55 protein-coding genes, 1 tRNA gene and 2 pseudogenes (1 of these 58 running past the window's edge) are annotated in these 55,922 nt (G+C 62.8%); 25 read left to right on the top strand and 33 right to left on the bottom strand.

Annotation, left to right across the window (positions count from 1 at the left end; genetic code table 11):
- The first annotated feature begins 249 nt into the window (after positions 1–249).
- The 3 genes from V1277_RS09830 (at position 250) to V1277_RS09820 (ending at position 4,360) form a co-directional block, all read left to right on the top strand.
- Positions 250–1,776 carry an ABC-F family ATP-binding cassette domain-containing protein gene (locus tag V1277_RS09830; protein ID WP_334416002.1) on the top strand — a complete coding sequence of 509 codons (1,527 nt, stop codon included), beginning with the start codon at positions 250–252 and terminating at the stop codon, positions 1,774–1,776.
- 92 nt (positions 1,777–1,868) lie between these two features.
- Positions 1,869–3,329, top strand: coding sequence for a glycerol-3-phosphate dehydrogenase (locus V1277_RS09825; RefSeq protein ID WP_334420328.1), 1,461 nt, complete (start codon positions 1,869–1,871; stop codon positions 3,327–3,329).
- Positions 3,330–3,343: 14 nt separating this feature from the next.
- Entirely contained in the window at positions 3,344–4,360 is a 1,017-nt protein-coding gene (locus V1277_RS09820; RefSeq protein WP_334416001.1) for an adenylate/guanylate cyclase domain-containing protein, read from the top strand.
- 22 nt (positions 4,361–4,382) lie between these two features.
- On the opposite strand, the gene V1277_RS09815 is transcribed toward V1277_RS09820, so the two are convergent.
- Positions 4,383–5,693: a tetratricopeptide repeat protein gene (locus V1277_RS09815; RefSeq protein WP_334416000.1), complete on the bottom strand. Its 1,311-nt coding sequence runs from the start codon at positions 5,691–5,693 to the stop codon at positions 4,383–4,385.
- 36 nt (positions 5,694–5,729) lie between these two features.
- The gene (locus V1277_RS09810) at positions 5,730–6,230 is read right to left on the bottom strand and encodes a GlcG/HbpS family heme-binding protein (protein WP_334415999.1); all 501 of its coding nucleotides are present in this window, start codon (positions 6,228–6,230) and stop codon (positions 5,730–5,732) included.
- Between the two features lie 169 nt (positions 6,231–6,399).
- On the opposite strand from V1277_RS09810, the gene V1277_RS09805 reads away from it, so the two are divergent.
- The 3 genes from V1277_RS09805 to V1277_RS09795 are packed head-to-tail and all read left to right on the top strand — an operon-like array spanning position 6,400 to position 9,301.
- On the top strand, positions 6,400–7,575 hold the full coding sequence (locus V1277_RS09805; protein ID WP_334415998.1) for an ABC transporter ATP-binding protein: 1,176 nt from the start codon (positions 6,400–6,402) through the stop codon (positions 7,573–7,575).
- A complete protein-coding gene (locus tag V1277_RS09800; protein WP_334415997.1) occupies positions 7,572–8,486 on the top strand; it encodes an ABC transporter permease in 915 nt (304 codons plus the stop codon). The genes V1277_RS09805 and V1277_RS09800 overlap by 4 nt, the downstream gene beginning before the upstream one ends.
- Positions 8,486–9,301 carry an ABC transporter permease gene (locus V1277_RS09795; RefSeq protein WP_334415996.1) on the top strand — a complete coding sequence of 272 codons (816 nt, stop codon included), beginning with the start codon at positions 8,486–8,488 and terminating at the stop codon, positions 9,299–9,301. The genes V1277_RS09800 and V1277_RS09795 overlap by 1 nt, the downstream gene beginning before the upstream one ends.
- A 5-nt stretch (positions 9,302–9,306) precedes the next feature.
- On the opposite strand, the gene V1277_RS09790 is transcribed toward V1277_RS09795, so the two are convergent.
- From V1277_RS09790 to V1277_RS09750, 9 genes are all read right to left on the bottom strand, one after another.
- On the bottom strand, positions 9,307–10,158 hold the full coding sequence (locus V1277_RS09790) for a carbohydrate ABC transporter permease (RefSeq protein ID WP_334372880.1): 852 nt from the start codon (positions 10,156–10,158) through the stop codon (positions 9,307–9,309).
- Positions 10,155–11,027, bottom strand: a complete 873-nt coding sequence (locus tag V1277_RS09785) for a carbohydrate ABC transporter permease (protein WP_334372882.1) — start codon at positions 11,025–11,027, stop codon at positions 10,155–10,157. Before V1277_RS09785 ends, V1277_RS09790 begins: the two co-directional genes overlap by 4 nt.
- A 200-nt stretch (positions 11,028–11,227) precedes the next feature.
- Positions 11,228–12,607: an ABC transporter substrate-binding protein gene (locus V1277_RS09780; RefSeq protein ID WP_442894464.1), complete on the bottom strand. Its 1,380-nt coding sequence runs from the start codon at positions 12,605–12,607 to the stop codon at positions 11,228–11,230.
- A gap of 308 nt (positions 12,608–12,915) precedes the next feature.
- The gene (locus V1277_RS09775; protein WP_028350166.1) at positions 12,916–13,197 is read right to left on the bottom strand and encodes a helix-turn-helix domain-containing protein; all 282 of its coding nucleotides are present in this window, start codon (positions 13,195–13,197) and stop codon (positions 12,916–12,918) included.
- Positions 13,194–13,379 carry a type II toxin-antitoxin system RelE/ParE family toxin gene (locus V1277_RS09770; protein WP_334415995.1) on the bottom strand — a complete coding sequence of 62 codons (186 nt, stop codon included), beginning with the start codon at positions 13,377–13,379 and terminating at the stop codon, positions 13,194–13,196. The genes V1277_RS09775 and V1277_RS09770 overlap by 4 nt, the downstream gene beginning before the upstream one ends.
- A 301-nt stretch (positions 13,380–13,680) precedes the next feature.
- Entirely contained in the window at positions 13,681–14,157 is a 477-nt protein-coding gene (locus V1277_RS09765; RefSeq protein WP_334415994.1) for a DUF2269 family protein, read from the bottom strand.
- Positions 14,157–15,431, bottom strand: a complete 1,275-nt coding sequence (locus tag V1277_RS09760) for an SDR family oxidoreductase (RefSeq protein ID WP_334415993.1) — start codon at positions 15,429–15,431, stop codon at positions 14,157–14,159. The genes V1277_RS09765 and V1277_RS09760 overlap by 1 nt, the downstream gene beginning before the upstream one ends.
- Before the next feature lie 122 nt (positions 15,432–15,553).
- Positions 15,554–15,715 carry a DUF2934 domain-containing protein gene (locus V1277_RS09755; protein WP_334372891.1) on the bottom strand — a complete coding sequence of 54 codons (162 nt, stop codon included), beginning with the start codon at positions 15,713–15,715 and terminating at the stop codon, positions 15,554–15,556.
- Positions 15,716–15,955: 240 nt separating this feature from the next.
- The gene (locus V1277_RS09750) at positions 15,956–16,135 is read right to left on the bottom strand and encodes a DUF3072 domain-containing protein (protein ID WP_235984094.1); all 180 of its coding nucleotides are present in this window, start codon (positions 16,133–16,135) and stop codon (positions 15,956–15,958) included.
- Positions 16,136–16,232: 97 nt separating this feature from the next.
- Here V1277_RS09750 and V1277_RS09745 point away from each other — a divergent pair, with 97 nt between their 5' ends.
- From V1277_RS09745 to V1277_RS09735, 3 genes are all read left to right on the top strand, one after another.
- Positions 16,233–16,514, top strand: a complete 282-nt coding sequence (locus tag V1277_RS09745) for a hypothetical protein (protein ID WP_334415992.1) — start codon at positions 16,233–16,235, stop codon at positions 16,512–16,514.
- Between the two features lie 220 nt (positions 16,515–16,734).
- Positions 16,735–16,980: a type II toxin-antitoxin system RelE/ParE family toxin gene (locus V1277_RS09740; protein ID WP_334415991.1), complete on the top strand. Its 246-nt coding sequence runs from the start codon at positions 16,735–16,737 to the stop codon at positions 16,978–16,980.
- The gene (locus tag V1277_RS09735) at positions 16,967–17,290 is read left to right on the top strand and encodes a helix-turn-helix domain-containing protein (protein WP_334415989.1); all 324 of its coding nucleotides are present in this window, start codon (positions 16,967–16,969) and stop codon (positions 17,288–17,290) included. The genes V1277_RS09740 and V1277_RS09735 overlap by 14 nt, the downstream gene beginning before the upstream one ends.
- Positions 17,291–17,502: 212 nt before the next feature.
- Here V1277_RS09735 and V1277_RS09730 read toward each other — a convergent pair whose 3' ends face one another.
- The gene (locus V1277_RS09730; RefSeq protein WP_334372897.1) at positions 17,503–19,449 is read right to left on the bottom strand and encodes an AsmA family protein; all 1,947 of its coding nucleotides are present in this window, start codon (positions 19,447–19,449) and stop codon (positions 17,503–17,505) included.
- 263 nt (positions 19,450–19,712) lie between these two features.
- Here V1277_RS09730 and V1277_RS09725 point away from each other — a divergent pair, with 263 nt between their 5' ends.
- From V1277_RS09725 to V1277_RS09715, 3 genes are read left to right on the top strand one after another with little or no spacing between them, the layout of a single operon-like run.
- Complete coding sequence (locus tag V1277_RS09725; protein WP_334372898.1) at positions 19,713–20,450, top strand: CoA transferase subunit A; 738 nt, start codon at positions 19,713–19,715, stop codon at positions 20,448–20,450.
- Positions 20,450–21,100 carry a 3-oxoacid CoA-transferase subunit B gene (locus V1277_RS09720; protein ID WP_334415988.1) on the top strand — a complete coding sequence of 217 codons (651 nt, stop codon included), beginning with the start codon at positions 20,450–20,452 and terminating at the stop codon, positions 21,098–21,100. The genes V1277_RS09725 and V1277_RS09720 overlap by 1 nt, the downstream gene beginning before the upstream one ends.
- 25 nt (positions 21,101–21,125) lie before the next feature.
- The gene (locus V1277_RS09715) at positions 21,126–21,758 is read left to right on the top strand and encodes a GNAT family N-acetyltransferase (protein ID WP_334415987.1); all 633 of its coding nucleotides are present in this window, start codon (positions 21,126–21,128) and stop codon (positions 21,756–21,758) included.
- Between the two features lie 107 nt (positions 21,759–21,865).
- Here the strand turns inward: V1277_RS09715 and V1277_RS09710 are convergent, their stop codons facing one another.
- From V1277_RS09710 to V1277_RS09700, 3 genes are all read right to left on the bottom strand, one after another.
- Positions 21,866–23,512: an ABC transporter permease gene (locus V1277_RS09710; RefSeq protein ID WP_334415986.1), complete on the bottom strand. Its 1,647-nt coding sequence runs from the start codon at positions 23,510–23,512 to the stop codon at positions 21,866–21,868.
- A 210-nt stretch (positions 23,513–23,722) separates the two neighbouring features.
- Positions 23,723–24,748: a Fe(3+) ABC transporter substrate-binding protein gene (locus V1277_RS09705; RefSeq protein ID WP_334415985.1), complete on the bottom strand. Its 1,026-nt coding sequence runs from the start codon at positions 24,746–24,748 to the stop codon at positions 23,723–23,725.
- Between the two features lie 196 nt (positions 24,749–24,944).
- Positions 24,945–25,910: a threonine/serine dehydratase gene (locus tag V1277_RS09700; protein WP_334415984.1), complete on the bottom strand. Its 966-nt coding sequence runs from the start codon at positions 25,908–25,910 to the stop codon at positions 24,945–24,947.
- 51 nt (positions 25,911–25,961) lie between these two features.
- Here V1277_RS09700 and V1277_RS09695 point away from each other — a divergent pair, with 51 nt between their 5' ends.
- Both V1277_RS09695 and V1277_RS09690 read left to right on the top strand, forming a co-directional pair.
- Positions 25,962–26,279, top strand: coding sequence for an ArsR/SmtB family transcription factor (locus V1277_RS09695; protein ID WP_334415983.1), 318 nt, complete (start codon positions 25,962–25,964; stop codon positions 26,277–26,279).
- A 5-nt stretch (positions 26,280–26,284) separates the two neighbouring features.
- Positions 26,285–26,437, top strand: a pseudogene (locus V1277_RS09690) (cyclic nucleotide-binding domain-containing protein); the annotation flags it as partial.
- 21 nt (positions 26,438–26,458) lie between these two features.
- Here V1277_RS09690 and V1277_RS09685 read toward each other — a convergent pair.
- The 7 genes and pseudogenes from V1277_RS09685 to V1277_RS09655 form a co-directional block, all read right to left on the bottom strand.
- Positions 26,459–27,400 carry a hypothetical protein gene (locus V1277_RS09685; RefSeq protein WP_334415982.1) on the bottom strand — a complete coding sequence of 314 codons (942 nt, stop codon included), beginning with the start codon at positions 27,398–27,400 and terminating at the stop codon, positions 26,459–26,461.
- Between the two features lie 103 nt (positions 27,401–27,503).
- Complete coding sequence (locus V1277_RS09680) at positions 27,504–29,627, bottom strand: adenylate/guanylate cyclase domain-containing protein (RefSeq protein ID WP_334420326.1); 2,124 nt, start codon at positions 29,625–29,627, stop codon at positions 27,504–27,506.
- Between the two features lie 33 nt (positions 29,628–29,660).
- Positions 29,661–29,777, bottom strand: a pseudogene (locus tag V1277_RS09675) (SAM domain-containing protein); the annotation flags it as partial.
- A gap of 202 nt (positions 29,778–29,979) precedes the next feature.
- The gene (locus V1277_RS09670; RefSeq protein WP_334415981.1) at positions 29,980–31,479 is read right to left on the bottom strand and encodes a tripartite tricarboxylate transporter permease; all 1,500 of its coding nucleotides are present in this window, start codon (positions 31,477–31,479) and stop codon (positions 29,980–29,982) included.
- The gene (locus tag V1277_RS09665; RefSeq protein ID WP_334415980.1) at positions 31,479–31,979 is read right to left on the bottom strand and encodes a tripartite tricarboxylate transporter TctB family protein; all 501 of its coding nucleotides are present in this window, start codon (positions 31,977–31,979) and stop codon (positions 31,479–31,481) included. The genes V1277_RS09670 and V1277_RS09665 overlap by 1 nt, the downstream gene beginning before the upstream one ends.
- Positions 31,976–32,944 carry a Bug family tripartite tricarboxylate transporter substrate binding protein gene (locus tag V1277_RS09660; protein WP_334415979.1) on the bottom strand — a complete coding sequence of 323 codons (969 nt, stop codon included), beginning with the start codon at positions 32,942–32,944 and terminating at the stop codon, positions 31,976–31,978. The genes V1277_RS09665 and V1277_RS09660 overlap by 4 nt, the downstream gene beginning before the upstream one ends.
- A 119-nt stretch (positions 32,945–33,063) precedes the next feature.
- Positions 33,064–33,708 (bottom strand): TetR/AcrR family transcriptional regulator, encoded by a 645-nt coding sequence (locus V1277_RS09655; protein WP_334415978.1) that lies wholly within the window; start codon positions 33,706–33,708, stop codon positions 33,064–33,066.
- Between the two features lie 135 nt (positions 33,709–33,843).
- Between V1277_RS09655 and V1277_RS09650 the strand changes: the two genes are divergently transcribed.
- Complete coding sequence (locus V1277_RS09650) at positions 33,844–34,533, top strand: glutathione S-transferase family protein (RefSeq protein WP_334415977.1); 690 nt, start codon at positions 33,844–33,846, stop codon at positions 34,531–34,533.
- Between the two features lie 36 nt (positions 34,534–34,569).
- Here the strand turns inward: V1277_RS09650 and V1277_RS09645 are convergent, their stop codons facing one another.
- Positions 34,570–37,587 (bottom strand): PAS domain-containing protein, encoded by a 3,018-nt coding sequence (locus tag V1277_RS09645; RefSeq protein ID WP_334420325.1) that lies wholly within the window; start codon positions 37,585–37,587, stop codon positions 34,570–34,572.
- 296 nt (positions 37,588–37,883) lie between these two features.
- Between V1277_RS09645 and V1277_RS09640 the strand changes: the two genes are divergently transcribed.
- From V1277_RS09640 to V1277_RS09615, 6 genes are all read left to right on the top strand, one after another.
- Positions 37,884–38,267: a phasin family protein gene (locus V1277_RS09640; RefSeq protein WP_334415976.1), complete on the top strand. Its 384-nt coding sequence runs from the start codon at positions 37,884–37,886 to the stop codon at positions 38,265–38,267.
- Between the two features lie 260 nt (positions 38,268–38,527).
- On the top strand, positions 38,528–38,962 hold the full coding sequence (locus tag V1277_RS09635; RefSeq protein ID WP_057847481.1) for a phasin: 435 nt from the start codon (positions 38,528–38,530) through the stop codon (positions 38,960–38,962).
- 229 nt (positions 38,963–39,191) lie between these two features.
- Positions 39,192–39,268: transfer RNA gene (locus tag V1277_RS09630), tRNA-His, on the top strand.
- A gap of 128 nt (positions 39,269–39,396) precedes the next feature.
- Entirely contained in the window at positions 39,397–39,753 is a 357-nt protein-coding gene (locus V1277_RS09625; RefSeq protein WP_334415975.1) for a hypothetical protein, read from the top strand.
- 101 nt (positions 39,754–39,854) lie between these two features.
- The gene (locus tag V1277_RS09620) at positions 39,855–40,184 is read left to right on the top strand and encodes a hypothetical protein (RefSeq protein ID WP_334372917.1); all 330 of its coding nucleotides are present in this window, start codon (positions 39,855–39,857) and stop codon (positions 40,182–40,184) included.
- 174 nt (positions 40,185–40,358) lie between these two features.
- Complete coding sequence (locus V1277_RS09615; RefSeq protein ID WP_057847356.1) at positions 40,359–41,039, top strand: ParA family protein; 681 nt, start codon at positions 40,359–40,361, stop codon at positions 41,037–41,039.
- A gap of 69 nt (positions 41,040–41,108) precedes the next feature.
- Here V1277_RS09615 and V1277_RS09610 read toward each other — a convergent pair whose 3' ends face one another.
- Positions 41,109–41,240 (bottom strand): hypothetical protein, encoded by a 132-nt coding sequence (locus tag V1277_RS09610; protein WP_334372919.1) that lies wholly within the window; start codon positions 41,238–41,240, stop codon positions 41,109–41,111.
- 232 nt (positions 41,241–41,472) lie between these two features.
- Here V1277_RS09610 and V1277_RS09605 point away from each other — a divergent pair, with 232 nt between their 5' ends.
- Complete coding sequence (locus tag V1277_RS09605; RefSeq protein ID WP_334415974.1) at positions 41,473–41,613, top strand: hypothetical protein; 141 nt, start codon at positions 41,473–41,475, stop codon at positions 41,611–41,613.
- Positions 41,614–41,660: 47 nt separating this feature from the next.
- Here the strand turns inward: V1277_RS09605 and dapA are convergent, their stop codons facing one another.
- The 3 genes from dapA to trxB form a co-directional block, all read right to left on the bottom strand.
- Positions 41,661–42,593 (bottom strand): 4-hydroxy-tetrahydrodipicolinate synthase, encoded by a 933-nt coding sequence (dapA, locus tag V1277_RS09600; RefSeq protein ID WP_334415973.1) that lies wholly within the window; start codon positions 42,591–42,593, stop codon positions 41,661–41,663.
- A gap of 492 nt (positions 42,594–43,085) precedes the next feature.
- Positions 43,086–44,006, bottom strand: a complete 921-nt coding sequence (locus V1277_RS09595) for a LysR family transcriptional regulator (RefSeq protein ID WP_028350191.1) — start codon at positions 44,004–44,006, stop codon at positions 43,086–43,088.
- A gap of 2 nt (positions 44,007–44,008) precedes the next feature.
- Positions 44,009–44,974 (bottom strand): thioredoxin-disulfide reductase, encoded by a 966-nt coding sequence (gene trxB, locus V1277_RS09590; protein ID WP_334415972.1) that lies wholly within the window; start codon positions 44,972–44,974, stop codon positions 44,009–44,011.
- Positions 44,975–45,254: 280 nt separating this feature from the next.
- Between trxB and V1277_RS09585 the strand changes: the two genes are divergently transcribed.
- A complete protein-coding gene (locus V1277_RS09585) occupies positions 45,255–45,734 on the top strand; it encodes an Lrp/AsnC family transcriptional regulator (RefSeq protein WP_334415971.1) in 480 nt (159 codons plus the stop codon).
- 139 nt (positions 45,735–45,873) lie between these two features.
- Here V1277_RS09585 and V1277_RS09580 read toward each other — a convergent pair whose 3' ends face one another.
- From V1277_RS09580 to V1277_RS09565, 4 genes are all read right to left on the bottom strand, one after another.
- Positions 45,874–46,284, bottom strand: coding sequence for a DoxX family protein (locus V1277_RS09580; protein ID WP_334415970.1), 411 nt, complete (start codon positions 46,282–46,284; stop codon positions 45,874–45,876).
- Positions 46,285–46,678: 394 nt separating this feature from the next.
- Positions 46,679–47,152, bottom strand: a complete 474-nt coding sequence (gene greA, locus V1277_RS09575; RefSeq protein WP_141686413.1) for a transcription elongation factor GreA — start codon at positions 47,150–47,152, stop codon at positions 46,679–46,681.
- Positions 47,153–47,368: 216 nt separating this feature from the next.
- Positions 47,369–50,833, bottom strand: a complete 3,465-nt coding sequence (gene carB / locus V1277_RS09570) for a carbamoyl-phosphate synthase large subunit (protein ID WP_334372927.1) — start codon at positions 50,831–50,833, stop codon at positions 47,369–47,371.
- A gap of 418 nt (positions 50,834–51,251) precedes the next feature.
- The gene (locus tag V1277_RS09565) at positions 51,252–51,956 is read right to left on the bottom strand and encodes a class I SAM-dependent methyltransferase (protein ID WP_334415969.1); all 705 of its coding nucleotides are present in this window, start codon (positions 51,954–51,956) and stop codon (positions 51,252–51,254) included.
- Positions 51,957–52,078: 122 nt separating this feature from the next.
- On the opposite strand from V1277_RS09565, the gene V1277_RS09560 reads away from it, so the two are divergent.
- Positions 52,079–52,612 carry a Dps family protein gene (locus tag V1277_RS09560; protein ID WP_334415968.1) on the top strand — a complete coding sequence of 178 codons (534 nt, stop codon included), beginning with the start codon at positions 52,079–52,081 and terminating at the stop codon, positions 52,610–52,612.
- Positions 52,613–52,831: 219 nt separating this feature from the next.
- On the top strand, positions 52,832–53,101 hold the full coding sequence (locus V1277_RS09555; protein ID WP_334415967.1) for a hypothetical protein: 270 nt from the start codon (positions 52,832–52,834) through the stop codon (positions 53,099–53,101).
- Between the two features lie 157 nt (positions 53,102–53,258).
- On the opposite strand, the gene V1277_RS09550 is transcribed toward V1277_RS09555, so the two are convergent.
- Positions 53,259–54,329 carry a SphA family protein gene (locus V1277_RS09550; protein WP_442894463.1) on the bottom strand — a complete coding sequence of 357 codons (1,071 nt, stop codon included), beginning with the start codon at positions 54,327–54,329 and terminating at the stop codon, positions 53,259–53,261.
- Positions 54,330–54,681: 352 nt separating this feature from the next.
- Positions 54,682–55,922, bottom strand: the 3' portion of a protein-coding gene (locus tag V1277_RS09545; protein WP_334415966.1) for a DUF1254 domain-containing protein. 193 nt of this gene lie beyond the right edge of the window; only the last 1,241 of its 1,434 coding nucleotides appear in the window; its start codon lies beyond the right edge, outside the window; the stop codon is at positions 54,682–54,684.

Genomic DNA, 55,922 nt, shown 5'->3' with positions numbered 1-55,922 from the left:
CTGTGCGGTGACGATATTTTTCCGGCACTATCGCCAGCATGGCCCCGTCAACGCCCTGCAAATGCGTTTGCAGGGCTGACCAGAGACCTTTCGCAAATCTCTTCCTGGTCTGCCCCAGTCGCAATGCGGCGTCGAACGTCTGCTCGCTCGCGCCTGCATTTCGGTAAGTCGCCGCGCTTCGACGCGGACATCCGCTGATGGGCTGCATGCCCCGGATGCCGTGGTCGCCGGCAAGACCAGGGAACGACCATGACCCTTATCACCATCCGCAATCTCGGCGTGACGCTGAACGCTCCGCTGTTTTCCCGACTGAATCTCGTCGTCAATGCCGGTGACCGTATCGGGCTCGTCGCGGCGAATGGACGCGGCAAGTCCACGTTGCTGCGCTGCATTGCAGGCCTGATGGAGCCAGGCGATGGCGAGATTACCAGATCGCGAGGACTGACCATCGGCTACGTCGAGCAGGACGTGCCGTCGGTGCTGATGGATACGCCGTTTGATGCGGCGGTGCTCGAGGCGCTACCCGTCGAACGACGGGCAAGCGAAAGCTGGCGAGTCGAAATGGCCCTGGAGTCGCTGGAGGTGCCTGAGGCGCTGCGGCGGAGGCCGCTGAAGCAACTGAGTGGCGGCTGGCAGCGGCTTGCCATGCTTGCCCGCGTCGTGGTGACCGAGGCCGACGTTTTGCTGCTCGACGAGCCAACCAACCATCTGGACCTCGCCCGGATCGGTTGGCTTGAAAATTGGCTGAACGCGCTGCCGTGCGATATGCCGGTCGTGATATCGAGCCATGACCGGGCCTTCCTCGACGCAACCACGAACCGCACGGTATTTTTGCGACCCGAGCAGTCGCAAATATTTTCGTTGCCCTATACGCGAGCCCGCGCCGCGATCGGCGAGGTGGATGCATCGGATAAGCGGCGCTACCAACGTGACGTAAAGGCGGCCCAGCAGCTTCGCCAGCGCGCTGCAAAGCTCAACAATATCGGCGTCAATTCCGGTAGTGACCTTCTGTTGCAAAAGACGAAGCAACTGAAGCAGCGAGCCGAGAAGTTGGAAGATTCAGTGAAGCCCGCGCACTTGGAGCGATCCGCAGGGACGATCAAGCTGGCCAATCGCGGAGCGCATGCCAAGGTTCTGATCGCGCTGGACGATGCCGCCGTCGCCGCCCCGGACGGCAGGTTGCTTTTCAAGACCGGCAAGCAGTTCATCTGCAAAGGAGACCGGATCGTGCTCCTGGGACCGAACGGGACCGGCAAGACCCGGTTCGTGGCGATGCTGCGCCAAGCGATCGAAAACCCGGAAGCCATGCGGGTCAGTATCAAGGTTACGCAATCGCTTGCTCTCGGCTATTGCGGCCAGGATCTTGCCGATCTTGCCGATGCCGACACGCCGATGCGCACGATCGTCAGCCGATTCGACGTTGGTGATCAGCGGGCACGCGCATTACTCGCCGGCGCAGGCCTGTCGGTTCCGATGCAGAGCCGTCCGATCGGCCGGCTTTCCGGCGGACAGAAGGCGCGCCTCGGCATGCTTTTGCTGCGGCTTGCCCAGCCGAACTTCTATCTGCTCGATGAGCCTACCAATCACCTGGACATCGAGGGGCAGGAGGCGCTGGAAGACGAACTACTGGAGCATCAGGCAAGCTGCCTGCTGGTTTCACATGATCGCAACTTCATGCGAACGGTAGGAAACCGGTTCTGGCTGATCGAAAAAAAGAAGCTGGTGGAACTGGAAGGGCCGGAGCGCTTCTTCGCATCGATCGGCGCAACCGGCTGAGCGGCGCTTGATTCATTTCCAGGAGCGGCATCCACTTTTGGCCATCATGACCTAGTGTAGTGAAGTCAGCTTCTCTCCAGTCACCCTTGCGTATGGCGGACTACGATCTCGCGATCATTGGCGGCGGGTTGAACGGCGTCAGCATCGCGCGGGACGCCGCCGGCCGCGGCTTGCGCGTCATCCTGCTGGAGCAGGGCGATCTCGCCGCGGGCGCTTCGTCGGCCTCGCCGCGGCTGATTCACGGCGATCTGGCGAGCCTTGAGCGCCGGCATTTCTTGCGGGTTCGCACAGCGCTCGCCGAGCGCGATATCTGGCTCAGGATCGCGCCGCATCTGGTGCGCCCGATGCGCTTTGCGATTCCCGCCCATTCGGATGAACGCCCGGACTGGCAGTTGCGCTCATGGCTGCTGTTGTACGACCGGCTAGCCTCGCGCAGCGGTCTGCCGGCCTCGGCGACTGTCGACGTCACGCATCATCCCGTCGGCAACGCGCTGAAGCGGCCGTTCGGCACCGCCTTCGAGTATTCCGACTGTATCGTGGACGATTCCCGGCTGGTGGTGCTCACGGCCGTCGATGCCGCGGCGCGCGGCGCGGTGATTCGCACCGGCGCGCGCTGCACCCGGGCCGAACGGGGCAAGGAATGGCGGCTGGCGACGATCGATCGCGGCTTTCGCCAGGTGATCACGGCAAGGGCGATCATTAACGCCAGCGGCGCCTGGACGTCGTCCGTCGCCGAGACGGTGTTGCGCGTGCCGCCGCCGAAGGTTGCTGCCGAGCAGATGGACCAGATCGTGGTCCGTCGTCTGTTCGACAGCGACAATATCTATGTATTCCAGAACAGCGATGGACGGCTGATTTTCGCCAGCCCCTATGAGCGCGATTTTACCCTGATCGGCACCGCCAACCATGCTTTCAAGGGCGATCCCGCCATCGTTGCGATGGCGGCCGGTGACGTCGCCTATCTCTGCGATGCGGCGAACCGCTATTTCCGCGAGCGGATCGAGACGGTCGACGTGGTGCGTACGCTTTCCGGGGCCAACATGGTGCGGAACGCCGCGAGCGGGCGCGACGGGGCGATGACGCTCGACAACGGCCGCGGAAGGGCGCCGCTGCTCACGGTGTTCGGCGGCGACGTCACGACGTCGCGGCTGCGCGCAGAGCAGGCGGTCTCGAAGCTGACGCCGTTCTATCCGATGTCGCCGCGCTGGACCGCAACGGCGCCGCTGCCCGGCGGTGATTTTACCTGGGACCGCTTCGACAACGAGGTCGAGGAAGTGCGCGAGCGCTGGCGGTTTCTCGGCGAGGAAGAGGCGAAGCGCCTGGTCGCGGCCTACGGCTCGAACGTCAAGGCGATCCTGGGCGACGCCAAAGAGCGCAGCGAACTCGGCCCTGCTTTCGGGCCGGAATTGACGGGCGCAGAGGTCCGCTATCTCATGCTACGGGAGTGGGCGCGTTTTCCGGACGACATTTTGTGGCGGCGCACCAAGCTTGGCCTCACCATGCCCCCGGCAGACCGCGACGCGCTGGCGGGGTTCATGGCGGCGGCTGTGTGAGGAATGGATGGGACATGCGGCACGCGATCAGGCCAACTGTTTCCCTGGCGATTATCGGCTTGCTCGGGGGAATAGCTTATCGCTATTTCATTGACGATCCGATCGAAGCAACGTTGCCGTACTATCTCCGGAGCATGTTGCATGGGATGGGCATCACGCTGGCCGCCTGGGGCGTTCATCTCTACTTCACGTCGCGGCGAAGTGCGTGGATCAGCAAATGGCCGCTGCTGATGGATCTGGCGGTGCGCTCCGCGACCATGGCCATCGTGGTCGCGAGCGCGGCGCTGGTCTTGCAGGTGGCGCTGTACTGGGAATGGATCGAGACGAAGTGGCTGATTGACCAGTTTCCCATTGTCGTTGCGTTTAGCTTCTTCGCGTCCCTGCTCGTCATGTCAGCCTTCGAACTGACGCGGCTGGTCGGCAGCCGCGTGCTGTTCAACGTGGCGCTCGGGCGCTACCGAAGTCCGGTGCGGGAAGCGCGTGTGCTGATGTTTCTCGATCTCGCAGGCTCGACCTCGCTCGCGGAGACGATGGGCGAATTACGCGTGCAGGGCCTGCTCACCCGATTCTTCTTCGACATCGATGGTGCGATCGTTGCGCATGGTGGCGAGGTTCACGCCTATGTCGGCGATGAGGTCATCGTGACGTGGCCGCTCGATGACAGGATGTCGGGGGCACGCTGCATCGACTGCTTCTTCGCGATTGCCGACAGTATCGCGGAAAGAGCAAGCTCTTACAGGCAAGAGTTCGGCATGGTGCCGAACTTCCGCGCCGGCCTGCACGCCGGTTACGTAGTGATCAGCGAGTGCGGCAGTTCACGCCGCCAGCTTGCCTATTTCGGCGATACCGTGAACGTGACGGCGCGACTGCAGGAGCACTGCAAGGAGGTTGGCCGGAACTTGCTGGTGTCTTCCGACCTGCTGCAACACATGAAGCTGAAACCGGCCTTCGTTACCGAAGCGCTTGGAGAGGTTCGCTTGCGCGGCCGCGCGGCGGCAATCGAGGTGTTTGCCGTCGAGCGGCGTGGCTGATGGTCGGGCGAGCTTGCCTCGCTTAGTTTTGCAGCGCTTGCCGCGACCAGGCCTCGTCACGCGCCGAAGGCCTCCGGTCAAGCCGGGCCGAGATGCGGCTAGCGGCCGCTTCGCCGCGACCGGCGCGAAGATACGCCACGATCAGCGTGTCCTCCCACAATTCGCGCTGGGCGTGGCTGCCGCCGATCCGCGTCAACTCGGCAACAGCCGGCTCAAGCAGGCGGATCGCCTCCGCATTGTCGCCCTCCGCAAACGCCCGGATGCCGCGGCAGAGGTCGATGGCGGTCTGCCCCGGCAACAGCTTGCCGTCGGCTGCGCGTGCTTCGAGCTGCGCCAGTCGCGTTTCCAGCGCATCGCTGCCGGTCATTGCGGTGGCCAGCGCAAAATGAACGTCGGCAAAATGCGCGCCGGCTTGCGGAAAGTACTTTTCGCCGTAGGCGGCGATATCCTGCCAACGCGCCTCCAGCCCGGTCTGGCCGGCCAGCGCAAGCCGCCACAGCAACGAGGCGCCGTCGGTGAAGATGTTCAGCGGCGGATACGGCCGGTCCGCCGGCTTGATATGCTGCTCGTAGATCGCAAGCGCGCCGTCGAGATTGCCGGCGTCGAGCAACGTCAGCGCGACGTGCCAGGCCAGGTGCCCATGCAGAAAGCTCTGGCGGTCATGCGCGGGCATCCATTGCGAAAGGAAGTTGCGCCCGGCCTCCATGTCGCCCTGCTCGAACATCGCATGCGAGAGGCCATGCGCCGCGTTGGCGTTGGCCGACCGCAGCCCCATCGCGCGCTCGGACAGGCTCCGGCCGGTGGAGAGATTTCCCGCCTCGGTGTGCGACCAGCCGAGGTAGCTGGCAAACCACCAGTCCTCGCCATAATGGCGTGCGTGGCGTTCGCAGATCGCGAGCTTGGCCGCATCGTGATCGGGACGTCCCGAGAACGCGTAGAGACCGAACGCGCCGAGCAGGATCGACAGCACTTGCGCGTCGCGCGGATATTCTTCGAGATGCGCCTCGGCGCCGGTCACCGCGACCCTCGGCTTGCTCTCGATCACGGCGGCCATGATCTCGACATGGCTTTTTTCGCGTGGGGTGGCGCCGGTGGCCAGTTCGCGGGCTTGCCCCGCCACGGCACGCGCCTTGCTGCCCTCCATGTTGAGCTGATGCAGCCGGGCACGGCCGATATGCGCCAGCGCAAAGCAGGGATCCTCCGCAATCGCCTTGTCAAAGGCGTCCTCGGCGCCATGCCACGCCGACAGCATGCAGTCGACGCCTTCGCGATAATGCGCCGCGGCTCGGTCCGAGGCGGTTGTCAGCGGGAGGTCATATCTGTCGCGGTTCATCGTTCTTGTCCTAATGGCGCGATGACATCGTCAGATCTAGAAATCGAGCTTGTCGCGTATGGCATCGATGCCTGTCTTGGCGCAGGCTTCGTCCGCGTCGCCGCCGGGAGCCCCGGAGACGCCGACAGCGCCCACCAGCGAACCTGCCGCTTCGACCGTCAGCCCACCGCCGATGATGACAGCGCCCGGCAGATCACGGATTCCGGCCTGCATCGTTCCGGGCTGGCTGTTGGCAACGAGTTCGGTCGTGCTGGTGCGGAAGCTGACGGCCGTCCACGCCTTGCCCGAGGCGGTCGAAACCGTATGTGCGCCTGCAAAGCGGTCGCGCAGCAGCACTTGCGTCACACCGAAGCGATCGACGACGGCGACCGACACCTGAAAGCCGCGCTTGCGACAATCCGCCAGCGTCGCGCGCGCCAGATCGAGCGCCACCTCGGGGCTCAGCGATCTGTAGCTGACGAGGGCTTCCTGGGCAGCGGCCGAGCTGGCGAGCAGGCAAGAGATCGCCGTCGCTGCCAGAAAATTCCAAACGGTCATCAATCTCTCCCGATCATTCCCATCGTGCGCGGCGGCCGAGTTTCTGCGATTTTCGAACCTTACCAGAGACGGGAGCTGCATCCAGAATATTGTGGCTGCTTGTTCCGGGCCGGTTGAGCGGATGGCGATCCGCCGCTAGCGTGCGGCCATGACGGCGCAGGCAAATGGCATGAGCGGGCAATCGCCTGAGATCGACACAGTGAAAATCAACACGGCCGTGGCGCAGGCGGCGCCGGCCGACGACACGCCGCTGCTCCGCATCGAAGGCGTATCCAAGAAATTCGGCGATTTCCGCGCAGTGGACCGGCTCTCGCTCGACATCAACGCAGGCGAGTTCTTCGCGCTATTGGGCCCGAGCGGCTGCGGCAAGACCACGCTGCTCAGGATGCTTGCCGGGTTCGAGACCCCGGACGAGGGACGCATCCTGCTCGGTGGCCGCGATATCGCACCGGTGCTGCCGCATGAGCGGCCCGTCAACATGATGTTCCAGAACTACGCGCTGTTTCCGCATCTCTCGGTCCGGGACAACATTGCGTTCGGCCTGAAGCGCGCCGGGATGGCGCGCGCCGCCATTGATACCCGCGTCGGCGAGATGGTCGCGTTGGTCAAGCTCGATGGGCTAGAGAAGCGCAGGCCGGATCAGCTTTCCGGCGGCCAGAAGCAGCGCGTGGCGCTGGCGCGCTCGCTGGCGCGGCGGCCCAAGGTCCTGCTACTTGACGAGCCGTTGGCCGCGCTGGACAAGAAGCTGCGTGAGAGCACGCAACTCGAATTGATGGAACTGCAGCGCCGCCTCGGCATGACTTTCATTGTCGTCACCCACGACCAGGAAGAAGCGATGACGATGGCGAACCGTATCGGCGTCATGGATGCCGGCCGGCTCGAACAGGTCGCCACCCCGCGCGATCTCTACGAGGCGCCCGCTTCGCGCTGGGTCGCCCAGTTCGTCGGCGACGTCAATTTGTTCGATGGCGAAGTCACCTCGCAGGAAGACCATCACCTGACGATTGCGACCCGCGACGGCGGAAGCATCGTGGTCGCCGAGCCGCGCGATCTCGTCGGCAAGACGGTGGTCTCGGTCGCGATACGCCCCGAGAAGGTCAAGCTGTCGCGCCGCGCCCCTGCATCAGACGGAGGCAACACCCAGGCGATCAACCGGCTGGAAGGCGTGGTCACCGATGTCAGCTATCTCGGCGGTTCGACGGTCTACAAGATCAAGCTCGATTCCGGCGCGGTGGTGCGCTCGTCGATCGCCAATACTGCGCGGCTCGATATCGACACGTTGAGCGCCGGTCAGCGTGTGGTGGCGTGGTTCGCGCCCGACGATTGCGTGGTGCTGGAACGATGAGCGCGCGCCGCATCTTCACGCGGCCGGCGCGGTATGCCGCCATCGCGCCCTATCTGTGGATGGTGCTGTTCTTCCTGGTGCCGTTCGGGTTCGTGCTGAAGATCAGCCTGTCGCAGACCGCGATCGCGCAGCCGCCCTATGTACCCGTGTTCGATTTCTCCGAAGGATGGAGTGCGATCAACGCGGCCTTCGCGCAGTTGTCCTTCGATAATTTCAGGCTGCTGATCTCGGACAGTCTCTACATCAGCTCCTATTTGCGCAGCGTCGTTGTTGCCGCAACCTCGACATTGATCCTGCTATTGATTGGCTATCCGATCGCCTATGGCATGGCGCGGCTGCCGCAGCGCTGGCGGCCGATCGCAATGATGCTGGTGATCGTGCCGTTCTGGACCTCGTTCCTGATCCGCATCTATGCCTGGATCAATATTTTGCAGCATGACGGGCTGCTCAATAAAATTCTGCTCGCGCTGCATCTGGTCTCGTCGCCGGTGGTGTGGCTCTCGACCGATACTGCGATGTATCTCGGCATCGTCTATTCCTATCTGCCGTTCATGATCCTGCCGCTGTACGCGACGCATTCGAAGATGGACCCCTCGCTTTTGGAAGCCGCAAGCGATCTCGGTTCGTCGCCGCTTCAGGCGTTCTGGCTGGTGACGTTCCCGTTGTCCTTGCCTGGTGTCGGCGCCGGCGCGCTCTTGTGCTTCATCCCGATCATCGGCGAATTCGTGATCCCCGATCTTTTGGCCGGCTCCGGGTCGATGATGATCGGCCAGACGCTGTGGCTGGAATTCTTCACCAACAAGGACTGGCCGGTCGCCGCCGCCGCCGCGGTCGCCTTGCTGGTGCTGCTGGTGCCGCCGCTGTTGCTCTACGACCGGCTGCAGCGCCGCACGTTGGAGGGCGCGAAGTGATGGCGCGGCGTATCGGCAGGATATCGCCATTCAACATCACCGCGCTCGCGCTGGGGATGGCGTTCCTGTACCTGCCGATCGTGATCCTCGTCATCTATTCGTTTAACGCCTCGCGGCTGGTCACGGTGTGGGGCGGCTGGTCGCTGCGCTGGTACCATGAATTCTTCAACGACCGCGCGATGCTGGATGCGGCATGGATGAGCCTGCGGGTTGCGGCGGTATCGGCCACGATCGCAACGCTGCTCGGCACGCTCGCGGCAGTGGGGCTGGTTCGCGGCGAACGCTTCAGGGGGCGGACGCTGTTTTCCGGCATGCTCTATGCGCCGCTGGTGATGCCCGAGGTGATCTCAGGGTTGTCGCTGCTGCTGCTGTTCGTGGCGCTCAACGCCGAGCGCGGCTTCTGGACCGTGACGATCGCGCACACCACGCTGACCATGTGCTTCGTCACCGTGGTGGTGCAGTCGCGCCTTGCCTCGCTCGACCGCAGCCTGGAAGAGGCCGCGATGGATCTCGGCTGCGATCCGGTGCAGGCGTTTATTCGGGTGACGCTACCGCTGATCCTGCCGGCAATCGCCGCCGGTTGGATGCTCGCCTTCACGCTTTCGCTCGACGATGTCGTGATTGCAAGCTTCACGACCGGCCCCGGCTCGGCAACGCTGCCGATCCGGATCTATTCCGAGGTGCGGCTGGGGGTGAAGCCGGAGATCAACGCGATCTGCACCATGGTGATCGCGCTGATCGCGGTGCTGATCGTGGTCGCTTCGCTCGCTTCGAAACTGTCCGGCGCGCGCGGCGAGAGCGCGGCGCCCCTATAGCCGCGTCACGACTTCACGGCGCCCGCGGTCAGTCCTCCCACCATATACCGCCTGAACGCGTAATAGATCGCGGCCGGCGGCAGCGCGTAGATGAAACCGGTGGTCATCAGCAATTCCCACGGCGAGTCGTCCGCGGCCAGGAAGTTGCCAAGCGCCACGGGGAGCGTGATCTCGGTATCCTTCGACAGCAGCAGGAACGCGTAGAGATATTCGTTCCAGGCGAGCAGGATCGCGTAGGTGCCGATCGCGACCAGCGAGGGCATCATCAAGGGCACGTAGACCAGGCGGAACAATTGCAGCGTGGTGGCGCCGTCCATGGTGGCGGCTTCATCCAGTTCGACCGGCAGCTTGTCGGACGCCTGCTTCAAAACCCAGATCGCGTAAGGGGACGCGATCGTCACCATCGCGAGAATCAGCGACCAGTGATTGTTGAGGAGGCCGTAATTGCCCATGGTGCGATACATCGGCACGGCGAGGAACGCCGCCGGGATGAAATAGGTGAACAGCGCCAGATTCATCACCCAGCGCCCGCCGGGCACGCGCAGCCGCGAGATCGCGAAGGCGGCGGCGGTCGCGATCAGCAGCGTCAGCGCGCCGGCGGAAAGCGCGATCACCACCGAATTCCAGAACTGGATCCAGAAGTCGCGCAGGAAGTAGTGCTGCTGGTGGAACACGATGCTGAAATTGTTCAGCGTCGGATGATCGGGCCACAGCTTTCCGGAGAACGCGTCTTCCTTCGGCGAGATTGCGAACAGGAACATGTGATAGATCGGCACCATGGTCCAGATGAACACGGGAATGCCGATCAGCAGCAATTTTGCTTCGGTGCCGACTTCGCGGAGTGTTGGCAGCTTCATCGCGACAACCGTTTCATCATGAAATAGACCAGCGGCAGCACCAGCGGCAGCGCGCAAACGATGGAGGCCATCGCGAGCGAGAGCTGGTCAAGCCGGAGGTAGCGGATACCGAGCGTGGCGAGCACATGGGTGAGGTCGGCGGGGCCGCCGCCGGTGAGCAGATACACGCTGTTGAAGTCGCCCAGCGTCCAGATCATCGAGAGCAGCGTGCAGGTGATGTAGAGAGTCTGCATCGACGGCCAGGTGATGTAGCGGAATTTCTGCGACCAGCTCGCGCCGTCGACCTCGGCGGCCTCGTAGAGATCGTGCGAGATCGCGAGTCGCCCGGTCATCAGGATCAGCGTCCAGAACGGCAGCGATTTCCAGATGTGCACGCCGATCGCCATGGCGAGCGCGACGCTTGGGTCGTTCAGCCAGTTCGGGCCGTCCTCGGCGGTGAACTTGAAGATCAGTTGGTTGATCACGCCCCATTCCGGATTGAGCATGAAGCGCACGGAAAGAATTGTCGGGATCGACGGCACCGCCCAGGGCAGGATGAACAGCACCGACAGCCATTTGATCCAGGTGCGCTGCTGGGCGAAGAAGCCGGACAGGAACAGCGCGATCGCCATTTTCAGATTGATGCCGACCAGGAGGAAGATCAGCGTATTGACGGCGGCGCGCGCGAAGATCGGGTCGTGATAGAGCGCGACATAGCTCGCCGGATGCCGCGCCAGCCACAGCCCGTAGCCAACGGGGTAGACCACGAAGGCCAGGAACACCAGCAGATAGGGGGCGAGCATCACGATGCCCCAGACCTGCGGGGTGGTCAGCCGGGCCGATAGCGGCGGGCTTGGAATTGCCTGATCGCCCGAAAGCGTGATTGCCATACATCTACTCTTGCAGTCTTAGAATGAGATGCCGGCCACGGCTACGCCGTCGTCCCTGCGAACGCAGGGACCCATAACCACCGGCTAATATTGCTCGCGAAAGCCGACGACCAGCATTTTTCAAAACGACCGCCGCGGGGTATGGGTCCCTGCGTTCGCAGGGACGACGGACATACTCGCGGCGGCCGGCATCGTTTACATCAACCCGCGACCTGCTTGATGCGGGCGATCAGTTCGTCGACGGCCTTGTCGACCGGCACCTTTTCGCTCACAACGCGGTTCATCGCCTTGGCCCAGACGTTCTCGTTGTTCAAAATCGTGAACTTCCAGTTCTTGGTGAAGTCGAAGGGCGTGGTGCCACCGGTGAACTGATTGTACACCGCCTTGCGATGCCGGTCAGCCTGCCAGAACGGGCTCTGCTGGCTGGCCGTCGTCACGGGGAACCAGCGGCCGAGCGCGCCTTCGATGTAGGGCCGGACGTTCTCTTCCTGCAGCAGGAACTTGATGAACTCCTTGCCCTCCGCCTTGTTCTTGGCGACCGTAAACATCAGGCCGGTCTTGACGTCGGAACGATATTTGATCGGCGTGCCGTCCGGCTTGTTGGGGAAGGAAGCGGTGATGATGGTCTCATCGTAGTTCTTCTTGCCTAGCGCGCGCTGCTCCGGCGTCAGCGCCGGGTTGTTGGCGTCGTCGAGCCATTTCGCCGCGATCGAGATCGTGAAGTTGTGCGTCATCACGATCGTCTTGTTGTGGAAGGCAACGTTGTTGTCCGGATCCTTCCAGGTGGTGGAGGAGGGAGGCGTGCAGCCCTTGATGTAGGTGTCGGTGTAGTCCTTCATCGCCTTGATCAGGTTTTCCCGCACCTTGGGATCGTCGACGAGGAGCTTGCCGTCGTCATCGACCAGCTTGACGTTGTAGGCGTCCATGAAGGTGTAGAACGACTGGAACGAATCGGTGGATTCCACGCCCATCGGCTGGCCGACGGCATAGACGCGCTGACCAGTGGCCTTGCGGCTGGCGGCCTGCACCTTATTGCACCAGAACGACCAATAGTCTTCCCATTTGGTCGGGATGTCGCTTTCCTTGAAGCCGGCCTGTTCCAGCATGTCCTTCCAGATCTGGACGTGCATGCTCTGCTGCTTCAGCGGAAAGCCGTAATAGCCCTTCTTCTTGGCGACGTCGTTATAGAGCAGCGCGGTTTCCAGCGTGTTCGGCGCGAACGCCGACTTCATCGGCAGCAGGATATCGGAGAGATCCTCGAGCTTGCCCTCATAGGCCCACTTGCCCTGCGCCTGCACGTCATAGCTGTCGGAATAGGCGACATCAGGCACGGTGCCCGAATCCAGCGCCGCCACCGTCTTCGGAATCATGTCCTGGATGGCGTATTGCGACAGTTCGACCTTGATGCCGGTCTTGGCCTCGAATTTCTTGATCGCCTCTAAGAGCGCATCGTCCTCGGACTTGTAAAAGCCCTTGCCGAACCAGACCGTAATGGTCTTCTGCTGGGCCAGCGCGGGCGCCGTGGCGTAAAACAGGCCGACGGCTGCGACCGCGAGCGAAACTGATCTCCTGGATATCACATTGTTCTCCCTGAAAACGCCGGCTTGTTAACCGGTTGGATAAAAGACTAGCCCATGCGCGCGGCGCGATCCAGATGGGGCGATGCAAACTTCTGTAGGGGGATATTCAGGGCGCAAATGCGGCAAAGACGTCTGCGCACGCGTGGGCATTTTGGTTCAACCATTTTGGTTCAATCATTTTTGCGTCCTTGCCGGGGAGCATGCCGACCGTAGGCGCGAAGGCGCGATCTGGCGACGTTGAGTGCGGTCCCCGGACACGACTCTGTCATTGGCGGATTGGCGGTTCGGTAATCGCCGCGACCGAGTGGTCAGGCCGCCGATAGCCGCACATGAAATTTGCTGCCGGTTGCCTCGGCGTAACGCAGGAGTGTCTTGGTGCTCGGAAGCGTGTGACCGTTTTCAAGCCGGGCAATGGTGGACTGGCTGGTACCCATCCGGGCCGCTAGTTCGGCCTGCGACAAGCCTGCGCGTAGGCGAGCACGGAGCAACTCGGCAGCGATCTCGAATTCCGGCGCGAGCGCGTCATATTCGGCCTTGACCTTGGGATTGGCGAGCAGGCGGGCTTTCAGCTTTTCGAACTGGATGGTCATGTGATGTCCTTTGCTCGTCGCAACGCGAGTTCGATTTCAGCGCGTGGCGTTTTCTGCGTCTTCTTCACGAACGCTCGCACGACGACGACCCGGCGGCCGATCGCCGTGACGTATAGCGCGCGGGCAATTCCATCTCGACCTGTCAACCGCAACTCCCAGAGCTTTCCCTCAAGGTGTTTCACGTGCGGCTCGCTCAAGCTTTCAAGCCCGGCTGACGCAATGCGCTGCGGCTAGCCGCAGAAATCGCGCCTGCATATCGGCCGGAAGGGCGGCGATCTCCGCGGCGACGGTTTCGTCAAGGATTTCGACTTGCCAGGGCACTCTCCCTTATATCTCAATTTTGAGATATTGAAAACAGGCCAAATCGTCTGCCGGCGGCGTGATGGGCGAGAGCAGGCTCCGCGATATGCGGGAAATATCCCCGACATCGCTTCGCTAACCGGGACTACAGTGCTGGGCTAATTTTCTCACCTATTGTCGTTTTCAGAAAACCCCGATCTGCGGTTTGGCGATCATCAGCCACAATATTACGGCGACCGCCGTAAACGCCGGGATGCCAAACGCAAACCATAGCCAGAAGATCCGGTGATATTCCTTCGGCAGCGGCTTGCCCTCTGCCGTTGCGATCACGGCGAGGTCGCGCAGGCGCATTTGCATCCACACCACCGGCAGCCACAGCGCGCCGGTGATGACGTACAGCATGATCGACCAGACGATCCATCCGTCCCAGAACGAATAGCCGACGTTCAGCACGAGCAGCGTGCCGGTGATGGGCTGCACGACGACGGCGGTCGCCGTGAAGATGAAGTCGGCAATCACGACGATGCGGGCGACGCCTGCGATCACGGCCGGCTTGCCGCCGAGGTGAGCTGCGAGCATGAAAAAGGCGATGCCCGCGCCCGTGCCGAGCAGCACGGCGGCGCCGACGACATGGAGATATTTGAGGACGAAATACAGCATCACCGATCCTCGAGCACGGCCAGCGCCGCGAAATGCAACACGATGATCGGCCAGATCTTCAGCATCGGCCCCAGCGGATCGGCCCAGAGCCGCGGCATCAGGATGGTGCCGATGATCGCGTAGGCGAAGGAAATGGCGATGGCCGCATAGAGGCCGTAGCGGCTGGTCGGCCTGTAAGCGATCGCAATTCCGATGACCAGATCGGCCAAGGCTCCCGCGATGACCGTGAGCGTGGCGGCCGTTCCTTCCACGCCGCCTTCGCCCATCAGGCCCATGCCATAACCCCAGCCGGGCCCCAGCGAGACAAACGCGGTTAAGATCCAGAACAGGGACAGAACGACAAAGATCGCGGGCTTGACCAGGTACATGCCGGCAAACCAGCGTTCCTGCACGGAAGCCGGTTCAGCGGCGAAAAATTCCGGAAGGCTTTTGGGATGCAGCCCGAGCCGCTGCATGTCTTCGAGATTGCCGACGGCGCCGCGCCCGATCTCCCGTTCGGCGGTGCTGCGTACGGGAGGCCGCCAGCCGAGATACGAAGCCATGTCGCCGAACTTGTACATGAGGCTTGACGCGAACTGCGGCAGGTGAATCTCCCGTGCCGGCGGCCAGCGGCACCAGCGGCGGATCAGCGCGACGACCGCGCCGAAGGAATAGCGATGCGGGCCGACCAGCTCGACAACCTGCCGCCCGGGCGCGACGGGATCAAGAAAATGCTCTACGGTCCGTACCACGTCCTCAAGCAGGACGATCTGGAGCTGTCCCGTGTTCGGCATCACGGGAATGGCGGGCAGCGCAGCCAGCCCTCGCATCAGCGCGCTGGCGCCATAGGCCGCGCGGCCGATCACGACGGAAGGCCGCAAAATGACCCAGTCGAGATCGCGCTCCATCAGCGCTTTGTCGCCGGCCAGTTTCGATCGGGAAAAATCGCTCGGGGTTTCGCGGTCGACGCCGATGGCGGAAAAATGGATGACGCGACGGATCTGGAGCTGCTCGCAAGCGGCAAAGAGGTTTGCGATGCCGTGATGATGCACCATTGAGGTGGAATCGCCGGGGCTGTCCTGGAGCACCCCTGCGCAATTCACGACCGCCTCGATGCCATCGAGATGCGGCAGCCAGTATGCGGGCGACTTCGCCTCGGAGATATCGACCCTGTGAGCTCCAGGGCCGGAATGGTCGCCTCTGCTCATTGAAACGACGGAATGACCACGCGAGGACAGGTGAGCCACGATGGCCGATCCGATCAGTCCGGTCCCTCCCACAACGGCAATCTTCATGACCGACTCCTCGTCGAGAAGTCACGCCTGCTTCCGAGAACGTGCGCCCCGAATGAATTCCTCCAGAAGGGGAAGCGCTTCAAACAACGTGGCCCACAAGCCCCGGCGACGTTCGCTTCCGTCTACAGGGTGTCGGGCGTGCGGACGGGCGACGACTTGTCCTCATTTCGCAGCTCTTGCTCCGCAAGCCGCCAGAATTCCTCCTCTTTGCCTTCGGGCCTGCCGTTGCGCTCCCAGATCTCATAGGCGCGGTTCTTGATTTCCTTTTCGGTCGGCTCGCTCATCCGGGTCTCCTCCATCTATCTCTGTACGGTAGCCGTCGTGCGGCCGATCTCAGCGCGTGGGGGCGAGACATCGCGCCTGCACGCAGCACAGCGTGACGGCTTTCCTTCATTCAGGGATAAGCACCCAGCGAAGAGCAATGTTCCTGGATCAAACCGGGCTTAGGTCGGTTTTGGATTGAAGGCGGCACGTCGGTTTGGGCTGTGGCGCCGCTCCATGTCCCTTCGTTCCGGTCAGGCGGCTCAGAACGAATTCGCCAATTCGATCTCCGCCTTCAGCGCGGCAATCCGCCGCTCGGCTTCCCTGGCCGTCAGGTTTTTCTCGAACAGTTTTGGCTGATAGGCCTCGGCGCTGAGCGTGCGCAGCGTCGCCAATTGGCGCGGCGTCATCGGCGCATCCACCTGGTCCGGTAGACGGGACATCTGAAACCTCAAAGAATCTTTGATTCGATCAGAACTCTTAACTTGAAATTTGTTCTTTATTTGTTCTTATGGAGTTCTACCGCAGCGAGGTGGCCCCATGGACAACAATTTGAATGAAATTCGCAGAAAAATCAGATTCTTACGGTCGGAGATGCTGAGCGCGGAGGATAACATCCGCAGACAGCTCAACCGCGATGAGGACTGTTCGGAAGCAGCGACGCGTCTGATGGCCATGCGGGTCACCATGGTCGGCCTCATCGGCGAGCGGAACCGGCTTGGCGGCGAAGAGCGGCTGCTCAATGTCGATGAGCGGCTGAAGCTGGATGTCCGTGCGGTCAGCAGAAAGCCTGCAATCGGGGCGCCCGGCCGCCGTGAGTGATGATCCCATTCAAGCCCTGCGCCGGCGGATTGCCGAACTGGATCAGCTTGCTCGTCAGCTCAATCAATCCGGCCTGGATAATGCGCGGGCCCAGCTCCTGCTCGCACGCAAGCGGGCGGAGTTGGAAGATTTCATCAACAGAGGCCGGCGATGTCAGGACCGCTCAGATAGTACGACCCCAACGCAGATAACCCGCCGTGGCTAAAAGCCCTGGCGGAGGTTGAAGGGTTTCGGCGGCCGAAGTGTGCTGGAAGTGGTCGATGATGAAGATGGCGATACTTACCGAGCCGTCTACACCGTTCGCTTTGCTGCAGTCGTCTATATCCTTCACGCCTTCCAAAAGAAGTCGAAGAAGGGGAGTGAGACGCCGAAGCGCGACATCGAGGTGATCAAGGCGCGGCTCAAGGTGGCCGAGGCCCACTACCAGGAACATTATGGGAGGCAGCAAAGAAATGAGCAGCGATAAAAAGGTGACGGTAGGCAGCGGCAACGTTTTTGCTGACCTTGGCTTTGCCAATCCTGAAGAAGAACTTCTTAAGGCGAAACTCATCCGCGAAATTCGGGCGATCATCAGACGTCGAAAACTTACTCAGGCCAAGGCTGCCGTTGTGCTTGGACTTAAGCAACCGGACGTTTCTGCTCTTGTAACCGGCCGCGTCGGTAAATTCTCGATCGACCGTTTGGTTCGTTGCTTGGGGCGGTTGGATTACAAAGTAGACGTCGTTGTACGCCACAGGCCGCCGCGTCGAGTCTCTTCGCGCGCGGTTGCCGCCTGAGACGGCTTTCGCGGCACGGCCAAGTAGCCCGCATGAGCCAATGGGTCGCACGACATGCGCGCCCGATGACAGGCTCCGCGATATGCGGGATTCAGCCAGGGCGGATTAGCCCAACGGGTCCGCGCACGGCGCGGCCCGATGACAGGCTCCGGCGTAATCCGCCAACTCGGGGTCGTTAAGGCAGACTACGCTGACGCTAGTCCCGCCCTACGTTAATTCGCCTTCGCCCCGGTCGGTGCGTTGGCCGGCGCGTCCGCAGCCGCTTCCGGCACCGCCTGCCGCGATCCTCCGCCGGTAAACCGCTCGATCACCGAGCGCACTGCATCGCGCGTCTTGCGATCCTTCACCGCATCGAGCAGGGGCGCCGCGCCCGGCGAGCGGCGGATCAGGCTTTCCGGATCGGGAAACACCAGCGGATCATCCCACGGGCCCTGCACGACGAAGGGCAGCTCGAAGCCCTTATCGCCGGCGGCGGCCGACGTCAGGCTGGCGATGCCCTTGAGGTCGTATTCGCGTGATGGCACCGAAGCGGTGCCGGTCAGCGTCAGGCGCGTGGTCGGTCCGTTGACGCGGATGTCCTCGACGGTGGCGATGCCGTCGTTAAAGTGCACCGAAACGGTGAGGTTGTCGTAGGGTGTCGTGCCGGAGCGGAAATTGCCGCCGCCCGATAGCGGCCGGCGCTCCAGCCGCTTCAGGAGCTGCTCGACATTGAAGCCGGCGATCGCGCCGTCATGACCGGTGAGCGTGGCGGTGCCGTCGAGCGAGGAGGCTAGCCCGAACGGGCTCGAGCCGGATGCCATCAACGAGACGCCGAGATTGCCGCGGCCGGAAAGCTTGGTGATGCCGAACAATTCGCTGGCGCAGGTCTGCAGATCGACATCGGTGAACTGGAACTGCGCCTTGACGTCGGCGATCGCATCCGAACGCGCGATGCCGAACGAGCCCTTGGCGATGCCGCCATACATCTGCGCTTCGCCGACCGAAAGCGCCAGCGCGCCGCCGCGCAGATTGGCGCCGAACGCTGTGCGACCGAGTCTTGTCGGGCCGACCGTCACCCTCGCCGCCGACAGGCGCATGTCGAGGTCGGTAGCGGAAAGCGAGGTGAGGTCGAACAATTGCCGGTTCCAGTCGCGCGCGCCGCTCGCAAGCAGGCGGACGGTCGAGATATAGGGCGTGAAATCCAGGTTGCCCGCGGCGAGCGTCGCCTGCAGCGTCTGGCGGCCGTTATTGGCAACCGTCATCACGCCCTCGGCGACGTTGCCGTCGAGTTCGACATTCACATTCGTCAGCGCAACCGAGGCGCCAACGACGTTGGCGCGGGCCCTCAGCGCGAAGCGGCCGAACCCGCCGCTGCCGGGCACCGGCTGTCCCATCCAGCGTAACGCGTTGCGCAGCGACACGCTGTCGACGGTAACCGTGCCTTCCATCATCAGGCTGGTGCGGTTGGCCAACGAGCCGTCGAAGGCGAGCTTCAGCGGCGCGCTGACCAGCCGCGCCTTCAGACCCGAGCGGTCGCCCGAGAGCATCGCGACGAAGTCGCTGGCCGAGATCGAGCCGTCGACGCGTTCGCCGCGCCAGTCGAATTGTCCGGTCGCCGCGAACGAGCGCGAGATCGACGGCCAGGCCAGCGAGAGATCGATGTCACTGAGCTGTTCGGTGGCACGGTTGGCGGCATCCTCGTATTTGAGCACGCCGTCTTGAATCCTGATTTCCGAGAACGACACCTGGTTTTCGGCGCCGGGCTTCATCGTGCGCGCGATGCGTTCGACGAACGGCGTCCAGTTGCTCTCGCCGCCGGCCTCTCTGACGACGCGGATATGCGGCCGCAACATCATGACGTCTGCGATTTCGAAGCGGCGCAGCAGCAATGGCAGCAGGCGCAGGTTTGCGGTCAACACGTCGACCTGCAGCGCGGGGTCGGTGGTGTCGCCGCCCTTCAGCCCGACATTGTGGAACGAGACATAGCTGCCCGGAAACACCGATACGTCGATCGCGCCGGTGACGACCAGATCGAGCCCGGTGACCGCGCGGATCTGCGCCTCGACCGCCTGCCGTAGCGCGTCGCGGTTGATGAACCAGGAGGTTCCGATCAGGGCGAGCACGGCCAGGCCGAACAGCGCCGCAACCGGCATCCCGAGGCGCTTCATTCCTTGGGCCATCGTCAGTGACATATCCGGATCTGGCTTAACCGAACTCGGTTGATCTACAAGGATCTCAGTTGATAGGGCAGGCGGCGCAAACGTTAAGCCCGTGCCAACCCACACAACTTGAAGGCTTTTCTTGACGCTTTCAAGGCCGACATGGCGCTCGGTGGGCGGTTCGGCGGCATAATCCACCCGTCATTGACGCACCGCGAAGAATTCGCCTAATAATCCGAAGATAATGCCGGCTTCGGCCGTTCCCCTCCATCAGGTCATATTTCATGAACAAGGTTTACCCCGACGCCAAATCGGCACTCGACGGCGTTCTCAAGGACGGCATGATGATCATGTCCGGCGGTTTCGGTTTGTGCGGTATCGCCGAAACCCTGTCGGACGCGATCCGCGACTCCGGCGTCAAGAATCTGACGGTAGTGTCCAACAATGCCGGCGTGGACGGCATCGGGCTGAGCCGGCTCCTGGAGACGCGCCAGATCAAAAAGATGATCTCGTCCTATGTCGGCGAGAACAAGCTGTTCGCGCAGCAATACCTCGCCGGTGAACTGGAACTCGAGTTCAATCCGCAGGGCACGCTGGCCGAACGCATCCGCGCCGGCGGCGCCGGTATCCCGGCGTTCTTCACCAAGACCGGCGTCGGCACGTTGATCGCCGAGGGCAAGGAAGTGAAGGAGTTCGACGGCGAGAAATACATCATGGAGCGCGGCCTGTTCGCCGATCTCGCCATTGTCCACGCCTGGAAGGGCGACACCGCCGGCAACCTGATCTACCGCAAGACCGCGCGGAATTTTAACCCGATGATGGCGACCGCCGCGAAGATCACCGTGGCGGAGGTCGAGCACCTGGTTCCGGCCGGCGAACTCAATCCCGACCACATCCACACGCCCGGCATTTTCGTCAAACGCATCATCGAGGTCGGCACGGCCAAGAAGCGCATCGAGTTCCGCAACACCCGCCCGCGCCCATCGAGCGCGTCTGCGGCGGCAACGGGAGTAGAAATCTGATGGCCTGGACCCGTGAACAGATGGCGGCGCGCGCCGCGAAGGAACTGCGCGACGGCTATTACGTCAATCTCGGCATCGGCATTCCGACGCTGGTTTCGAACTACATCCCTGCAGGCATCGACGTCAGCCTGCAGAGCGAGAACGGCATGCTCGGCATGGGCCCGTTCCCCTATGAGGACGAGGTGGACGCCGACCTGATCAACGCCGGCAAGCAGACGGTCAGCGAATTGCCGTCGACCAGCTATTTCTCCTCGGCCGATTCCTTCGGCATGGTGCGCGGCGGGCATATCGATCTCTCGATCCTCGGCGCGATGCAGGTGGCGCAGAACGGCGATCTCGCCAACTGGATGATCCCCGGCAAGATGGTGAAGGGCATGGGCGGCGCGATGGACCTCGTCGCCGGCGTCAAGCGCGTCGTCGTGGTGATGGAGCATTCCGCCAAGGACGGCCCAAAGCTCTTGAAGAAATGCAATCTGCCGCTGACCGGCGAACGTGTGGTCGACATGGTGGTGACCGATCTTGCGGTCTTCACCATCGACAAGCACGGCAAGGACGGCATGGCGCTGGTCGAGCTCGCCGACGGCGTCACGCTGGACGAAGTGAAGGCCAAGACCGAAGCCGAGTTCCGCGTCGCGCTGAAGAACGTGTAAGCATCGGCGATGGGCGGTGGCGGTTATGGCAACGGAGATTCGCCAAGGGCGCGCTGACGACGCCGATTTCATTGCCCGCACCATCCTGCTGGCGCAGCGCGGTCCGAGGCCGCTCGGCTGGTTCGACTTCGCGCTCGCGCAAGCCGAACCGCAGGTGCTTGATTTCGTCGGCAAGCTGGCGGTGGCGAAGCCGCGATCCTGGTACCACGTCTCGCAATTCCTGATCGCCGAGGTTGACGGCGAGCCGGCGGCTGCGCTTTGCGCCATGCCCTCGCGCGAGACACGCGACACCATGCGATCTTCAATCGAGGAGGTAGCGCTCGCGGCCGGCATGAGCGGCGCCGATATCTTCGCGCGCGGCGCCTATGCGCGCTCTTGTTGGGTGCAGGGCGGCGAAGAGGATTGGCTGATCGAGCACGTGGCATCGCAGCCATCCGCGCGTGGCCGCGGGCTGATCCAGGCCCTGATCGCGCGGGCTCTGTCGGTGGGCCGGGCTGCCGGCTTTGCGCGCGCCTCTATCACCTTCGTCATCGGCAATGACGCGGCGGAGCGATGTTACGCGAAAGCGGGGTTTGCCTTCGCCGAAGAAAAACGCGATCCCGCATTCGAAGCGTTGACCGGTTCGCCGGGCTTCCGTCGCTTTACGCGCGGGATTTGAGAACGGTCGCGTAGGGTGGGCAAAGGCGCTCTTCGCGCCGTGCCCACCATCGAACACTGCGCTCGTGATGGTGGGCACGCTGCGCTTTGCCCACCCTACACGTCCACTCACGCCGGCCCGGCCGGCACGTCCGAAAACCGCGTCAGCCACGCCACCGGGCCGATACTGGCGGCGACGATCAGGAGCGCGGCAAGCGCGCCTTCCTCAAAACTGCCGCGGCTGGCATACTGGTAGATCGAGGTCGCCAACGTTTCGACGTTGAGCGGCCGCAACAGCAGCGTCGCCGGCAATTCTTTCAGGCAATCCACGAACACGACGATGACCGCGCCGAGCATGGCGGGGCGCAAGAGCGGCAGATGGATCAACCGCATCGTCGTGGTCTGGCCGGCGCCGGCGGCGCGCGCGCTGTCGTCGTAGTCGTGCGGGATGCGCTCGAACCCTGCCTTGATGAATCCGGTCGGCACCGCCAGAAACCGGATCACATAGGCGATCACCACGGCAGCACCTGAGCCGATCACGATCAATCCCGGCAGCGATTGGCCAAGCCATCCGGCGAGCGCGTTCAGTCCGTTGTCGATGGCGAGCACCGGCGCGAGCAGGCCGAGCGCCAGCACCAGCCCCGGCAGCGTGTAGCCGGTCTGCGCGATGTTCATTGCGACGAAGCGCAACCTATTCGGCCGCCAGCGCCACGCGAGAATGGTCGCAAAGCCGAGCAGCAGCGCGGTCAACGTGGCAAGGCTTGCGAAGGCTATCGAGTTGAATGCATCGCGCCACAGCGCTACGTCGAAATTGGCAAAAAGCCCGCGCTTGAAACTCTGCTGCGCGAGATACAATAGCGGCACGAGGAATCCCAGCACCACCGGCAGCAGGCAGGCCGCGAATGCACATCCGCCCTTGATGCCGGTGAGTGGGGTCCGCGGCGTGAGCCGCGGGCTTTCGGCGGAAAACTCCGTCGTGACATTGCGGCGTCCGTAACGTTCGACCGCGATCAGGCCGGCCACGATCGCCAGCATGAAGCAGGACAACTGCGCGGCGCCGGCGAGGCTGCCGCGGTTGAGCCAGGTCGTGAACACCGACACCGTGAGGGTGCGGACACCCAGATATTCGCTGGCGCCGATGTCGTTCAGCGTCTCCAGCGATACCAGCGCGACGCCGACCGCGAGCGCCGGACGTGCCATCGGCAGCGAGATACGCCAGAAGGTGGTCCAGCGGCTGGCGCCGAGCGTCTTCGCGGCCTCGGCGAATTCCGCGCTCTGGTACTGGAACATCGTGCGCGCCGAAAGATAGACGTAAGGGTAAAGCACCAGCGCGATCACAACGACCGCGCCCGGCAGCGAGCGCAAATTCGGAAGCATGCGCACCGCGTCCTGCAGCGGAAGCCAGTGCGCGAGCGTCTTGTGGACCAGGCCCAGTGGTTCGAACAGGTCGACATAGACGTAAGCCGCGAGGTAGGTCGGGATCGAAAGCGGCAGCGGCAGCAGCCATAGCAGCATTTTCCGGCCGCGGAATTCATGCAACGAAACTGTCCACGCCGTGCCGGTGCCGATCGCAAGCGACAAGATGGCGACGCCGCCGAGCAGGAACGCGGTGTCGAAGATGGTCGCCGGTAGCACGTAGTCGATCAGGTGCTGCCAGACGTCAGGCGCCGGCTGCAGCGCGAGCGCAATGATCGAGATGACGGGAGCTGCGACAAGGATGGCGGTCGCAACCGCAATCGCTGCCGCGATGCGGCCCGAGCGCGTGACGGGACTCACGTCGACACACGTCGGCAAGGTAAGCCGAGGTTTATCCGCTTGCGCAGGTGGGCTCCCTCCCCCCTTGCGGGGGAGGGCGGGGGAGAGGGGTAAGCCACGAGCACTGCCGTTGCCGCCACCCCTCTCCCTAACCCTCCCCCGCAAGGGGGGAGGGGACGCAGTTGTGTGCGCGGCGCGATCACGGGTTTAATGCTTCGCCCTCACCGCCGTTCAATTATCGAATCCGACCTTGTCCACCAAAGTCGAGGCCGCCTTGCGGTTGGTGGCGATCTTGGCGATCGGCAGCGGGTCGGCATTGAGCTTGCCGTAGCCTGCAATCGTCGGATTGACGGCGACGCCGGCGCGAACCGGATACTCGTAGTTCGAATCGGCGTAGATCTTCTGCGCCTTTTCGCCGACCAGCCATTCGATCAGCTTGACGCCGTTGGCCTTGTTGGGCGCCTGCTTGGCCAGCAGCACGCCGGAGAGGTTGACGTGGGTGCCGCCGCCTTCGAAGGTCGGCAGCACCACTTTCGTTGCTTCCGCCCACGGCTTCTTCTCGGGATCGTTGTTCATCATCAGCGCCCAATAGTAGGTATTGGCGACGCCGATGTCGCATTTGCCGGCCGCGATATCGCGCGCGACTTCGCGGTCGCCGCCCGAGGGTTTTTGCGCCAGATTGGCTTTCAGCCCCTTCAGCCACTCCTCGGCCTTGGCTTCGCCGTACTTGGCCACATAGGCCGCGAACAGCCCGTTGTTGTAGATGTGCTGGCCGGAGCGGATACAGATCTTGCCCTTCCACTTGGGATCGGCGAGTTCTTCATAGGTGATCTTGTCCTGCTTGACGCGGTCCTTCGAGGCGTAGATCACCCGCGCGCGCATGGAAATGCCGGCCCAGTGGCCGTCAGGGTCGCGATATTGCGCCGGCACGGTCTCGTCGATCACCACCGACTTGATCGGCTGGGTGACGCCGGCCTGCACGGCGTCGTCGAGGCGGCCGATGTCGACCGTCAGCAGCACGTCGGCGGGGCTGTTGGCGCCTTCCGCCTTCATGCGCTGCTCGAGACCAGAGCTTGCGGAAACGACATTGACCTTGATGCCGGTGTCCTTGGTGAAGGCATCGAACAGAGGCTGGATCAGCTTGGTTTCGCGGTAGGTGTAGACGTTGACCTCGCCGTCGGCGAACGCCGGCGAGGCTCCGAACGCGGTAAAACAAAGCAACGCTGCGGTTGCGGCGGTAGCGCGAATATTGATCATGGGGCTGCCCGACAAAGCTGATGAAGATGCCCGTCTCAGTAGCGCAGCGGCGATGGTGCCGTCAGCGACCGGATGTCGCGAACGGCTCGATTTAGAAGGATTCCACGCTATAATTTAGAGCGATTCCAAACATGGCGAGCCGTCACACCTCGCGGCCTGCGAAGCACTGCGGGACGCAGATCGCCAGGGGCACAACCTATCGGCTACGCATAGCGAGGTCGAAATCGACAGCGGCGGTGTTGCCGCCGCTGATGATGACACCAACGCGTTCGCCGGCGGCGGGCTTGTAGGCGCCCGACAGGATCGCGGAGAACGCTGCTGCGCCGCCCGGCTCTGCAACGATGCGCAAGGCGCGCCAAAGCGTCGCCTGTGCGTCGGCGATCGCGGCGTCGGAAACCAGTACGGTTTGTCGCGCATATTTCTGGACGATCGGGAAGACCTGTTCGCCGACGCGCCGCGGCGCAAGCGAATCCGCAGCCAACCCGCCGGCCTCGGCATCGATCGGATGGCCGGCTTCAAGGGCCCTGGTCAACGTGGGCGATGCAAGCGGCTCGACGCCGACCACCCTGATGCGGCCGGCATACCAGGCCGCGATCCCGGCGATCAGCCCGCCGCCGCCCACCGCTACGAGCAGGGTGTCGATGTCAGGTGCCTGCTCCGAGAGCTCAAGGCCGATCGTTCCCTGTCCCGTGATGGTTTCCTTCTGGTCGAAGGCTGGCACCGGCAGCGCGCCGGTTTGCTGCGCCCATATCTCGCTTGCCGCGAGCGCATCGGCATAGCGGTCGCCCTCGATCGCGAGGTCGGCGCCGTAGTCGCGGATGCGTTGCACCTTCGCAGCCGACGAGACGCTCGGAACGAAAATCTTGGCCGGCTTGCCAAGCTTCATCGCGGCATAGGCGACTGCCGCGCCATGGTTGCCGCCCGACGCCGCGACGACGCCGACCTGCGGCACATCGCGGGTCAATAGATTGGCAAAAGCGCCGCGCGCCTTGAACGAGCCGGAGTGCTGTAGAAGCTCGAGCTTGAGCGTCAGCGTGCGGCCGGGAAGCCCGAACTCGGCGCCATCGACCTCGACGACCGGCGTCCGCCGGATAAAGGGCCGAATGAGCCGCTCGCATTGTGCGATCGTTTCCGAGGTTACGGGATCCACCGGCGCGTCCATAAGGCACTCCCCATTCGTTGACAGGAATTAGTCATTTAGCTAATTAGCAATATGGCTTCTTTGCAAGACGACGTCGAGTCTGCTTTTCGAGCGCTCGCCAACGATCGGCGGCTGTTGATCCTGGAGTGGCTGAAACGCCCCCGGGCGCATTTTCGCGAGCAGGTCGACGGCGATCTCGTCAGGGACGGCGTCTGCGGGGTGTTGATTGCCGAAAAGCTCGGCGTCAGCCAACCCACCGTGAGCGAGCACCTGAAAATACTGTCGCAAGCGGGACTGGTGAGCGCCAAGCGCGTCAAGCAGTGGACGTTCTACAAGCGCGATGAAGCGCGCATCGCAAAGCTGAAAGCGGCCATGCTCGCGAGGATCTGAAGTTCGTCGCGAACACCTACCTGGCCGACCTGATGCAGCAATATGCCGGTCAGGGTAACCATCTCTCGATGGTCGGCGAACTCCTGCAGAGCATGATCAACCTGCCGCCGACAGAGGTTTCGCCAGGCTCGGATCGGCAATCCGACTCCAGACTCTAGCTGCATTGGCAGAAGCATCGGCTAGCGGCTTTTCCTGAGCAGTTTCTTCGCTTGTTCGATTTCGGGGAGGCCATGCCCCGTTTCAAAATCGACGAGCGCTCGCGCGACTACCTCGGATCCGGCCGCTTCCCGGCCGTTGTTAATGCAAAGACGCGCAAGTCCAATTGCGCTGCGCAATTCGAAAGCTTTCGTCTGCTGGCTTCGGGCTATCTCAAGCGCCCGGTTAAAGGCGCCTTCGGCCCCGCCGAGGTTCGTCGGGTCGCGACGCAACAGAAGCTCACCCCGAGCACGATGCAGTTCGGCATCGAGCCAATGCTGACCGGACTGTTCCGTCACGGCGATCAACTCGCGCAGTATCTCCAACCCGGTGTCCGTTTGCCCCGCCGCTGCATTCGCCTCGGCAATCTGCATTCCCCAAAACGGTTCACAAAGGTAACAGTCATTCTCATGCAGCAAGGTCCAACCTCGACGCATTTCCGCAAGCCCGTCCTCTCGGTCGCCGGAGCGCCACTTTGCGAGGCCAGTGAGGTATGTGCCCGCGGCTACATACAACGGCATCGTATGGTCGCGAGCGAGGGCGAGCGCAAGGATTGTCTCTGTTTGCTGTAACGGCCCGCCGCACAGTCCGTCGAAAACCGCCTTATGGACGAGCGCATTGGCTTGGGAGAGCGCTCGCTTTTCTCCCGAGGAACGCACCGCTTCCGCGGCGAGCCGGCGGGCGCGATCAATCTGTCCGATCGGCCAAAGCACCAGAGCAAGAAATCTCATGATGACGAACGGCAGGTCCAGCGTTGAAGCCCTGAAGGTCTCAAGATTCGGTTCAGCACCATAGGCCGCAAGCGCCTGCTCAAGATGCGTTCTCGCGTTCATATAGTCGCCGCCGAACCAGCAGGTCGCCCCGTTTGTCCAATGCGCGACAACTGCGGCCACTGGGGAGTCCGGATGTCTATTGGCGGCGTTCATGGTTGCATCCGCCAACTCCCACATCGGCGCGATCTCGCCATGCGTCAGACAGGCATTGAACAGTCCCGAATAGATCGGCGCCAGCTCAACCGGATCATTGATATCAGCCGCGAATTGCCGGGCGCGCGTCCATGCGGCGACGGTTTGCGGGGCGCTGTGCCCAAGGTTGCCTCGCAGCGCGCGGCTGTAGATGAAGCCGGTTCATGGTTCGGCCCGGGTCATCCGGCAGCCCGTCGGCAATTGCAATTGCCTTGCCGAGATGCGCGATTGCCTCGGTATAGGCGGAGCGCTTGAGCGCCTGCTGGCCTGCCTTGAGCCACCAATCGAGAGCAACCCCGTCGAGTCCCGCTTCGGTGAAGTGATAGGCCACGACTTCGGGCTCGGTCTCGGCGATGGCCGGAAACTGATCGCGCAGCACATCGCCAATATGTTTGTGCAGCAGTTGCCGGCGGCTCTTGAGCAGGCTCTCATAAGCCGCCTCCTGGACCAGCGCGTGCTTGAAGCTGTAGCTCGCTTCCGGCGGCGTCCCGCGGCGCAGTAGCAGTTCGGCCTCTTCCAGTTGCCTCAGCGAGGTGTTCAGCGTCAGATCATCGCGCCCCGCCACACACCGCAGCAATGTGTATGAGAAGTCGCGGCCAATGGCGGCGCCTATCTGTGCCACTTCCTTGACCGGCGCCAGTCGGTCAAGGCGCGCCATCAGCGAGTCTTGCAGCGTCGCGGGAATGGCGAGTGGCGGTAGCGGACGATCAAGCCGATAGCGCCCGGCATCTTCCACCAGCAGTCCGGATTCCAGTATTGTCTTGGTCAGTTCCTCGATAAACAGCGGGATGCCGTCCGTCCTGTCGATGATCCGCGTCATCATTTCGCCTGGCAGATGTCGACCGACGGTCACCTGCTCGATCAGAGTGCGCGCGTCCTGCCGGTCAAGTCGGTCGAGCCGCAGCAGGCTGACATTGGCGAGACCCGCCCAGGGCGGCTCGAACTCGGGCCGGAAAGTCATGAGCGCGAGGATCGGCAAGCCCCTGATCCGGTCGACCGCGAGATCGAACAGCTCAAGTGTCGTGGCGTCGGCCCAATGCATATCCTCGCAGACGATCAGCACAGGTTGCGGCCGGGCCAAACCCTCAAGCTGATCGAGGAGGGCGGCGAACGTCTGTCGCCGCTGCTGCACCGGATTCAGGCCGATCGGCGGATATCGCTCGCCCGTTGCGATCGAAAGAAGTGCTGCGATCAGCGGTGCCGCGTTGGCCACCTGCTGCGTTCCAAGTGCAAGCATTGCCTCAAGCTTGTCGAGCTTTTGCTCTGGCGTGTCCTGTGACCTGATACCGGCGCCGCGCTCGAGTTGAGCGACAAAGGGATGAAGCGCACTGTTGATGTGGTAAGGCGAGCACTGATACCGCACCCGGCAGTGTGCCCCCAACACAGGGTTCTCGCAGAGCATTGCGACCAGGCGCGATTTGCCGATCCCGGCCTCGCCGGAAATCAACACCACCTGACCTTGACCCTGCCACGCCAGCTGCTGGCGCGAGAGCGCGAATTCGATTTCTGCCTTACGGCCGACAAAGCCCAGCGAGCGCGCCATGCGCACCGCCTCGAAGCGGCTCTCCGACGCCGCCCCACCTTCGACCGCCCAGACCGCGATGGGTTCGGAGATGCCCTTGACCTGGCGCAGGCCGAGGTTACGGAAAGTGAACAAATCTCCAAGCAGCTCGCGCGTCGAAGCAGCAACGATAACCGCGCCCGGCTCAGCCAGGCCCTGGAGCCGGGCGGCGATGTTCGGCGTATCGCCGACCATCGCCCGCTGCTCCGACGCGCCTCCGCTGATGAGGTCGCCCACCACGACAAGCCCGGTCGCGATCGCGATCCGCACCTCAACCTGTTCCGCGCGCGTTTCGAGCGGCCTTATTGCGGCGATCATGTCGAGCCCGGCTCGCACAGCGCGCTCGGCGTCATCCTCGTGCGCGCGGGGGTAACCAAAATAGGCGAGTACTCCGTCGCCGACAAACCTGGCTATGCTGCCGTCGTAGGTGGCAATAACTCTCGCGCAGGCAGTCCGATAGGCGCGGATCACCTCCCACATGTCCTCTGGATCAAGGCGAGCAGAGAGCTCAGTCGAGCCTACCAGGTCGCAGAACATCACGGTGAGGTGGCGTCGCTCGGCATCATGCTGCCGAGCCTGCTCGTCAGCCAATTCGACTTGCTTGAGTTCGGCGATCGCGCGCAGCATCTTGCGGCGATGGCCGAGCAGGACTCCGAGTCTATCGAAGTCCTGATCCGTTAGCTCGGGAAGGACACCGAGATCGATTCCGTTCTCGGCAAAACGCAACGCGTATTGTCCAAGCCCAAGCTTCTCGAGCCAGTCTGCAATCTGCTGCATTGGCTCCACCGAACTGTTGGCTGGCGGCTGGCCGGATTTTGGACCACTGCTATAAAAATGCCATTCAATATTTTCGGGATGCGGTATTGGGCTGCGGGCCCATCAAAAAATCACGCGCAGCAACCAGGCTGATATGATCGACGACGCCGGCAAATTGAACGGGAGCTCGCGACAAATTCGCGCAACATTGTGCCGGTCGCGGCTAATCCTCGCTCGCCCTGAACCGGCCGAGTCCCTTCAGCACGAACGGCGCTACTAGCGCAATCAGCGCAATGCCGAGCAGCGTCGCCGACATCGGACTCTGCAGCAGCACGATGGGGTCGCCGAGGCTGATCGCGAGCGCGCGGCGCAACTGGCTTTCTGCGATTGGACCCAGGATGAGACCGACGACAACAGGTGCGATCGGGAAGTCGAACCGGCGCATCAGAAAGCCCAACACGCCGAAGGCTGCCAGCATCGACAGCTCGACCACTGAAGGTTTTGCGGCGATGGTGCCCATGGTCGCGAACACGAGAATGCCGGCGTACAGCCACGGCTGCGGGATCGCGAGCAGTCGCACCCATAGCCCGACCAGCGGCAGGTTGAGAACCAGCAGCATCACGTTGGCGATGAAGAGACTCGCAATCAGGCCCCACACCAGATCGGGCCGCTCGGCGAACAGCAGCGGTCCCGGGTTCAGCCCGTATTGCTGAAAGCCGGCCAGCATCATCGCAGCCGTCGCCGAGGTCGGAAGCCCCAGCGTCAGCAACGGCACAAGGGTGCCGGCGGCGGAGGCGTTGTTGGCAGCTTCCGGCCCGGCGACGCCTTCGATCGCGCCCTTGCCGAATTCCTCCGGGTGTTTCGATAGCCGCTTCTCGGTCGAGTAGGACAGGAATGTCGGAATTTCCGCGCCACCCGCGGGAAGCGCGCCAATCGGAAAGCCGAACATCGTCCCGCGCAGCCACGGCTTCCACGACCGCATCCAGTCCTGCTTCGTCATCCACAGCGAGCCGCGCACCGGCTCGATCTTTTCCTCGGCGTGATGGCGGCGCGATGCGACGTAGAGCGCTTCGCCGACGGCGAACAGGCCGACGGCCAGCGTCGTGACCTCGACGCCATCGAGTAGTTCGGGCATGCCGAAAGCGAGTCGCGCCTGGCCGGTGAGCTTGTCGATGCCGATCAGCCCGAGCGTCAGCCCGATGAACAGGCTGGTCAGCCCGCGGATCGGCGAATCGCCGAAGGTCGCGGACACCGTGACGAAGGCCACGCACATCAGCGCGAAATAATCTTCAGGCCCGAAGCGCACGGCAAAATCCACCAGCCACGGTGCGAGAAAAGCCAGGCCGATGGTGGCAATGGTGGCCGCGACGAACGAGCCGATCGCCGATGTCGCCAGTGCCGGACCGCCGCGGCCGGCCTTGGCCATCTTGTTGCCTTCGAGCGCGGTCGCCATCGACGCACTCTCGCCGGGCGTGTTGATGAGGATGGCGGTGGTCGATCCGCCATACATGCCGCCGTAATAGATGCCGGCGAACATGATCAGCGAGCCGCCGGGATCGAGCTTGTAGGTGACCGGCAACAGTAACGCGACGGTGAGCGCCGGCCCGATGCCGGGCAGCACGCCCACGGCAGTGCCGAGGAACACGCCGATCAGCGCATAAAGCAGGTTCATCGGCTGGACGGCGACGGCCATGCCATGCGCGAGCGCAGCGAAGGTTTCCATTACAGCAGTCTTTCGAGAGGGCCGGCAGGCAGGCTCAACGTCAGCAGCCGATCGAAGGCGAGATAGATCAGCGTGGTCATCACGAGCGCGATGACGAGGTCGGCGAGGAGTGCGCGGCGCCCGAACGCCGCCGAGGTGGTGACGAACAGCGCCGATGTTGCCAGGATGAAGCCGCCGCCGAGTCCGATGATGGCGATCAGCAGCGCAAGCCCGCCGAGGATCAGCAGCACGGGCTTGGGATCGGCGCTCTCGCGCGGTGGCAGGTTGCCGCGCAGCGTGTCGATCAGGTTGGCAATCGCAAGAATGCCGAGCCCGACTGCTACGACGATCGGCATCGCCTCCGGCCCCATGCCGTACATCGATGTGGATGACAGACGGCTTGCGTCCCATACCAGCACCGCAGCCAGCACAGCGAGCGCCGCGGCGATGACCAGACCGGCGGGATCGATGCGCCGCGAGGCCGGCCGCTGCGGAAGATCGCTGGAAGCGCTGTCCGTCATGATTTGACGAGGCCGACCGACTTCAGCACGTCGGTGACGCGCGTCGTTTCCTTCTTCAGGAAGTCGGCGAACGCATCGCCGGAAAGATAGGCGTCATCCCAGCCCTTCTGCTTGAGGATGTCCTTCCAGGCATCGGACTTGACCATCTTCTCGACCGCTTCGCTCAACGTCTTGCGCTGTTCTGCCGTGATGCCGGGAGGCGCAACCACCGAACGCCAATTGGCGAGCACGAGGTCGATCCCTTGTTCCTTGAAGGTCGGAATATCGGAGCCGGCGATACGCTTTTCCGAGGTCACGCCGAGTGCGCGCAATTTGCCGGATTTGATCTGTCCTTCGTATTCACTCAGGCCCGAAATGCCTGCCGTGACTTTGCCGCCAAGAATGGCCGCCAGCGACTCGCCGCCGCCGGAGAACGGAATGTAGTTGATCTTCCTGGCGTCGGCGCCGATCGTTCCCGCAAACAACGCCGCCATCACGTGATCGACGCCGCCGGCCGAGCCGCCGGCAAAGGTCACCTTGGCGATATCGGCCTTCACGGCAGCAGCCAGATCCTGCGCCGTCTTGAGCGGCGAATTCGCCGGCACCACGATCACCTGGATCTCCTCGGTGAGGCGCGCAATCGGCGTCACCTGTTCGAGCGTCACCGGCGACTTGTTCATGGCGAGTGCGCCGACCATGACGAAGCCGTTCACCATCATCTGGTTGCCATCGCCCTTGGCGCCGTTGACGAACTGCGCGATGCCGATGCTGCCGCCGGCGCCGGCCACGTTGGTGACCTGGACGCTGCGGGCGATCTTGGCGGCTACCAGCGCCTGCTGCATCGCGCGGGCGGTCTGATCCCACCCGCCGCCGGGAGCTGCGGGCGCCATGATCTTGAGCTCGAGCTGCTGCGAGAGGGCAGGCGCTGTGGCTGCAAGCGTCAACGCGACGACCGCGCCGAACAGGCGCGCATGAAACGGCATCATGGGGATTTCCTCCAGGCTCGCGCGGAGCCGCTGTGTGTCAATTCGTCGCATATCAGCCGGAAAAGCCGCCGCTGTCCAGAAGGACCTTTGCGTGGGCGGACCGGATCTTTCAGGTTTCGCTACGGCTTTGAAGCGCGCGCGGCTTTGGCCTTCGGCATTTGCCTTGATCGAAAGTGAAACGCCAATTGCTTGGCACACGTCCGAAGCGGCGCGGTGCTTTGCGTTGCCTTAGCCTGGGCTATGGCGCCCGAATAAGACGCGATGACGAAGGTGGCCAAGGCCTCCGCATCGAACGCGCCGGCGAAATCCGCGCGCAGTTTGTCCGCAATGACTTTGCGCCAATTGTCATAGATATTCTCGATCACCTCCCGAAATTCGGAATCTGCCGCGCAAAGTTCGAGCGCCAGATTGTTGAGCGGGCATCCCAGAATGATCCTGGACCGGTCCAGGGCTGAGGCGATCTGCTCGAATGCCGTGCGTATCCCTTCCTCTGCGCCGCGTGCCGACCTGACCGGCTCGAGCCAATGCTTGTCCACGGCTTGCGCAACGCGCTCCTGGATCACGTCAAGCGCGAGAACCTTCTTCGTCGGGAAATGATGGTGGAGGGCGCCTGCCGTCACACCGGCCGCTCGAACGATGTCGTGCGTGCTGGTCGAATGGTAGCCACGTTTCTGAAAAGCGTCCGCCGTTGCATCCAGGATGCGTTTTCTGACTCCGGCGGGATCATTCGTTCGCGAGCGGCCGCTGGCTGGCTTTTTGGTCATGAAACGACTTCCGCGGTGCTGTTCGAAATCGCGAGCGGTCTACCGGATTGACAAAAACAGGGCAACCTGTTTGTTTTGGCCTGGTTGGTGTGAGGCAAGAAATCGATGCCCGAGAACGTTCAATCCGATCGAGAAATGAATCGAAGCAGCGACCGCAAAATGCGGCTGTTCTCCGGTCCCCTGAGCATGTTCGGCGCCAAGGTTCAGATCGCTCTGCATGAGAAGAACATCGATTTCGAACTGGTCATGGTCCCCTTCACCATGAAGGAGGGGTACGCGCCAAAGCATCCGGAAGTTCTGCGCATCAATCCGAAGCGCCAGGTCCCGGTGCTGATCGACGGTGATCTCGAGATTTTCGATTCCACCCAAATCTTCGAGTATCTGGAAGACATCAAGCCGGATCCAGCGCTGTGGCCCGCTGCTCCTGCAGCGCGGGCTTGGTCTCGCCGGCTCGAGCATGAATCGGACGAGATCTATTTCCCTCACATCATCAAATTGATGCAGCTCTGGAAGACGCCGCAAGATCCCGCCGCGGAGCTCGCGCGCGAGGGCGCCGCCGCCTATTATCGAACCATGGAGAGTGTGTTAGGCGATCGCGAATTTCTCGGCGGCGCGTATTCCTTTGCCGACATCGCGTTCTATATGGCCCAGCTCTTCGGCGCCCGGATGGGTGCCGACATGACCAGCGAAACGCCGAGACTCTTGCAATGGCGGCAGCGCATGACGGCAAGGCCGGCCGTCCTCAAGGTCGTCGGGCCGATGGCCGATTACTTGCGCGGCCAAGGCCTCAGCGTACCCGCGTTTCTTCCGTCAAAAGCGACGTGATCAACGCTGCGGCAACGCACGCCTGTTCGTCTCCGGCTACGCGCGCACCACCGCGGGCGGAAACACGATCTCGATCAGCGTGCCGGAGCGGCCGCCGGTCTTGATCTGGAATTTGGCGCGGTTGGCTTCGACAAGCGCCTTGGTGAGCGACAGGCTGACGGCCGCGCTCTCGGACTGATCCGACGGCGCCCGCGTGCGGAACGGCTCGAGGGCTGCGGCAACCTCGCTGTCGTTGAGGCCGTTGCCGGTGTCGCGGACCCGCAGCATCACCTCGCCGAAATCGGACAGCGCGGTCGAGACGATGACCTGGCCGCCGGCATTGGCGAGATGGATCGAATTGCCGATCAGGTTCAGCGTGATCTGGCGCAACGCCTGCGCGTCTGCGACCACAGGCGGCAGCGTGTGCGCGAGCGAAGTGCGGATGATGATGCGCTCGCGATTGGCCTGCGGCTGCATCACCGCCACGCAGCTTTCGACCAGCTCGTTGAGATTCTGGTTGGTGAAGGCGAGATCGAGCTTGCCGGTTTCGATCCGAGAGAGATCAAGCAGGTCATTGACGATGGCGATCACGTGTTCGCCGGCAGCGCGGATGTCCTTCATGTATTCGCGGTAACGCTCGTTGCCGAGCGCACCGAAACGCTCCCCGATCATCACTTCGGCAAAGCCGATGATGGCGTTCAGCGGCGTCCGCAGCTCATGGCTGATCCGGGCCAGCACGTCGGCCTTGGCGTTGGCGGCGCGTTCCGCCAGCCGCCGCGCCTCGCGCAACTCGCTCTCGGTCTTCTTGGCCTGCGAGAGATCGCGGAACACCGCGAAGAAATTCGGGCCGTCCGGGCGGGTACGGCCGATGGTCATCGACAGCGGGATGATGCCGCCCTTGCTTTCGCGGCCGAGCACCTCGCGGCCGTGATCGAGCAGGCTTTCGACGCCGGAAGCCTTGATGCCGGCGAGATATTCGAACACGCCGTGCTGGCTTTCGGGCGCAAAGAGATCGGCGAGATTGCGTTGCACCAGTTCGTCGCCGTCATGGCCGAACAGCGCTTCGGCGCTGCGGTTGGCTGCATGGATGTTGCCCTCGGCATCGAACATCAGGAGGCCTTCGGCTGTAGTGTCGAGGATGGCGGCGAGTTCTTCGGCATTGGCATGGCCGACGTCGGACGGTTCGGGAATGTCCAGCTCCGCTACCGGCTCGGCTTGCGAGATGGCAGCCGCGATCGCCGCGCCCTCATGGCGCGTGGTCGAGAAGATCAGGGCCAGCGCCGAATCGCCGTCCCATGAAATCGTGTGGAGGCGGGCCTCGGCCGCCGATGACGGCGCATCTGCATCAGGCCCGCTTGCGGAAATCGTCACCGGCCTGCCGGTGTCCGACGTCGAGGACGCATTGGACGTGCCGGGTTCGACATAGAGCGCGTCGAGGCCGCCGGCATCTTCCAGCGCATGCAGGCTGGCATAGCCCATCTGCGTCAGGAAGGCGGGGTTGGCATATAGCAGGCGGTCGAGCCGGTAGATCAGGATGCCGACGGGTAGGAGATCGAGCAGCGCCTTGTCGCGCGCGGCTTCGCCATGCGCGGGCGGTTCGGATGGCGCCAGCCATTCCGGCGGCCCGCCGGCAGGTTCGCGCGCGAACGATGCGACGGTTGGTTCAAAGATCGTTTCACCGGTGACGTTCGGCACCGTCTCGTTGCCATTCTCGGTGTCGAGCCGCGCCGACAATTGCCGCGCGAGTTCGTCGAAGGCGCTGTTCTCGACCGGCGTCAGCGATAGCGGCTTCGCCTCGCCGGGGGCGCGGAATGGCACGACGTTGGGAGCGTCTGTGGGCAATTCCGTCACGGTGTCCTTCAAGGCTTCGTTGGCGCTTTCCTTGACGCTTTCCTTGGGAGGTTCCACGGGCGTTTCCAAATCGTTTTGATGTGAAGTCTCGGCAGCAATCGGTTCGGGCAAATCGTCGACCAAAGGCGGTGCAACGCCTGTCGGGCTGAGAAATTCCGGGGCGGGCGGTTCTTGCGGCATTGCCATCTCGCCGGACAATTCCGCCAGGCGCAGGGCGGCGAGCCGGGCCAGCGCGTCGAAATCGCGGCAGACGCCAAAGCCGCGATAGCCGATGAAATTCCGCTGCCCATCGAAGATCGGCAAGCCGGACAGTTCAACCGGTAGCGTGCCGCCGCCATCGACCGGCCAGTTCAGCACGATGCCGCTCCACTTCGCGCATGTGGCGAACGCCTTCATCACCCGCCCGTCGGGATCGAGCCCAAATCTCTCGGCGATCTCGCGCCATGGCCGACCGAAGCCGGCCGTGGTGCGCGGGCCGATCAGGCCGGTGAATTCGTCGGTGCCGAGCGTGAAGCGGCCTTCCCGATCCATCTGCCAGGTGAAGCGCAGCGGCAGGCGGCGCGTCGGCTGGCCGGCGAATGCTTCGAACGCCGGGAATGGCGTGCGTGGAGCGCGCTCAGTCGCGGCCAGCTCCTCCGCGGCAGCGGGCTCGGCAAACGCATCGAACAATGCAAACTCGGCGGGCGCTTCGCCCGATTGCGCCGGCTGTTCGTAGTCGGGAGCCGGCTGCGGCGCGACCGGTTGCTGCTCCATGACCGGCGCACTAGGCTGCGGGGCTGGCGTTGACGCTGTGGCCTCGGGCTGCATCTCGTTCTCGGGCTGCTCATGCGCCCGCGCCTGCCGCGGCGCGATCAGCGCGATATCGCCGGCGGCGATCAGGACACCGTGGCTGCCATTGGGAAAGTCGAACCGCGAACAGCCGCAGGTCGCAAGCATGCCGGGCGCCGCGCCAAACCCCTGTAACCGCTCCAGGCGGACGGTGCCATTGGCGAGCAGCCGTACTGCAAGCCGCGCGATCTGCCGCCGGTGCCGGTCGGCCGGTCCGAAGGTCTTCTCAGTAAGGGCTGCGGCGCTGGCGGCGCCGAACAGGCGGGTGCCGGCCGGATTGGCCCACAGGATCCGCCTGCCGTCCGCCGTCCACAGCCATGCGGGCAGGCGGCTCGCAGCATAGGCCGCCAATCGCGGATCGCTCTGCGCCCGCCACTGAAATTCCGCGTCCTTCATCGCAACTACAAGACCGTCCGGCGTCACGATCGGCACCAAAATGCCGATAACGTTAAGGGATCGTTACTATCGCAAGCCGGCGGCGGCAGGTCCACGGCCCGGCGGTCCGGCAGTGGTTTAAGCGGCGGATAACCTTAACCCGGCTGAACTCTTTGGCCGCCGGCCGCGTTGGGTAGGTTGCGGCCGTCAGGGGCCACCATCAGGAACCTCTCTGGCGCCGCATCCGTTCCGGCCCCGACCCTTACGACCCCTGGCGGCAACCGGACGCAATCCCTGCCCGTGCAAAGGAGCGCACCATGAGCGACGACGTGCGAGACCGTTTCGAGATACCCAAGGAAATGCGATCGATGGCGGAAGCGAGCCTGGAGCAGGCCCGCAAGACGTTTGAGAAATTCGTCGCCGCCGCGCAGACCACCGCCGATACCATCGAGGAGCGCAATGCCACGGTGCGCGAGGGCGCCAAGGATGTCAGGCAGAAGGCTGTCGCCTATGCCGAGAAGAACGTGCAGGGCTCGCTCGATTACGCGCAGTCACTCCTGAAGGCCAAGGATCTGGCCGAGGTAACGCGGCTGCACAGCGAATATGTGCAGGGGCAAATGCGTGTGCTGGCGGAGCAGGCCAGCGAAATGAGCCAGATCGTCGGCAAGGCCGCCATGGACGCGGCGAAGCCGAAAGCCTGACTCGCCCTGCAGCGGGCAGTATTGCAACTACGAAATGGACCGGCTGGAATGCGCATCCGGTGCGGGTTCCCCATGTGGCGTCGCACCAGAAATTGCAGTGCGTTGCACAAATTTGACACGATATGGGTGCTTATTGGGCGAGCCCGTGGATGGGCAAACTTCCGTGAGTGCGTGTGTACGTGATCCCTTTCGGCGTTCCGGTCATCCGCCCGGCATCCGCCAGGGAACATCGATTAACCCCATTGTGAAGGATGCAAGCCGTGACCAGCTCCACCGATCCCTTCTCCGCCGCCATCATTCCCTTCGAAGTTCCCGAGCAGATGCGCGCACTCGCCGAAAAGGGCGTTTCGCAGGCCCGCGACAGCTACGCCAAGTTCAAGGATGCAGCCGAAACCCATAACGGCACCATCGAGGCCGTGTTCACCACGGCCAGCAAGGGCGCCGGCGAGTACAACGCCAAGCTGATCGAGTTCTTCAAGGCCAACACCTCGTCCTCGCTCGATTTCGCGCAGGAGCTGCTCGGCGTGAAGACGCCGGCGGCGGCGCTCGAGCTGTGGACTGCGCACGCCAAGAAACAGTACGAGACCTTCACCGCGCAGGCCAAGGAGCTTGCCGAGCTTGGCCAGAAGGTTGCGACCGAGACCGTCGAGCCGATCAAGGCCTCCGCCTCGAAGTACTACAAGCCCGCCGCCTGATCGGGCCCGCATCGCCAACGAAAAGCCCGGGCGAAGCGGCCCGGGCTTTTTGCTGTCCCAAGAGACTTTTTTCCGGGCCTCGCTGGGCTCCGGCGCGGCCCGCACATGAACGCAACACGCGCCCGAAACGACTATATAATTGGACGCTTCCCGGCCTTGCCAAAGGCCGGCGTTGCACCTAGTTTCCGGCCCATTCGCGACCCCTCTTTTGGGGCCCCGCGTGAGGGATGCAGTTGTAGCTCAGTTGGTTAGAGCGCCTGTCTGTGGAACAGGAGGTCGGTGGTTCGAGCCCACCCAACTGTACCAGCTTTCACTCCCCTGAATTGCCGCTCACCTGCCGCGACACTTGTGCTGTGGCGCGTTGCCCAGCCGTGCTTGCCAAGCCCCACCCGTTCACCCACAATTCCGGGAATCATTGCGGCTTGGGGGAATTCATGGCGATCTTTCGGATCGAAAATTTTCAGCTCGGATTGTTGCTTGCCGCCGCACTCGCGGTTTCGATCTCGCCCGCCGCCAGTCAGACCTACACGCCCGAACAGGAGCAGGCCTGCACCGGCGACGCATTTCGCCTCTGCAGTTCGGATATCCCTGACATCAGCCGCGTCACCGCCTGCATGGTGCGCAACAAGTCGCAGCTCTCGCCGGCTTGCCGGGCGCACTTCCGTCCCGAGTCCGATGAAATCACGGCCCGGCCGGTGGGCCGGCCGACCATCATCCGGCCGGCAGCCCCGCGCAAGGCCGTGAGCGCCAAGCCGCGCAAAACCAAAAAGCCGGCGAAACCTGCGACTTGACGGCGCATTACGCCATTTTAAGGTTTCCTCGCGCGGCAGACTGACGCCTTGTTTGCGGCGTCTGCAATGAACATCTCCTTTGGGCAAGAGGAGAGGGTTCATTGATTGATCACAGTAAAGAGCTCGACCGGCATTTTGCCTGGTTCGAGAGGAAGCTGCCGCCGGGGCCGGCGAAGTTCGTCGGCTGGGTGCGCAAGCCGTCGTCGATCTACGTCCGAGTACCGCTCGCCATACTGCTGGTCGTCGGCGGCTTTCTCAGCTTCCTGCCGGTGCTCGGGCTCTGGATGCTGCCGCTCGGACTCCTTTTGTTCGCGCAGGACATCCCGCCGCTGCAGAAGCCGTTGGCGCTGGGGCTTGGATGGATCGAGCGCAAATGGCTCGAACGCCAGCGCGCAAAGCTCGAACGCGACCGCGCAAAAAGCGCGCAATAAGCCAAGCACGCGTCTTTCCGATTCCTTCTCGCGTCACCGGGGTTGCACGGTGTGACTCAAAAACCAGCCTTATTGGCAATTAAGTGGCTTCATCGCGGCGGGTGATAAATTTTTCTTTCACGAATCACCGCGCTGATTCATTTTCGGCTTCTGGGGTCAACTGGAGGCCAAGGTATGAACGTAATTGTTTTTGCATCACGTAAAGGGGGCTCGGGAAAAAGTACCCTGGCTGCTCACCTCGCTGCCCATGTTCATAAGGCAACGAAGCCCATCCTGCTTGTCGATGCCGATCCGCAGGGCTCACTTACGCTCTGGCACAAATTGCGCGGCACCAACGAGCCGCCGATCAAGCCCGCGGTGAATTCCGTCAGCGGCATCGTCGCTGCCGCCAAGCGCGACGGCATCGAATGGGTGTTCATCGACACGCCGCCGAATTTGTCGGCCGTCGTCGACGATGCGATCCGCAACGCCACCATGGTGATCATTCCGGCGCGGCCCGGCGTGTTCGACGTCAACGCGGTGCAGGAAACCATTCAGACCTGTCGTTCGGCGCGCAAGCCCTACGCGGTCGTGATCAACGGTGCGCCTGCCGAACGAGACGGCGCCGAGAGCCGCATCGTCAGCATCGCGCGTGAAGCGCTGGCGAAATTCCGCGCGCCGGTGTGGAGCGGCCAGATCACCAACCGCGCCGATCTGATCATGGCGCTGAGCCAGGGCGAAGGCGCCCGCGAATATTACGCGGAAGGCCGGGCGGCTGCGGAAATCAGCAGGCTGTGGGGCGCGATCGAGCGTTCGATCAAGGCGATCCGCGGAACGGCGTCGGCATCGGGCGCCATGCACAAGCAGGCGGCGTAACAACGCCGCTTTCGATCTGCCGGACTGATAAAGAACGCGCGGGCTCCGCGCGTTTTTCTTTTGGTGTTCCTACGCTACCATCAGCACGTAGAACACAACGACCGGCGACAGCGTCAGGATCACCGACCAGATGCCGACGGCCCACAGAATGTCCTCGGTTGAAAAGCCCTGTTCAGAAATGCTGTTGTTCTCGAAATGCACGACGCGCCCCCGCGGTTTTCTGTTGTATGGGGATGTTGATACGCGAACGGTTTTAAAAACCCGCTTGCGATTTCGCTTGCATTTGACCGCACCTGCTACCGCCGATTAACCACCGCCACATCCGGTTAACTTTCCCTGACCGCACTGCGTCAAAGTCGATCCAAGCCTCGTCCGTAACGTTAGAATTTTATACGTATGGATCTCCCGTTCAGAAAAACGACGGGGGAAAGCGATGAGCACGCACGACAAGAAATTTCCGATTGCCGAGTACGCCCAGAGCATGCACGACGTTCTTCTGGTGTCGTCATTCGCCGCCTGGGCGATGCTGCTCGGCTTCGCGCCCGTGATGACCTATCGCCTGCTGGTCGGCTAATTCCATTTTCCCTCTCGCCATCGGGCGAGAGGGAGCCGATGCCATCCTTAAGCCCGCCGCAAAAGCTGTGGCTTGCGCCGCTCGATCTCCTCGTCCAGCAACGCCGCCAACTCTGCGCTTATCTCCACCATCGGCAGGCGAACCTCGGCGCTGTCGATCAGTCCGTTGCGCGCCAGCCAGTATTTTGCGGGCGACGGGCTCGGCTCGGCAAACAACAGCCGGGTCAGCCGGGACAGCTCCTTCCAGCACAGCCGCGCGCCGTCGCGGTCGCCCTGCGCGAGCCGCGTCCGCAGCGATGCAAAGGCCTCGGTCTCCAGATGCGCCGACAACAGGATCGCGCCATCGGCGCCGTCGGCGAGCGCGTCGTGATACTCCGCGTCTTCGCCGGTCAGCACACGAAAGCCTGCTGGCCGTCTCGCCAGAAAGTCAATCGACTGCGCGCGGTCGGCGCCGCAATCCTTCATGCCGACGATGTTTGGATGCAAGGCAAGCTGCAGCAGCGTCTCATTGGTGAGGCTGACGCCTGTCCGGTAGGGAATGTTGTAGAGCACGATCGGCCATGAGGCGTGATCGGCGAGCGCGGTGAAGTGCTGCACGAGGCCGCGCTGCGACGGCCGGATGTAATAGGGGCTCGCGATCAGATAGCCGTCGATCGGCCAGGTCGCGGTCTCATCCAGCGCATCGAGCATCTTCGCGGTGGAGGCGCCGGACAGGCCGAGCAGGATCGGCAAGTGGCGCCGGCTGGCGGAGAGCTCGCTCTGCGTCAGCGTCACCAGCCGCTCGAGTTCGTCTGCGCGGAGCGACATGCCTTCGCCCGACGTCGCCGCGAGAATGAAGCCGTCGACGGGGCCAGCCGCATAGTGTCGGACGAGCCGGCGCAGCGACGCCTCGTCGAGTTCGCCGTCGCGAAATGGCGTGATCAGCGGCAGCCACAGGCCTTGCAGGCGGCTTGCCAGGTCGTTGGTCGAAGGGGCAGTCATCGTTCCATCTCCTTGGGGTAAGCGCCGGAGACGGGACCAACAAAAAACCCCGTCCAGACGGCGGGGTTCGGGATCGTCGGTTCGCGACAGACTAGCGCGCGCGTCGATCTCGGGTCCCCGGATGGGGACCTTTTTTCGACGACAGTGCTGCGCACGAACTCGTGATCATGTGCGGATGATGGAGGCCGAAAACCTCAATGTCAATCTGTGCGGGAACATGACGCGGACGTGAAAAAAAGCCGGGCTCGAACGAGCCCGGCTTGAGGTATTGGCCACGTGAGGCCGACACAATCACCTTCCAAGAGGGATTACTGAACCGCCGCGTCACTGGAGGAGGGGGACATATGCGCAACGCGACCGCTCAGCGTTTGAGCACTATGATCCTCATCAGTGCCTTGCAGCAACCGTCCAAGCCGCATGTCAGTCATGCGGAGAGCGGGGCCTCTATAAAATAGGCTAATCCGGAAAGCGGGAGACGGAGCGCCACCGTTTCTAGGAGGGCCAGCGCTGCGCCTTGCTCACCACGAAGTCGCGGAATACCTGCACGCGTGCGACCGTCTTCAGTTCCTCGGGGTAAACGAAATACGTATCCACCGCGATCGAATCGGTTTCGCCGAACAACTGCACCAGGCGGTTGTTCTCCTCGACCAGATAGTCGGGCAGGGCGGCGATGCCGAGCCCCTGCTGGCAGGCGCGAACGAGCCCTAAGATGTTGTTCACCTTGAAGTAGGCTTCGCGCGGACCCGAGCCGTTGCGGCCGGCGTCGATCAGCCAGCTCCGGTTCTGCAGATGCGGCGGCACCTGCGCATCGCCGAGCATGATGATGCGGTGCGAGTCGAGGTCGTCCAACGTCCGCGGCGTACCGAAGCGCTTGATGTATTCCGGCGAGCAATAGGCATGGAAGCCGATCGAGAACAGCTTGCGCTGGATCAGGTCGGGCTGGGTCGGCTTGCGGGTCCGGATCGCGACGTCGGCCTCGCGCATCGACAGATCGAGATCCTCGTCGGTGACGATCAGCGAGATGCGGATATCCGGATAAAGCGCGGTGAACTCGTCGAGCCGCGGGATCAGCCAATTGATGCCGAGCGCGGGCGGCGTCGTGATTTTGAGGTCACCGCTCGGCCGCTCGCGGCTGTCGGTCAGTTTTGCGCGCGCCGCCTGCAACTGCATGAAGACGTCATGCGCCGTGCGGAACAAAAGATCGCCCTGCTCGGTGAGGATGAGCCCGCGCGCGTGGCGGTGGAACAGCGACACCGCAAGCTCCTGCTCCAGCGCGCTGACCTGCCGCGATACCGCGGATTGCGAGAGTCCCAATTGCTCGCCGGCATGGGTAAAGCTTCCCGCTTCCGCCGCCGCGTGAAACACCTTCAGCTTGTCCCAGTCCATGTCAAATCCGTCTCGTGTTCTAGGCATGACTATTCAGCCGCCGCGCGATCGCTCGCGCGCAAAGCAAGGAAGCGTTCGGCCTCAAGGGCCGCCATACAGCCAAGGCCCGCGGCCGTGACCGCCTGGCGGTAGGTTTCGTCCGCCACATCGCCGGCGGCGAACAGGCCGGGTATCGAGGTCGCGGTCGAGTTCGGCGCCACCTCGACATAGCCTGATGGCCTCAGCTTGATCTGGCCTTTGACGAGGTCGGTTGCCGGCGCATGCCCGATGGCGATGAAGACGCCGTCGGCCGCAACCTTGGTGAGGGCGCCGGTCTTGACGTTCTTCAGGCGCACATGGGTGACCTTGGTCGGGTTCTCGGCGCCGCAGATCTCGTCGATCGCCGAGTCCCAGACCACCTTGATCTTCGGATTCTTGAACAGGCGATCCTGCAGGATGCGCTCGGCGCGGAAATGATCGCGGCGATGCACGATCGTGACGGTCGATGCAAAGTTGGTCAGGAACAGCGCTTCCTCGACCGCGGTATTGCCGCCGCCGACCACGATCACTTCCTTGCCGCGATAGAAGAAGCCATCGCAGGTCGCGCAGGCCGAGACACCAAAGCCCTTGAACTTTTCTTCCGAGGGAATGCCGAGCCAGCGCGCTTGCGCGCCGGTGGCGAGGACCACGGTTTCCGCCAGATAGACGTCGCCGCTATCGCAGGTCAGGCGGAACGGCCGCTGCGCCAGTTCGAGCTTGTTGACGAAATCGGTGACGATTTTGGTGCCGACATGGGCTGCCTGCTTCTCCATCTGCTCCATCAGCCAGGGGCCCTGGATGACGTCGGCAAAGCCCGGATAGTTTTCCACGTCGGTGGTGATGGTGAGTTGTCCGCCGGGCTGGATGCCCTGGATCAGCACCGGCTCCAGCATCGCGCGCGCCGCGTAGATCGCCGCGGTGTAGCCGGCGGGGCCGGAACCGATAATGACGACCTTGGCATGAATAGGCGCAGGCATCGGCGGATCCCTCTCTTATTCGGGGGTTTGTTTTTGACTTGAGTAGAAAGCGCCCGGAAGGACGTCGCGGGGCGCCGAAAGTGTCAAATCCAAGTCTAAGATATCTGGGTAGCTATGCAAGAATTGCAATTCATCCCAGCGAATTTTCCCCGGAACTGAAGTAACAATCGCGAAATACAGCGTCGCACGCGCAATAAAATTGCGCAAGACGCGCGGCGTGCGCTAAGAGAGTTGCCAGTAAGGCCAGCTCACGCGGCCAGAATTAGGGAACCCGACGCGCGTGTCGAAGAATCTTGACGAAATCGACCTTCGAATTCTTGCCGAAATCCAGGCCGACGGCCGAATCACCAACGTGGAACTGGCCAAGCGCGTCGGTATCTCGCCGCCGCCCTGCCTGCGGCGGGTCCGCACGTTGGAGGACGAAGGCTACATCCAGGGCTATCGGGGCCTGTTGGATCCGCGTCGGCTAGGCTTCGACGTCACCGTGTTTGCTTCGGTCCATTTGTCCAGCCAGGCGGATGCGGATCTGCGCGCGTTCGAGGATTTCGTCCGCGCCGAGCCCCTGGTGCGAGAATGCTGGATGCTGTCGGGCGAAGTCGACTTCATCCTCAAATGCGTCGCGCCCGACATGGCGACGTTTCAGGATTTCGTCACGCACCTGACGGCCGCGCCGCATGTGCGCAACGTCAGGACGTCGCTGGTGCTGCACAATTCGAAATATGAAGCGGCGGTGCCGCTCGACGTGAAGGTGACGGGCTGAGATTCGCGCGACCGCCGTTGCGCACTTCGTAGGGTGGGCAGAGCGAAGCGTGCCCACCAATTCTTTCGAGATGCGGAGTGGTGGGCACGACGCGAAGGCGCGCCTTTGCCCACCCTACGAACGACGAACAGGCCTCAGCTCACTTCTTCCGCATCGCGTCGACGCTGTAGGGCCCACCGCCCGCGGTCGCCAGATAGAGGCAGGCGAAGCAGAACAGGATCGCGGCGGTGCCGCCATTGAGCAGCGGCAAGAACACGGGTGCGGCGGGATTCTTGAACATGTGCCCGATAAAATAGGCGAATGCCATTTGGCCGGCCAGGATGAACGCAGAGATGCGCGTGAAGAAGCCGACCATCAGAAGCGCGCCGAGCACGAGTTCGATCGTGCCTGCCACCGTGATTAGCGGCGGGATGTTGGCAAACATCGGCACGGCCGGGAATTTGAATATCTTGGCGACGCCGTACTGAAACAGCAAAAGCCCGGCGATGAAGCGAAACAGGCTCAGCGCCGTCGGCTCCCATTTCGCGAGCATCTTGTCGAATTGGTCCATGTCATCGTCCCCCTTGTTTGAATGCGCTAGAACTAGCGCCATGAGATTACACGGTCTTGTCGGATCGCGTGTGATGCCGACACAACACCCCTAAAATTGAATCATTCCCCTTCACCGCGCCGCTTCACGACATTGTTGCGATTGCGGCGCAACACGATGCCGCGCTCGGCAGCGGCCTGCAGCTCATCGCTGGAAAATCGCAACGCCGGCACGCCCGCTCCAGTTAGTTATAGTCTATAAACATCGTCCGGGATTCGGATATTCTGAAATCCGCCGCACCACTACTCACATTCCCGTCAGGACCACGGCAACAAAAAAGCCGCGTGGAAAACGCGGCTTTGTCGCAACAGTAACTTGCAGGTGACTACGAACGCGTTTGCGCGGAGATCATGCTCTATCGCCACTCGACCTTGGTGATCTCGTAGGCCTTGGCGCCGCCGGGAGCCACGACCTCCACGGTCGAGCCCTTCTTCTTGCCGATCAGGGCGCGAGCCAGCGGCGAGGTGATCGAGATGCGGCCCTTCTTGGCGTCGGCTTCCGGCTCGCCGACGATCTGCCACACCGCTTTCTTTTCGGTGTCCTCGTCGACCAGCGTGACGGTCGCGCCGAACTTGACGGTGTCGCCGGACAGTTTCGAGATGTCGATGATGTCGGCGCGCGCGAGCTTGTCCTCGAGCTCGGCGATGCGGCCTTCGTTGTGCGACTGCTCTTCCTTGGCCGCGTGATATTCCGCGTTCTCGGAGAGATCGCCATGCGAGCGCGCCTCGGCGATATGCTCGATGATGCGCGGACGCTCCACCGACTGGCGCTGCTTCAATTCGACCTCCAGGGCGGCATACCCGCTAGCAGTCATCGGAACCTTGTCCATCATCTCTTTCCGTCCTTCCCTCGTGCGAGCCGCCAAAAGTTGCGCGCACGAGCCACGCTTTCGATTTCGATCAGGCCCTTGAACTCGACACACGAACCCGCCAGCCCGTTGATATTAGGCCCCGTCAGGGGCCTTACAACATCCAAACGGGCGGTGGGTTCCAGCCATGCCGGCTTATTGCCGATCGTTTCGCGGGCATTTTCGCCCGGCGAACGATCAGTTTTCGGAAAAATAGCTCTGTAGCGTGCGGACCTCAAGGTCCCCGCCCAAATAGGCGCGGATGCCCTGGGCGGCCGCAACAGCACCCGAAAGAGTGGTGTAATACGGCACTTTATGCAAGAGGGCAGCCCGCCGCAGCGAACGGCTGTCGGCCAGCGCCTGCGGCCCTTCGGTGGTATTGAAAACGAGCTGAATGTCGCCATTGGTGATGGCATCGACGATGTGCGGCCGCCCCTCCAGCACCTTGTTGACCTTCTCGGTCGGAATGCCCTTGTCGGTCAGGAAGCGCTGGGTGCCCGAGGTGCCCATCACCTTGAAGCCGAGCGAATGCAAGAGCCGGACCGCCTCGGCGATACGGGTCTTGTCGATCTCGCGCACCGAGACGAAGACGGTACCCTTGCGCGGCACGCGGGTGCCGCCGCCGAGCTGGCTTTTTGCGAACGCCACCTCGAACGAGCGGTCGATGCCCATCACCTCGCCGGTCGAGCGCATCTCCGGACCGAGCACGGTATCGACGCCGGGGAAGCGCGCGAAAGGGAAGACGGACTCTTTGACGCCGACATGGCCGAGCTGTTTCTTCTTCAGCTTGAAATCGGCGAGCTTCTCGCCGGCCATGATCCGTGCCGCGATCTTTGCCACCGGCGTGCCGACGACCTTGGCGACGAACGGAACGGTGCGCGACGCGCGCGGATTGACCTCGAGCACGTAGATCTCGCCGTCCTTGATCGCATATTGCACGTTCATCAGTCCGACCACGTCGAGGCCGAGCGCGAGCTCGCGGGTTTGCCGCTCGAGCTCCTCGATCATCTTCGCATCCAGCGAATGCGGCGGCAGCGAACAGGCCGAATCGCCGGAGTGAATGCCGGCTTCCTCGATATGCTCCATGATGCCGACGATGAAGGTGTCCTTGCCGTCGCAGAGGCAGTCGACGTCGATCTCGGTGGCGTCGGACAAATAGCGGTCGAACAGCAGCGGGTTCTTGCCGAGCACGGTGTTGATCTGCCCGGTCTTGTCGTTGGGGTATCGCGCCTTGACGTCGGCCGGCACCAGCTCGGGCAGCGTTCCGAGCAGGTAATCGTCGAGCTGGGTTTCCTCGCGGATGATCTGCATCGCGCGGCCGCCCAGCACGTAGGACGGGCGCACCACCAGCGGCAGGCCGAGATCGGCCGACACCAGCCGCGCCTGCTCGACCGAATAGGCGATGCCGTTCTTGGGCTGCTTTAACTTCAATTTGTCGAGAACGCGCTTGAAACGGTCGCGGTCCTCCGCGAGGTCGATGGCGTCGGGCGAGGTGCCGAGGATCGGCACGTCGGCGGCTTCCAGCGCGCGCGCCAACTTCAGTGGGGTCTGGCCGCCGAACTGCACGATCACGCCGTGCAGCGTACCGTTCTGCCGCTCGGTGGCGACGATTTCCAGCACGTCCTCGGCCGTGAGCGGCTCGAAATACAGCCGGTCAGCGGTGTCGTAGTCGGTCGACACCGTCTCCGGATTGCAGTTGATCATGATGGTTTCATACCCGGCATCGTCGAGCGCGAAGCAGGCGTGGCAGCAGCAATAGTCGAATTCGATGCCCTGGCCGATCCGGTTCGGGCCGCCGCCGAGAATGATGACCTTCTTGCGGTCGGAGGGCGCGCTCTCGTCGGCCAGCGCGCCCGCAAACGGCGCTTCATAGCTCGAATACATGTAGGCGGTGGGGGAGGCGAATTCGGCGGCGCAGGTGTCGATGCGCTTGAAAGCGGGGCGTACGCCGAGCGCGTGACGCTTCGCAGTGATCTCGGCTTCGGTGGACTCCGACAGCACGGCAAGCCGTGCGTCGGAAAAGCCCATCGCCTTCAGCATGCGCATGCCATAGCCGTTCGGCGGCAGGCCGTGCGTCCTCACCTTCGTTTCCATGTCGATGATGCCGCGCATCTCGGCGAGGAACCACGGATCGATCTTGCAGGAATTGAAAATGTCTTCGTTCGACCAGCCGAGTCGCATCGCCTGCGCCACCTGCAGGATGCGGTTCGGCGTCGGCGTGCCCAACGCGGCGCGGATCGCGTTCTTGTCGTCGCCGCGCCCTAACCCCTCGATCTCGATCTCGTCGAGCCCGGTCAGTCCGGTCTCGAGCCCGCGCAACGCCTTCTGCAGGCTCTCCTGGAACGTGCGGCCGATCGCCATGACTTCGCCGACCGACTTCATCGAGGTCGTCAGCGTGGCGGAAGCGCCGGGAAACTTTTCGAACGCAAAGCGAGGGACCTTGGTCACGACATAGTCGATGGTCGGCTCGAACGAGGCGGGCGTGGCGCCGCCGGTGATGTCGTTGGCGATTTCATCGAGCGTGTAGCCGACGGCGAGCTTGGCGGCGACTTTTGCGATCGGAAAGCCGGTGGCTTTTGATGCGAGCGCCGAGGAGCGCGACACGCGCGGGTTCATCTCGATCACCACCATGCGGCCGTCGTCGGGGTTGACGCCGAACTGCACGTTGGATCCGCCGGTCTCCACGCCGATTTCGCGCAGCACCGCGATCGAGGCATCGCGCATGATCTGGTATTCTTTGTCGGTCAGCGTCAGCGCCGGCGCCACGGTGATGGAATCGCCGGTGTGCACGCCCATCGGATCGAGGTTCTCGATCGAGCAGACGATGATGCAATTGTCCTTCTTGTCGCGCACCACCTCCATCTCGAACTCTTTCCAGCCGAGCACGGATTCCTCGATCAACACTTCGTTGGTCGGGGAGGCGTCGAGGCCGCGTTCGATGATGTCGAGGAATTCTTCCTTGTTGTAGGCGATGCCGCCGCCGGTGCCGCCCATGGTGAAGGAGGGGCGGATGATCGCCGGCAGCCCGATTTCGGACAGCGCCATCAGCGCCTCGCCGAGCGCGTGCTCCTGGTAACGCTTGCGGCGCTCGTTTTCGCCGATCGTCCATTGCCGTTCGAGCTCATCCAGCGCGTCGCCCGTTAGCTTCTCGCGTTCGGCGAGGTATTTGTCGCGATAGGACTTTTTCAGCGCCGAGGCATTGGCGAGCCGCGATTTCGGCGTCTGAAGACCGATCTTCTCCATCGCGTTGCGGAAAAGCTGGCGGTCTTCGGCCTTGTCGATCGCGTCAGCGGTGGCGCCGATCATCTCGACGTCGAATTTGTCGAGCGTGCCCTGACGGCGCAGCGACAGCGCACAGTTCAGCGCGGTCTGGCCGCCCATGGTCGGCAACAGCGCAAAGCCGCCGGGGATGACGTAGCGCTCCTTCTCGATGATCTTGGCGACGATTTCGGGCGTGATCGGCTCGATATAGGTCGCATCAGCCAATTCCGGATCGGTCATGATGGTGGCCGGATTGGAATTGACGAGGACGATGCGGTAGCCCTCTTCCTTCAGCGTCTTCACCGCCTGGGTGCCGGAATAATCGAACTCGCAGGCCTGGCCGATCACGATGGGACCGGCGCCGATGATCAGGATGGTGGAGATATCTGTTCTTTTGGGCATCAGCTCTCAGACTGGATTTTGGGCACAAAAAAAGGGCGCGCAGCCGCGCGTCCCCTAAGCCAAGAGCGCGGGTCACCCTCGCGCGCGGGTGGTCTTTAGACCAGATTCCGCACCCGCGAAACCCCCAAAAACCCCTCATCAACCGCGATTTTAGGGAAATTGGCTGTGTCGCCGAGAGCCCGGCTTCGCCCCTGTGGGCTACGCCGCGGCAGCCTTCGCTGCGATAGGGCTTGCCGAGCCGAAGCTGCGTAAGCAGCGAAGGCTAGAGGCCCGGCCTGGATTTGAACCAGGATAAAGAGCATTGCACTGCTCCCGCGTCGACGCTTCCGCCACCGGGCCGTAGCAATCATTGCCCATCACGGCGCGGTGAACCATCCTTACCGTGCTTTAGGGTTAACAACCTTAACGCGCGTGGAACTCAATTGCGTTGGAATGCGTGCCGCGCGACGAACGTCATCCGCCACGGGTTGTGGCCGATGTTCTGATGCGCGCGCGAGGCAGTGAAGCCTGAGGCGGCGAGCCTCTCGATCATCTCGTCTTCGCGGTAGCGCTGCAGCCCGACGCGCGTGCGCAGTTGGCGGTAGTCCGACAGCGCCGTGCTCGCAAGGCCATACAGCGCGTCTTTCAGAAAACCGTGCGCGGCGGCGAATTTCAAGAGCGCCAGCACGTCTTTGGCCATGCCGACTTCCGGCCGCAGGATATCGCCGAGCACCAGGCGACCGTTGGGCTTCAACAACCGGCGAATGACGGCAAGCGCTGAATCCAGCTCCCCTGGCGTCATGTATTGTGCGACCGAATTCATGACGACGAGGTCGACCGAGCTTTCCGCCATTCGCGTGAGATCCTCGAGCGAGCGGACGCGGATCTTGGTGTTCGGCGCAAAACGCGCGATCAGCCGGCCGCGAACGCCGGGCGCCGGTTCGGCCAGATAGAGTTTTGCGCAGGCATCCGCCACCTTGGCAGCCGACAGCGCTTCGCCGCAGGCATAGTCCAGCACGACAGCGTCGGGCGAAGCGATATAGCCGATGATATCGCGCGCGATGACCTGGAAATGCAGGTCGCGATGCAGCCTGCTCACATAAATCGTATGCGTGGAGTCGTAGTAGTCGATCCATTCGTCCATCGCAGTCGGGTCCGGCAAAACTGGGGGTTCCGGTAACGGAACCGGTACCTAGGTGGGGCGTTAGACGGTCCGGCGCTCCCTGCCAATCCCGTCGTGCCCAATTCCTAACAGGAAGGTTCAACGTGAGCAAAACCAGCAATAAATCCGACAAGGTATCCGCCGACCTCGATACGCCCACCGACCTGCCGCCGGCCGCCGTGGACAAGATCTCGGCCTCGCTCAATACGCTGCTGGCGGACGCGTTTGCGCTCTATCTGAAGACCAAGAATTTCCACTGGCACGTCAGCGGCCGTCATTTCCGCGACTATCACCTTATGCTGGACGAGCAGTCGGAAGCGATCTTCGCCACCACCGACCAACTCGCTGAACGGGTGCGCAAACTTGGCGGCACCACGCTGCGCTCGGTCGGGCAGGTCGCCAAGCTGCAGACCATCAAGGACAATAACGAGGACTACGTGCCGCCGCGCGAAATGCTGCGCGAGCTGATGGAAGACAACAAGCATGTGGCGGCGGCGCTGCGCAAGGCGCACAAGCTCGCCGACGAGCACGAGGATTCCGGCACTGCGGGCCTGCTCGAGACCTTCATCGACGAGACCGAGCGCCGCACCTGGTTCCTGTTCGAGGCCAGCCGCCAGGAAGGCGCCAACGTGGCGTGAGCACGGATGCGATTCGCAGATTCGCAGGGCGAGCTTTGCCGTCCCTGCGTTCTGCGGCGACTGCCTTCCGATTTGACATTCCCGTCGCATTCCGGCCGGTTTTGGCATAGGCTGGCGTTGCAGCTCTAAATAGAAGCGCTGCGCCCGGAAGCTTTGGCTGCGATCGGAAGGGGGCCGGAGATGCCTATTTCTTTCTCGATGATCGTTTTGAGCTCGCAGATGGTTGTTGCGGTCGCAGACGGCGTGCCGAAATTCGACATTGCCCGGAGTTGCAAGCTCGACGTCGCCGCGACTGCCGGCCTCACCGTTGATCAGTCGATAAAGAGCTGCGTGAACGATGAACAGAAAGCGAAGCGGCAGCTCGCAAGCCAATGGTCGAAATTCCCCGCGCCAAGCCGGGCAAGCTGCATCTCGCAAGAGAGCATCGGCGGCACGCCAAGTTACGTCAGTTTGCAGACATGCCTGCAGATGAGTCAGTGGGCCCGTTAGTTGCCCCGGGCTGGCGGGAAAACAGCACGGCTATGAAAGCTGCCAAAGCACCGAGAAGGAACGCTGGCGCCGCCGCCTGCGAAATGACATGGGATAGCTGACTAACGGTCGGCGTAGCGGGTAGCATCGCTTGCCGCTTTCTGCGCGCGATGATGCCTTACTTCGTCACCACCCGGCGCGCCGGCGTCAGTGTGCTGGTGGGCGCCATGGGCGAGATCGCGAACGTCAGCCAGGTATTCCATCCCGACGGCCGGTTCTCGGCGGCAAATTCACCGTAGCCTTTCAGGTTGAGATATCCCTGCATGTCGCCGACCGGGAACAGAAATCCGAACTGCGGGCCGATCCCGAAGACGCGGGACCGGAACCCGCCGAGCGCCGGATGCTGACCGAAGTCGTCGGTGATCTGCTGATATCCATATCCGACGAAACCAACGAAGACCTGCTTGGAGAGGAATTGCGAGATCCCCCAATCGACATGGAAGTCGATGCCGCTCTGGTATTGCGTGTCCGGATTCTTGAAATTGTAGGTGAAGCCGGCGACGGCGGAGAATTCGTGCCCTGCGGCCGGATTGAAGTAGGTGTAGCCACCGCCGGCGTCGATCGCGGCGTGACCGATGCCGAGGTTGCTGAGCCGCGCGGGATCGTACGCGCCCACCGGAATGTCGCCGGTCAGATAGGTCATGAAATTGTGCACGCCGGCGTTCCACTTCAGGGTGGCCTGCGGATAGAGGTCGCCGACGGAAGTGAGTGAATCCGAGATGCTTCCCGTGCGGGTCGTCACGATCGGTCCGACTGCCGCGGTGAGCGTTCCGTCAATACCGGTGCTTGCCCGGCCGAATATGCCGGTGACGCCGATGGCCAGTTGGCCGCCAAGCACCGGCGTCCCGAAAGTGTAAGTGGGATTGAGAAGAATAAGATCGCCTTGTGCGTTCAGACTGGCATTGAAATCGACGTTCACAGTTGCCGGGAATCTGCCGATCTGGATCTGCCGTGCCGCGGCGACGGCGCCCGATGCCTCGACCGAGGTGTGATAATACACCGCGGCCATGGACCAGCCCGGCACCTGCGGTGTCGCGGCAAGGCTCGAGAAGCGTCCGGGAAGCCAGTAGGAAACGCCGCTCTCGTCGGCGTAGGCCAGTTCCGGCATGGAGCCGAATATCAGCAGAGCCATGGCAATGCCGCTGAATCTGCGCCGCCAGAAATTTCGCTTGGAAATGTTGTGCGTCATCTGCTTGCTCCAATGCCAGGAGATCACAGTAATCAACCCAGAATGGCATAGATTGAATGAGTCGTCGTAAGCTATCGCCCTGCGAAATAGTCCAGATCGAAAATCGATCGTGGCTGTTGCGCCAAGGCTACGAAACGATCGTCCGCTATGCACTCCAAACCGGCACTGCGGGCATCGTCGCTCAATGGCAAATCATTGGCATACCCGAATAAATCCAAAGTGCACCGGCTGCGATTCCACCATCATTACCTCCCCCATTTCGGTGAAAAGCCTTCAGAAGGCCAGAGGATGAGGAGTCGGTCTCCGCGAAGACAAATCCCTCACCCGGCGCATCCGTCGATGCGAGCCACCCTCAGGCTTCGGCTTTCTTCACTTCCGGAATCTTCCACGATCCATTGATGATCGAGGGGTCCTTCTCGCTCGGCCAGTACAGTCGCATCATCAGGACGAAATCGCCCGCTGGTGCCGGAAGCCAGTTGGATTCCTTATCCTTACCCGGCGAATCCTTCTGGATGTAGATCTCGGTGGAGCCGTCCGGGTTCGATTTCAGATTCTCCCGCGCGCTGATCGAGTAGCGGTTGATTGGATTGTTCACGAAGAAGTAGCCGGAATCGTACATCGTCAGCGACCAGAAGCCTTCTGCCGGCGGCAACTGCCCCTTCGGGAAACGCATCACGTATTTGTTGGCGCCGTTGTATTTCCGCCCTTCGGCATCCTTCTGCGATGTCGGATAGACGGCATCCTGCGGGCGGTTGGCGCCGAGGCCAATGGCAGTGATCAGCGCGCGCATCAGATAGTCGGTGCCGTAGATTCCGGTCTTGGTCGTGAAGCCCCAGCCGTTCTCGTCCTTCATGTCCTTGTTGATCTTGAACTGAAGCATGATCCGGTCATTGGCGATTTCCGGAATGCGCTTGACAAAATCCGCCTTGAGCTTGCTCGGATCGAAATCCTGCCCCGGCACGATTCCGATCCTGGCGAACTTTCCAAGCTCCGGCGCATCCGCGGCGGCAGGCGGGTTATCCTTCATGAGCTTGCAGAGCAGCGTGAAATAGGCCACCGCGTCCATGCGGTTGACCTGATCGCGCACGGCCGACTTCATGTCTTGAGACGCATCTACGGTGCCCGGCGGCGGTGTGTAGGGTTTGCCATAGGAGCTCAACGGCACCAGCTTGCATTCGTCCTGCAGCTTGTGCACCTCGGCGTAGTCTTCGGGCGTACCCGTGCAATAGATACGGCCAAGCAGCCACACGATGCTGGTCGGCGATTCATATTCCTTCACGCCGGAGGGCAGCGTGCCTTTCCATCCGGGACCCGTGATCGCGTAGGTCTGCGCGCCCGTGCCGGTAGTCCGCTTGCCCGGCACCTGAAACACGGTGGTCCACCCGTCCAGCATCGGAAACAGTGCGTAACGACCTTTCATGTCCGGGATGCTGAGTACCCACGGCTCCTTGCCGACGTCGAAGAACGCACTGGTGTAAAGCGTGTCCGCGTTCGGCGCTGTTACGTCACGGAATGCCGCGTTGGGATACTGACGCAGCTTGATGATCTGACCCATCGGCGCTCGCGTTCCCGCCGGTGCCGCGACGTTGGTGA

The organism is Bradyrhizobium sp. AZCC 1588, assembly GCF_036924735.1.
Lineage (GTDB): Bacteria > Pseudomonadota > Alphaproteobacteria > Rhizobiales > Xanthobacteraceae > Bradyrhizobium.
Note: the sequence above shows the minus strand (reverse complement) of the source record. Positions and strands in the feature narration are given on the sequence as shown.

Bases quoted from the DNA above. Each gene is read 5' to 3' on its own strand.
- V1277_RS09830 (WP_334416002.1), top strand. From the start codon at position 250: ATGACCCTTATCACCATCCGCAATCTCGGCGTGACGCTGAACGCTCCG.
- V1277_RS09825 (WP_334420328.1), top strand. From the start codon at position 1,869: ATGGCGGACTACGATCTCGCGATCATTGGCGGCGGGTTGAACGGCGTC.
- V1277_RS09820 (WP_334416001.1), top strand. From the start codon at position 3,344: ATGCGGCACGCGATCAGGCCAACTGTTTCCCTGGCGATTATCGGCTTG.
- V1277_RS09815 (WP_334416000.1), bottom strand. From the start codon at position 5,693: ATGAACCGCGACAGATATGACCTCCCGCTGACAACCGCCTCGGACCGA.
- V1277_RS09810 (WP_334415999.1), bottom strand. From the start codon at position 6,230: ATGACCGTTTGGAATTTTCTGGCAGCGACGGCGATCTCTTGCCTGCTC.
- V1277_RS09805 (WP_334415998.1), top strand. From the start codon at position 6,400: ATGAGCGGGCAATCGCCTGAGATCGACACAGTGAAAATCAACACGGCC.
- V1277_RS09800 (WP_334415997.1), top strand. From the start codon at position 7,572: ATGAGCGCGCGCCGCATCTTCACGCGGCCGGCGCGGTATGCCGCCATC.
- V1277_RS09795 (WP_334415996.1), top strand. From the start codon at position 8,486: ATGGCGCGGCGTATCGGCAGGATATCGCCATTCAACATCACCGCGCTC.
- V1277_RS09790 (WP_334372880.1), bottom strand. From the start codon at position 10,158: ATGAAGCTGCCAACACTCCGCGAAGTCGGCACCGAAGCAAAATTGCTG.
- V1277_RS09785 (WP_334372882.1), bottom strand. From the start codon at position 11,027: ATGGCAATCACGCTTTCGGGCGATCAGGCAATTCCAAGCCCGCCGCTA.
- V1277_RS09775 (WP_028350166.1), bottom strand. From the start codon at position 13,197: ATGACCATCCAGTTCGAAAAGCTGAAAGCCCGCCTGCTCGCCAATCCC.
- V1277_RS09765 (WP_334415994.1), bottom strand. From the start codon at position 14,157: ATGCTGTATTTCGTCCTCAAATATCTCCATGTCGTCGGCGCCGCCGTG.
- V1277_RS09760 (WP_334415993.1), bottom strand. From the start codon at position 15,431: ATGAAGATTGCCGTTGTGGGAGGGACCGGACTGATCGGATCGGCCATC.
- V1277_RS09755 (WP_334372891.1), bottom strand. From the start codon at position 15,715: ATGAGCGAGCCGACCGAAAAGGAAATCAAGAACCGCGCCTATGAGATC.
- V1277_RS09750 (WP_235984094.1), bottom strand. From the start codon at position 16,135: ATGTCCCGTCTACCGGACCAGGTGGATGCGCCGATGACGCCGCGCCAA.
- V1277_RS09745 (WP_334415992.1), top strand. From the start codon at position 16,233: ATGGACAACAATTTGAATGAAATTCGCAGAAAAATCAGATTCTTACGG.
- V1277_RS09735 (WP_334415989.1), top strand. From the start codon at position 16,967: ATGAGCAGCGATAAAAAGGTGACGGTAGGCAGCGGCAACGTTTTTGCT.
- V1277_RS09730 (WP_334372897.1), bottom strand. From the start codon at position 19,449: ATGGCCCAAGGAATGAAGCGCCTCGGGATGCCGGTTGCGGCGCTGTTC.
- V1277_RS09725 (WP_334372898.1), top strand. From the start codon at position 19,713: ATGAACAAGGTTTACCCCGACGCCAAATCGGCACTCGACGGCGTTCTC.
- V1277_RS09720 (WP_334415988.1), top strand. From the start codon at position 20,450: ATGGCCTGGACCCGTGAACAGATGGCGGCGCGCGCCGCGAAGGAACTG.
- V1277_RS09715 (WP_334415987.1), top strand. From the start codon at position 21,126: ATGGCAACGGAGATTCGCCAAGGGCGCGCTGACGACGCCGATTTCATT.
- V1277_RS09705 (WP_334415985.1), bottom strand. From the start codon at position 24,748: ATGATCAATATTCGCGCTACCGCCGCAACCGCAGCGTTGCTTTGTTTT.
- V1277_RS09700 (WP_334415984.1), bottom strand. From the start codon at position 25,910: ATGGACGCGCCGGTGGATCCCGTAACCTCGGAAACGATCGCACAATGC.
- V1277_RS09695 (WP_334415983.1), top strand. From the start codon at position 25,962: ATGGCTTCTTTGCAAGACGACGTCGAGTCTGCTTTTCGAGCGCTCGCC.
- V1277_RS09685 (WP_334415982.1), bottom strand. From the start codon at position 27,400: ATGAACGCCGCCAATAGACATCCGGACTCCCCAGTGGCCGCAGTTGTC.
- V1277_RS09680 (WP_334420326.1), bottom strand. From the start codon at position 29,627: ATGCTGCGCGCGATCGCCGAACTCAAGCAAGTCGAATTGGCTGACGAG.
- V1277_RS09670 (WP_334415981.1), bottom strand. From the start codon at position 31,479: ATGGAAACCTTCGCTGCGCTCGCGCATGGCATGGCCGTCGCCGTCCAG.
- V1277_RS09665 (WP_334415980.1), bottom strand. From the start codon at position 31,979: ATGACGGACAGCGCTTCCAGCGATCTTCCGCAGCGGCCGGCCTCGCGG.
- V1277_RS09660 (WP_334415979.1), bottom strand. From the start codon at position 32,944: ATGATGCCGTTTCATGCGCGCCTGTTCGGCGCGGTCGTCGCGTTGACG.
- V1277_RS09655 (WP_334415978.1), bottom strand. From the start codon at position 33,708: ATGACCAAAAAGCCAGCCAGCGGCCGCTCGCGAACGAATGATCCCGCC.
- V1277_RS09650 (WP_334415977.1), top strand. From the start codon at position 33,844: ATGAATCGAAGCAGCGACCGCAAAATGCGGCTGTTCTCCGGTCCCCTG.
- V1277_RS09645 (WP_334420325.1), bottom strand. From the start codon at position 37,587: ATGAAGGACGCGGAATTTCAGTGGCGGGCGCAGAGCGATCCGCGATTG.
- V1277_RS09640 (WP_334415976.1), top strand. From the start codon at position 37,884: ATGAGCGACGACGTGCGAGACCGTTTCGAGATACCCAAGGAAATGCGA.
- V1277_RS09625 (WP_334415975.1), top strand. From the start codon at position 39,397: ATGGCGATCTTTCGGATCGAAAATTTTCAGCTCGGATTGTTGCTTGCC.
- V1277_RS09615 (WP_057847356.1), top strand. From the start codon at position 40,359: ATGAACGTAATTGTTTTTGCATCACGTAAAGGGGGCTCGGGAAAAAGT.
- V1277_RS09605 (WP_334415974.1), top strand. From the start codon at position 41,473: ATGAGCACGCACGACAAGAAATTTCCGATTGCCGAGTACGCCCAGAGC.
- dapA (WP_334415973.1), bottom strand. From the start codon at position 42,593: ATGACTGCCCCTTCGACCAACGACCTGGCAAGCCGCCTGCAAGGCCTG.
- V1277_RS09595 (WP_028350191.1), bottom strand. From the start codon at position 44,006: ATGCCTAGAACACGAGACGGATTTGACATGGACTGGGACAAGCTGAAG.
- trxB (WP_334415972.1), bottom strand. From the start codon at position 44,974: ATGCCTGCGCCTATTCATGCCAAGGTCGTCATTATCGGTTCCGGCCCC.
- V1277_RS09580 (WP_334415970.1), bottom strand. From the start codon at position 46,284: ATGGACCAATTCGACAAGATGCTCGCGAAATGGGAGCCGACGGCGCTG.
- greA (WP_141686413.1), bottom strand. From the start codon at position 47,152: ATGGACAAGGTTCCGATGACTGCTAGCGGGTATGCCGCCCTGGAGGTC.
- carB (WP_334372927.1), bottom strand. From the start codon at position 50,833: ATGCCCAAAAGAACAGATATCTCCACCATCCTGATCATCGGCGCCGGT.
- V1277_RS09565 (WP_334415969.1), bottom strand. From the start codon at position 51,956: ATGGACGAATGGATCGACTACTACGACTCCACGCATACGATTTATGTG.
- V1277_RS09555 (WP_334415967.1), top strand. From the start codon at position 52,832: ATGGTTGTTGCGGTCGCAGACGGCGTGCCGAAATTCGACATTGCCCGG.
- V1277_RS09550 (WP_442894463.1), bottom strand. From the start codon at position 54,329: ATGACGCACAACATTTCCAAGCGAAATTTCTGGCGGCGCAGATTCAGC.